Source organism: Desertibaculum subflavum (genome assembly GCA_003576705.1).
Lineage (GTDB): Bacteria > Pseudomonadota > Alphaproteobacteria > Ferrovibrionales > Ferrovibrionaceae > Desertibaculum > Desertibaculum subflavum.
This window is the reverse complement of sequence record QOZS01000028.1, coordinates 1-55,960: the sequence shown is the minus strand read 5'-3', so window position 1 is coordinate 55,960 and position 55,960 is coordinate 1. Positions and strand designations below refer to the sequence as shown.

The following is a 55,960-nucleotide window of genomic DNA, read 5'->3' as shown; positions in this document are numbered from 1 at the left end:
ATGTATCGGTCGCCGTCTGACCTTCGCCCAGACTCTGAAAGGCGTTGCCCGCCGAGTAGCTGATCGTCGTTCCATTGGGGTCGATGCTGACCGTGCCGAGGGTATTCGACGTATCGACCGCGACGATGGTCACGGGATCATTAGGCGGGGCGGTGTCGTTTGCCAGAACATCGATCTGCATCGTGCCGCCGCCGGGCGCCGACAGGCTCTGGTCGGCCACTGCGACAAGGGCAGACGGTCCAGTCGCTGCCGGCGCTGTGGTCACGCGATGATCGCCCGACGCCAGAAGGCGCGAGCTGCCTGTCCCGATCAACGGTCCGGTCAGGGTGAAGCCGCCCAATCCTGCAATCGGGCCGACCGCGACGAGGCCCGCCGAAGTGACGATCAGGGCCGACGGCCCGAAGATGCTGATCCCCGCGCCGGCGGCCGCCGCCTCGCCTTGCACGCCGGCGGCCGGCGAAATGCTGGCCAGGGCGGTGGAGGCGGCATCGCCCTGTTTCGCCTGCCCGGCTTCGTTGGTGTTTGATCCGCCCTGGCCCGAGGCGGCGCGCATGCCGCCGGTGACCGGCCCCTCGCCGCGGCCGGGTGCGGGCGGCGGCAGCAGCTGGGGCTGCTGCAGGTCGCGCTGCAGACGGATAATGCTGTTGTTGATCGCGTTCGCGCCGTAGCCGCGCAGGGCGCCGTACTGCGCAGTGATATTGCCGAGCGGCGTGGCGATCGGAATCGACGGCGCCGCCAGATTGCTGCTGACGCTGACGACGAAGCCGGCGGAGAGGTTCTGCGAACCGCCGGAATTGCGCACGCTGATCTCGCCGTCGATCACCGCGATCGACGCCCCGCCGGCATCGCCCGGCCCGAGAATCACGAACCCGACTTCGGTGCCGCGAATGCCCACGGTCGCAACGGGCGTGCGGATCTGCACATTTTGCGGCGCCACCTTGGCGATCTCGCCGCTGATGTATACGAAGGTTCCCTGCACCAGGGAGAAGGCGCTGCGGGATTCCCCGCCGGGATTGTAGACGAGTTCGTCGAGCACCATCCGCGTGGCGGAATCGAGCGAGAAACTCGTCTTGTCGTTGAACACGATGGCGAGCCGCGAGCCCGGTGTGGTTTCGACGACATCGCCCTGGAAAACCGGCGTTCCGATGGCAAGTGGGCCGCGCGATCCGTCGGTGCGCTGCACGGTCGCATCGCCGGTCAGCGCCTCGACCGCGCCGATCGCCGGCCTTCCCGCCGGCGCGCCGGTCTGAGCATAGGCGCCCGCAGACGGCGGGCCCGCCAGTATATCGGCCAGATCGCCGGCAATCTCCGCACCGAACTCGCTGACGAGTGTGGGCGGATGCGCGCTGGCGAAGTAGTCGACGACCAGCACCCGGCCGCCGTCGCGGCCGACCAGCAGCAGGTCGTCCCCGATCCGCTCGAACTGGGCAGAGAGCAGGAAGTTGCCGTTCGCAATCCGAACCGATCCTCCCGGATCGGATCGGATGACCGTGAGAGGCTCATCGTCGGCCGAGAGCTGGCCGACCGGCACCGCTATTCTCTGCTGCATAACCATGGGCACACCCGCTGGCTAGTTCTTGTTCTCGGTGCGCAACGCAGTTGCTTCCCTGATATCCTGGCACCGTCCCGCCGACTGTGCGGGACGACACTCTTGCCGCGGTTTCTTTCAACGGCGCTTCGGCAGATTCTCCACTTCCATATCCCCAATAGCCGCGATCAGCCGATAGATCGCAGCCTGCGCATCATAGGTCGCCGCGACCAGGTTGATGCGCGCGACATAGACCTCGTTTTCGGCGTCCAGCACGTTCAATGCCGTCTCCCGCCCGGAATCGCGCAACGACTTGCGCGCCTCGAAGACCTCGGAGGCGATTGCGACGGCGTTGGTGAGCAGTGCTTCCCGCGTCCGTGCCGTCTGCAGTGCCTGCCAGGCGAGCTTCACCTCCTCGATGGTCTTGCGGCGGACCGCGGTCTCGTTTTCCCGACTGGCGGCCGCATCATGGGCCGACTGGCTGACAGTGTAGTCGGTCGCGAATCCGGAGAAGATCTGCCAGGTCAGCTGCAACAGGATGGCGCCGTCGCGCCGGGTGCCCGGCACGCCGTCGTAATCGCGCTCCCAGTTGGCCCGCCCGACGAGATCGACACGCGGCCAGTATCCCGAAGTCGCGCCGCGACGCTTCTCGTCGGCCAGCCGAACCAATTCCGAGGCTCGCCCGAGCCCCGGGTTCCCGTGCAATGCGTTGTTGACCGCTTCGTCCAGTGAATCCGGAAGGACGCTGTGGGGCAGCTGGGGTTCGACCAGGGTATCGGTGATGACATCCATGTCGAACACTTGCCGGAAGCGTGTGTGCGCGTCGATGCGCGCACCCTCGAACGCGACACGTCGTTCCCTCGCGATCTGAAGCCGTGCCCTGGCCAGCAGCACGTCGACGGCGATGCCGGCGCCACCCTGAAGGCGTTCGCTCTCGAGCCCCAGCTGCCGGGCGATGGTCTGCTCATTCTCGGTGGCGAGCTTGACCAGACGATGCTCCCGCAGGAGGCCGAGATAGGCGTTCACCCCTTCCAGCAGAACCGTCTGGCGCACGCTGCGTAGATCGACACGCGATGCGTCGCGCGTGATCTCCGCCTGGCGCAATCCGGAATTGCGCCCGTAGCCGTCGAACAGGTTCTGCCTGATGCTGAGCGTCAGCTTTCGGCTGGCCGCGTCGAACGGATCCTGATTGGCATCGCGGCGAGATGGTGTGTCGGAGCGCTCGTAGCCGCCATCCCCGGTTATTTCGACCGTCGGCAGAAATCCAGAAGTCGCAATTCCGATACCGCTCTCCGCAGCGGCTACCCCGCTTTCGCTGGCACGTATCTGAGGGTGGCGTTCGACCAGGGTCTGCAACGCATCTTCTAAAGTGAGAGCGCCGGCCGGTGAGGTAAGGACGGCCATCGCAGCCACTACGGCCCAGCGAAAAACTGTGAGGCGCTGCCGCTGAATAGAGCCGCTCATTTGGAAAGCCCCCCGAACCCCTTTTGATGATCTCAGAAAGTTAAGTGGAATTCACGTTGTAAAGAGGGTCCGCCGTTTCTTAACTGGTATTCACCTTACCATAAGGTTCTTGTTCCCAGCTTCCCATGCCTCCAATGGACTAAATCTCAAGCGAAGGCCGCCCCCTCCGATGTGGAAAGTACAATGATGTACGAAGTTAAGTGCCCCTGGGTATACCCCCGTGTGACCTAGAATTATTAGGCATAATCACGTAATTATACCATATTGTAAGACAATATATCTCAGAAAATCGAAATTTCAATACGGACTTCGTGATGGTTTTATTTTTGATTTAATATCACGCAACGTGGAGAATCGGGCTACGCGCAATCGCCACTGCCCGCGAATATTCATTGTTTTCGGGCGTGCGCGGCTTTCTTGGATCATGCCGAGAATGGTCGTAAATCATGGGACAACCGAGCGCCGGAGCGGCATCGGAATCGCCTAACTTGGGGACATCCTCTCGCTGCTGAGGTACGGCGACCCCGGCACGCCGCTTGCTTGTCAATACAATTAAATACACTGTTTGTGCGATTGGAGCGGGGTTCAAGTTGTCAGCCGAAACTTTCAACTCGATGGTGGCGCAGCCAATGGCGCTCGTCGGGCATGGTCTGGCACTCTCGCCGGACCGTCTGCAAGGCACAGCGTTCGAAAAGTCTTCACAAAGGGGAGCCAGTTTCTGAAGGAAGCGGCCGGTATATCGCCGGCCGCTTTCGCGTCGGTCCCTGTCTTCTCCGCTCCTGTCTTCTCCGCCCCTGCCTTCCAGGGCCGCCTCTCCCGCTTTCCCGTCCGGCACCGTAAAGTCCTCGGAGAAGAATCATCCGGGGAGGAAGCCATGCCGGTGCCGGCAGAGCTGAAGACGGTCGCGGTGATCGGCAACGGCATCATTGGGCACGGCGTCGCCCAGGTCTTCGCCATGGCGGGCCGCAAGGTGGTGATGATCGGCCGGAGCGAGGCGAGCCTTGCGGCGGCGGTCGAGAAGATCGGCGCCGGGCTGCAGGCCTTCCGGGCGCACGGCCTGCTGGACGAGGCGGGCGCCCGCGCCGCCGCGGCGCGCGTCTCGACGGCGACCGATCTCGGCCGCGCCGGCGGGGCCGAACTCGTGATCGAGGCGGTCACCGAGGAGCTGGCGCTGAAGCACCGCATATTCGAGCAGCTCGATCAGATCTGCGCACCGCCCGTCGTGCTCGCCTCGTCGAGCGGCCAGCCGGCCTCCGCTCTGGTGGCGCGCGTGAAGCGGCGCGAGCGCGTGGTGGCGGCGCATTTCTGGTACCCGCCGCAGCTGATCCCGCTGGTCGAAGTTTGCGCCGGACCGGAGACCGATCCCGCGGTGGTGCCGTGGGTGTGCGCAGAGTTGAAAGCGGCTGGCAAACAGCCGGTGGTGATCGACAAAGAGGTGCCGGGCTTCATCGGCAATCGGCTGCAATTCGCGCTGCTGCGCGAGGCCTGGGCGCTCTGGGCCTCGGGTGCCGCCTCGGCCGAGGCGATCGACGCTGTGGTGCGCCATTCCTTCGGCCGGCGGCTCGCGGTGACCGGGCCGATCGAATCCGCCGATGTCGGCGGCCTCGACACCATGGTCGCCTTCGCCCGCTTCCTCGATCCAACGCTGGACACGTCGAAGGAGCCGCCGAAGGCGCTGGACGACCTGGTCGCCGCGGGCCATCGCGGCCTGCCCTCCGGGCGCGGCGTCTACGACTGGAAGAAGCGCGACGGCAAGGCGCTGCTCGATGCCCGCATGGCGGAGCTGTTCCGCTGGCTCGCCGCCGATCGCGGCGGATGAAGACCGAGCCCTATTGGTGGGACGCGGCGCGGCCCAGCCGGCCGGAGCCCGAGCCGCTGCCGCCGCGCGCCGATGTCGTTGTCATCGGCGGCGGGATCACGGGCCTCGTCGCGGCGCTCGACCTCGCGCGCGGCGGGCGCCATGTCGTCGTGCTGGACCGTGATGCGATCGGCGCCGGCGCCTCGACGCGCAATGCCGGCTATCTCGGCCGCACGCTGAAGCACGGCTTCGCCGAGATCATGGCGGCCGACGGGTTGGCCCGCGCCGTCGCCGTCTATGGCGAGATGCAGGCCGCCTTCGACAGCGTCGCCGACCTGATCCGTGACGAAGGCATCGATTGCGGCTTCGCCCGCTGCGGCCGCTTCACGGCGGCGCCGACACCGGCGCATTACGCGGCGCTGGCGCGCGAGCTTGCCTTGCGCGAGCGGCATCTCGGCCATCCCTTCGAGATGCTGCCGCGCACCCGCCAGCACGAGGAGATCGCGACGGATCTCTGGCATGGCGGCGCCGTCATCCCCGATCTCGGCGCCCTGCATCCCGGCCTCTACCACGCAGGACTCGCGGCGCGCGCCGGCGCCGCGGGCGCCGTCCTGCACGGCGGGACCGCGGTGCGCAGCGTGAGCGCCGAGGCCGACCGCACGATCGTCGATACCGCGCGGGGACGCATCGAGGCGCGCGACGTGCTGGCGACCACCAACGGCTATACCGACGATGCCGCCGGGCTGCGCAACCATGTGCTGCCGTTCGACGCCTATATGATCGCGACCGAGCCGCTGCCACAGACCCTGATGCAGCGGCTGATTCCACAGGGCCGCACGGTGATCGACGACGGCCGCAATCCGCTCTTCGTGCGCCCCTCGCCGGACGGCAGCCGCATCCTGTTCGGCGGCCATACCGGGCGCCGGGTGCGCGATCTCGGCCGCATGGCCGCGCGGCTGCGCCGCTCGCTGATCCGGCTGCTGCCCGATCTCGGCGACGTCGCGGTCGGCCATGTATGGACCGGGCGTTGCGCCGGCACCGGCGACCTCTATCCGCATATCGGCTCGCGCGGGCGCATCCATCACGCCATGGGCTATTGCTTCGCCGGCGTGCCGATGGGCACGCATCTCGGCCGCAAGCTGGCGGCGCGGCTGCTGGGCCGGAACAGCGGCGCCACCGCCTTCGACGGACTGCCGCTCCGCCCCGTGCCGGCGCACGGCATCGCCGCGTCGCTGACGCCGCTGGTGCTGCGCTGGTGGGAATGGCGGGACCGCCCTAGGTCCGGCTGAGCACCGGTTGCTGCACCGAAGTCCGGGGGTGACGCGCGACCGCCTCCCGGTAGATCAGCAGCATCTCGATCCGCACATCGTCCGTGGAAAGCGGCAATACCAGCGTCTCGTACGCCCATTCCCTGCCGTCGAGAACCAGCGTCCCGGTCTCATGGTACGGCTCGCCGTGGGCCATTGCTGCGGCATAGAGCCGTTCGACATAGCTGCGAACGTCCGGTTCCGGAATATCCTCGGTGAAACGGCCCGTCATTTCGTAGCCGAGTTGCTCCGTAAGGCCGGTGGAAACGACGCGATAGCGGAATCGCGGCGGTGAGCCGGCGCATTCGACCAGCGACACTTTTCCCAGGGCGAATGCGAAATCGGCCGGCGCGATGTCCTTCCTGGCCGGCCAATGCCGGCCGCCACGGCGCTCCAACCAGTAGTCGAGGAGTCGTCGCGCGCTTTCGCCGAATCCGGAGCTGTCGATCTGCATTCGTGCCTCGCGCCGTTTCGACAATAGCACTCGTCGAGACGTCGAGACAGGTGCGCCCGGAACCTATCTCAGCCGCGGCCGATCATCGCCAGCAGCTCGCGCCGCGTGTCGCCCTGCTCGCGGAAGGCGCCGAGCATCGTGCTGGTCACCATCGAGACGCCGGGCTTGTTCACGCCGCGCGTCGTCATGCACTGATGCGCCGCGTCGATCACCACGGCGACGCCCCTGGGCTGCAGCACTTCGTTGATGGTGTTGGCGATCTGCGCCGTCATCTTCTCCTGGATCTGCAGCCGCTTGGCATAGACCTCGACCACGCGCGCGAGCTTGGAGATGCCGACCACGCGCTTGTCGGGCAGATAGGCGACATGCGCCCTGCCGATGATCGGCACCATGTGGTGCTCGCAGTGGCTGGCGAATTCGATGTCCTTCAGCAGCACAACCTCGTCATAGCCCTCGACCTCCTCGAAGGTGCGCTCGAGGATCTGCTTCGGGTCTTCGCGGTAGCCGGCGAAGAACTCGTCGTAGGAGCGCACCACGCGGTCGGGCGTGCCGGCCAGCCCTTCGCGGTCCGGATCGTCGCCGGCATAGAGGATCAATGTGCGGATCGCCGCCTCGGCCTCCTCCCGGCTCGGCCGGCGGGCATGGAAAGCGCGCAATTCGGCGGCATCTGCGTCAATCACGTCCAGGCGCGGCGGCGTCATCGGGTTCTTTCCTCCCATGCCCCTGCTTGTGGGCCAATAGCTTACGACAATAGGCCCGCCGCGGATCAGGGCGAGCAGCCAGATTCGATATAGGGCGCCCACGGGTCACGACCAGAAGCACCGAAAAAGAGGCAGAAAATCGACGATTCTGCGGCCTTGCCGCCGTCTGCGACCGCCCCTAGATTGCCGGCCCATTGCCCCGGAGGGTTTTGGCAAGTCCCCACGCGCCCCAGGCGCGGCCATCGGCCGCATCGAGGCGATGGTATGGAGTTTGCTGTAAGCTTTCGGGGACAACGCCGGCCGGGAGCCGGGAAAAACGGGGAGGCGGCAAGTATCACATGTCCGATGACGTCATCCTCGCGACCGAGGGCTTGACGAAGGAGTTCCGCGGTTTCGTCGCGGTACGCGACGTCAGCCTGCGGGTCCGTCGCCATACCATCCATGCGCTGATCGGCCCGAACGGCGCCGGCAAGACCACCTGCTTCAACCTGCTGACCAAGTTCCTGGTGCCGACCCGCGGCAGCATCCACTACAACGGCCGCGACATCACCCGCGCCGCGCCGGCCCAGATCGCCCGCATGGGCCTGGTGCGCTCGTTCCAGATCTCCGCCGTGTTTCCGCATTTGAGCGTGCGCGAGAACATCCGCGTCGCCCTGCAGCGCAAGCTCGGCACGGCGTTCCACTTCTGGCGCTCCGAGAGCAGCCTCGACCAGCTGAACGACCGCGCCGACCAGCTGGCCGACGAAGTGGGCCTCAGCGAGTATCACGGCGCCACGGCGGGCGAGCTGCCTTACGGCCGCAAACGCGCGCTGGAGATCGCCACCACGCTCGCGCTCGAGCCCGAGATGCTGCTGCTGGACGAGCCGATGGCAGGCCTCGCGCATGGCGATATCCCGCGCATCGCCGAGCTGATCAAGCGCGTCGCCACCAACCGCACGGTGCTGATGGTCGAGCACAACATGAAGGTGGTCGCCGATATCAGCGACACCATCACCGTCCTGCAGCGCGGCGAGGTGCTGACCGAAGGCCCCTATGCCTCGGTGGCGGAGGATCCGCGGGTGAAGGAAGCCTATATGGGAACCGGCCATGGCTGAGCCGCTGCTTCAGGTGCACGGCCTGCAGGCCTTCTACGGTGAGAGCCACATCCTGCACGGCGTCGAATTCGAGATCCGCAAGGGCGAGGTCGTGACCCTGCTCGGCCGCAACGGCGTCGGCAAGACGACCACGCTCAAATCGGTCATGGGCATCGTCGGACACCGCACCGGCTCGGTGAAGTTCGAAGGCCAGGAGACGGTGAGCCTGCCGTCCAACCGCATCGCCCGCCTGGGTATCGCCTTCTGTCCGGAGGAGCGCGGCATCTTCGCCAGCCTCAATGTCGAGGAGAACCTGACCCTGCCGCCGGCGGTGAAGCCGGGCGGCATGACGGTGGGTGAGATCTTCGGCCTGTTTCCCAACCTGCAGGAGCGCCGCCGCAGCCAGGGCACCAAGCTCTCCGGCGGCGAGCAGCAGATGCTGGCGATCGGTCGCATCCTGCGCACCGGCGCCAACCTGCTGCTGCTCGACGAGCCGACCGAGGGCCTCGCGCCGGTGATCGTGCAGCGGATCGGCGAGGTGCTGCGCCAGCTGAAGGCGCGCGGCTTCACCATCCTGCTGGTCGAACAGAACTTCCGCTTCGCGGCGACCGTCGCCGACCGGCACTATGTGATGGAGGACGGCAGGGTGATCGATCACCTGACCGCGGCGGAAGTGGCCGGCAGCATCGACAAGCTCAACGAGTATCTCGGCGTCTGAGCCTTCGACGCCCCAACCAGCGGAGGAAGAGTATGCAACGGATGAAGCAGCTGATGAGTGCAGCCGCGATGGTGGCGCTTCTCGCCGCCCCGGCCGCCGCCCAGGTATCCGACGACGTGGTCAAGCTCGGCGTGATGAACGACCAGTCGGGCCTCTATGCCGACATTACCGGCCCGGGCTCCGTCGTCGCCGCCCGCATGGCGGTGGAGGATTTCGGCGGCAAGGTGCTGGGCAAGCCGATCGAGGTGGTCTTCGCCGATCACCAGAACAAGCCGGATATCGGCGTCAACGTCGCCCGGCAGTGGATCGACACCCAGCAGGTCGATGCCATGGTCGACGTGCCGACTTCCAGCGTCGCGCTCGCCGTGCAGGAAGTGACGCGGCAGAAGAACCGAGTGTTCCTGATGTCCGGCCCGGCCTCGTCGGACCTTACCGGCAAGGCCTGCTCGGAGACCGGCATCCACTGGACCTACGACACCTACGCGCTGGCCAACGGCACCGGCAAGGCGCTGGTGAAGCAGGGCGGCGATACCTGGTTCTTCCTGACTTCGGACTACGCCTTCGGCCACGCGCTGGAGCGCGATACCGCGAAGTTCGTCACCGATGGCGGCGGCAAGGTGCTGGGCGTGGTGCGCCACCCGCTCAACACGGCCGATTTCTCCTCGTTCCTGCTGCAGGCGCAGGCCTCGAAGGCGAAGGTCATCGGCCTTGCCAATGCGGGCGGCGACACCATCAACTCGATCAAGCAGGCGGCCGAGTTCGGCGTCGTTGCGGGCGGCCAGCGCCTGGCCGGCCTGCTGGTCTTCATCAACGACGTGCACGCGCTCGGGCTGAAGACGGCGCAGGGCCTGGTCGTGACTTCCGCCTTCTACTGGGATCTCAATGACGACACGCGCGCCTTCGCCAAGCGCTTCATGGAGAAGCACAAGGGCATGGTGCCGTCGATGATCCAGGCCGGCGTCTACGGCGAGGTCATGCACTACCTGAAGGCGGTGCAGGCGGCCGGCACCGACGAGGCCAAGGCGGTGGCCAAGAAGATGAAGGAACTGCCGATCAACGACTTCATGACCAAGAACGGCTCGATCCGGCAGGACGGCCGCGTGATCCGCAACATGTACCTGCTGCAGGTGAAGAAGCCCGAAGAGTCGAAGGCCAAGTACGACTACTACAAGGTGCTGGCGACGATCCCCGGCAACGAGGCGTTCCGGCCGATGGCCGAGGGCGGCTGCCCGCTGGTCAAGGGCTGACGTCAGCTAAGGGCGAAGGGGGCCGCGAGAATGTTCGAGTTGCTTGGCATCTCACCACAGGCGCTGTTCGGTCAGCTCTTGATCGGGCTGATCAACGGCGCCTTCTATGCGATGCTGAGCCTCGGCCTCGCGGTCATCTTCGGCCTTTTGAACGTGATCAACTTCGCCCATGGCGCCCAGTACATGATGGGTGCGTTCGTGGCGTGGTTCGTGCTGGAATATGCGGGCGTCCCCTTCTGGGGCGCGCTGATCGTGGCACCGGTGGCAGTGGCGATATTCGGCGTGATCCTCGAGCAGGTATTCATCAAGCGTCTGTACCACCTCGACCACCTCTACGGCCTTCTGCTCACCTTCGGCTTCGTGCTGATCATCGAAGGCCTGTTCCGCTACAAATTCGGCTCGTCGGGCCAGCCCTACGACAATCCGCTGCCGGGCGGCCAGAACCTCGGCTTCATGTTCCTGCCCAACTACCGCGGCTTCGTCGTCGTCGCCTCGCTCGTCGTCTGCCTCGGCACCTGGTTCATGATCGAGAAGACCAAGCTCGGCTCGTATCTGCGCGCGGCGACGGAGAACCCGACCCTGGTGCGCGCCTTCGGCATCAACGTGCCGCGCATGGTTACCCTGACCTATGCCTTCGGCGTCGGCCTTGCCGCCTTCGCCGGCGTGCTGGCGGCGCCGATCTATCAGGTCAACCCGACCATGGGATCGAACCTGATCATCATCGTCTTCGCCGTCGTGGTGATCGGCGGCATGGGATCGATCATGGGCTCGATCGTCACCGGCTTCGGGCTCGGCGTGATCGAGGGCCTGACCAAGGTGTTCTACCCGGAAGCGTCCAGCACGGTGATCTTCGTCATCATGGCGATCGTGCTGCTGATCCGGCCCGCCGGCCTGTTCGGCACCGCGAAGTGAGGAGCCCGTCATGAACAAGCCGATCGCCCTCGCCCTGCTCGCCCTGCTCGTGGTGGCGCCGTTCTTCGTCTACCCGTCCTTCCTGATGACGGCGCTCTGCTTCGCGCTGTTCGCCTGTGCCTTCAATCTGCTGATCGGCTATGTCGGCCTGCTCTCCTTCGGCCATGCCGCGTATTTCGGCGGCGCCGCCTATATCACCGCGCATGTGGTGAAGGTGTGGGGCTGGACGCCGGAACTCGGCATCCTGGCGGGCGTCGTCGTCGCGGCCTTCCTCGGCCTGATCTTCGGGTCGCTCGCCATCCGCCGCCAAGGCATCTACTTCGCCATGATCACCCTGGCGCTGTCGCAGATGCTCTACTTCTTCGCCGTGCAGGCGCCCTTCACGCATGGCGAGGACGGCATCCAGGCGATCCCGCGCCGGCACCTGTTCGGGCTGATCGATCTGAGCGATTCGCTGACGATGTACTACTTCGTCGCCGTCATCTTCCTGATCGGCTTCGCCATCATCTATCGCACCATCCACTCGCCGTTCGGCCAGATCCTGAAGGCGATCCGCGAGAACGAACCGCGCGCCGTTTCGCTCGGCTACGATGTCGACCGCTTCAAGCTGATGGCCTTCGTGCTGTCGACCGCGCTTTGCGGCCTGGCCGGCGGCACCAAGGCGCTGGTCAGCCAGATCGCCTCGCTCACCGACGTGCACTGGGCGATGTCGGGCGAGGTGGTGCTGATCACGCTGGTCGGCGGCATCGGCACCGTGCTCGGCCCCGTGGTCGGCGCCTTCATCGTGATCGCCATGCAGAATTATCTCGCCGAATGGGGCGAGTGGGTGCTGGTGATCCAGGGCGTCATCTTCGTCGTCATCGTGATGTCGTTGCGCCGCGGCGTGGTGGGCGAGCTCGTCGCGCTGTGGGAGCGCCGCAAGCCATCGGCGGCCGGCGCAGAGGCGAAAGCCCAGGCCGCGCACTGAAATGGCTGCGCGGGCGCGTTGATCCGCGCTAGGCTTCCGCTTGCATCGGGCGGAGGGTCGATCAGTGGCGGATGAAGGCAAGCGGAGCCGTCTCTATCTCGAACTGGATCTGAACAAGGACGGCAAGCAGACCGGCTTCCTGCGCGTGCCGCATTCCGTGCACCGCTCCGCCTATGGCTGGATCCCGATTCCGATCGCCTGCATCAAGAACGGCGACGGCCCGCGCGTGCTGCTGCAGGCCGGCAATCACGGCGACGAATGGGAGGGCCAGGTCGCGCTCGGCCGCCTGATCCGCGAGATCGAGCCGGCCCGGGTGAAGGGCCGCATCATCATCCTGCCCTCGGCCAATTTCCCGGCCTCGCTGGCCGGCATGCGCACCTCGCCGATCGATGACGGCAACCTGAACCGCACCTTCCCCGGCGATCCCGACGGCACGGTGACGCAGCAGATCGCCTTCTTCATCGAGCACGTGCTGCTGGCGCAGTCGGATTTCGGCTTCGACTTCCATTCCGGCGGCAGCTCGCTGACCTACATCCCCAGCACGTTGGCGCGGCGCAGCGTCGATCCCGCGCAGACCGAGAAGGTGGTCGCCCTGATGAAGGCGTTCGGCGCGCCGATCTCCTATCTCGGCGCAGCATTGCAGGGCGCCGACCGCACCTTCACCGCTGCGGCGCATCGCCATGGCGTGACCTGCATGGGGACGGAACTCGGCGGCGGCGGCCAGGTGACCCCGGCGGTGCTGAAGGTGGCGGAAGACGGCATCCGCCGCATTCTGGCGCATCTCGGCGTCTATCGTGTGGACGTGCCGCCGGCGCCGCCGACACGGTTGCTGACGGTCGCCGGCGACGACTACTACGTCTACGCCCCGGAGGGCGGCGTGTTCGAGCCGCTAGCCGAGCTCGGCGACGAGGTGAAATCAGGCCAGCCGGCCGGCCGCATCCATTTCAACGACACGCCCTGGCGCGAGCCGGCGGTGGCGAGCTTCCGCCATGATGGCCTGGTGATCTGCAAGCGCGTGCCGGGCCGCACCGAGCGCGGCGACTGCCTGTTCCACCTCGGCAGCGATCTCGCGGCGATATAGGACGCGGCGGCCTCAGAGGCCGCCGGTCTGCACCAGGCGGATGAGCAGATAGGCGACCAGACCGGCAATCAGAATGCCCGGCAGGTAGCGCGAGGTGAGCATCCGCCGAAACAGCGACACCGGCGAGGCGGCGAAGCTCGCGAAGTCGCGGCGCGCCGCATTCTGGCCGCCACGGCGCAGGTCGCCCGCCTTGATCGACAGCATGGCGCCGTCGAGCCAGCGGTCGAAGGCTTGGTCGCGGCCCGGCGGCTGCGCCGCCTTGCCGCGCAGCTCGGCAAGGTAAATGCGCGCCACGGCATGACCGCCCTGCACCGCCCGCTTCAGCCAGCGCTCCGCCTCCAGGCGGTCGAGGGGCGCGCCCTCGCCGCGGAAGTGCCGCCGGCCGAGCTCGAACTGCGCCCGCGGATCGCCGTGTTCCGCCGCTTCGATCAGGTCTTTGAAGGTCTTGGGCCGATCTGTCGCCATTGCCTGGTCTTTCCCCGTTGAGGGGGATGTTACGGTTCCAAGTGCATCGCGGGAAGAGGCGGCGTGCGCAGATTAGTCATGCGCTGGCCCATCAGGCGCCGGCCCATTCAGGCGCTCGCACTGGGGCGGGCCTTCACGCGTTCGTACCAGGCGGCAATATTCTTGCACGCGGGATCGAGCGGTTGGCGCACCGTCTGGGCGAATTCCAGGAACGCGTAGAGCAGCACGTCCGCCATGGTAAACCGGTCGCCGCACACGAACTGCTTGCCGGCCATCAGCCCGTCGAGCCAGGCGAGCTTCTCGCGCGCCGTCGTCTTGAGGCCTTCCGCAGCCTCCGGAATGCAGCGGATACGGTTCTGAAACAGCTTCAGCCCTTCCGCAAAGCGGAAGCCGTTGGTCAGCGGCTCGACGATGTTGAGATCGATTCGGCGCGTCCACATATGGGTCTCGGCGCGCTCTTTCGCCGTGATGCCGATCAGCGACGGGCCGTCCTTGTGGGTGTCGTCGAGATACTCGCAGATCGCGGTGATCTCGGTGATGAAGGTGCCGTCGTCGAGCTCCAGAGCCGGCATCTGCCCGGCCGGGTTCTTCTCGAGATAAGGCTGCTTGCGGTTCTCGCCCCCCATCAGATCCACCTGGACCAGCGGCAGCTCGATGCCCTTTTCCTTCATGAACATGCGGACCATTTTCGGATTCGGTCCGATCGAGTTGTAGAGCTTCATCTGGCGCCTCCTCCCGTCGCTGGACCGCCGCCCACTGTCCAGAGGCCGGCATCTGACCAGCCCCGGCCGGCGCTCGTCAACGTAAGAAGGCGTGAGGCTCCGCCTCTCGCCGACGCGGCCACCGCCCGCGGCGAGAGGGACGGCGCAAGGCCTCAGAGCGCGTCGTCGTTGCGCTCGGACGTGCGAATGCGGACCACCTGGGAGAGATCCATGACGAAGATCTTGCCGTCGCCGATCTGGCCGGTCTTGGCCGCACCGACGATCGCCTCGACCACGCGGTCGGCAAGCTCGTCCTTCACCGCCACTTCGATCTTCAGCTTGGGCAGGAAACTGACCGCATACTCGGCGCCGCGATAGATCTCGGTGTGGCCCTTCTGCCGGCCGAATCCCTTCACCTCGGTGACCGTCAGCCCCTGCACGCCGATGCCGGTGAGGGCCTCGCGCACCTCGTCGAGCTTGAACGGCTTGATCACCGCCATAACCAGCTTCATCGCATCTTCTCCTTCGCCTCGCAGCGCGCCAGCGGCAAACCCGCGTGCCGGCCGGGGACCGATCTCCCGTCCCGATCTCTCATATCAAGAAACATGCCGACCACATCCGCCGGTTGGAAGCCCCCGAAAGGATGAATTCCGCCGAGAGTTTGCCGAAATTATAGGCGCTTGCGCAAAACGGCGGCGGCGCGCATCGGCGGCTGGACGAACGCGCCGGAACACCGGAAGCTGCCTGCCATGCGCGACGGCATGATCGAATCGGATGTTCTGGTGGTCGGTGGCGGCCTGGTCGGCCTGTCGCTGGGCATCGGGCTGGCGCAGGGCGGCCTCGACGTCGTGGTGGTCGACCGCGAGGCGCCGGCGAGCCAGACCTTGCCGGCTTTCGACGGCCGGGTCTCCGCCATCGCCCATGCCAGCCGGCAGGCGCTTCAGGCGCTCGGGATCTGGCGCCACCTGGAAGCGGCGGAGCCCATCCTCGACATCCGGGTGACGGACGGCACCTCCCCCCTCTTCGTCCACTACGACCACCGCGAGGTGGGGGCCGAGCCGTTCGGCCACATGGTGGAGAACCGGCATCTGCGCCTCGCCTTGCAGGGAGCGGTGAACGAGACGCCGGGCCTTCGCCTGCTCGCCCCCGCCGCCGTCACCGTGCTCGAGCGCCGGCCGGCAGCCGTGCACGCCCGGCTCGCCGACGGCAGGACAGTGCGGGCGGCGCTGGTGGTGGGCGCTGAGGGCCGCAACTCCCCGACGCGCGAGGCGGCCGGCATCCGCACCACCACCTGGTCCTATGGACAGGCCGGCATCGTCTGCACCGTGGGGCACGAGAGGCCGCATCAAGGGGTCGCCCAGGAGCGCTTCCTGCCGGCCGGGCCGTTCGCCATCCTGCCGATGACCGGCAGCCGCTCCTCGCTGGTCTGGACCGAACGGGAGGATCTCGCGGCAGCCCTGCTCGCCTTGCCCGAAGCCGAGTTCCTGGCCGAGCTCGGCCGGCGCTTCGGCGACTATCTCGGCAAGCTCGAAGTCGAGGGACCGCGCTGGAGCTATCCGCTCTCTTTCCTGCATGCCGAGCGCTACATCGACCACCGCCTGGCGCTGGCCGGCGATGCGGCGCACGGCATCCATCCGATCTCGGGCCAGGGCCTCAATCTGGGCCTGCGCGACGTCGCGACCCTGGTCGAGATTCTGGTCGGCCAGGCAAGGCTCGGCCTCGATCTCGGCGATCCGCTGGCGCTGGCGGCCTATGAGCGCTGGCGCCGGGTCGACACCTTCGTGCTCGGCGCCATCACCGACGGCCTGAACCGACTGTTCTCCAACGACATTGCGCCGGTCCGCCTTGTCCGCGATCTCGGCCTCGGCATCGTCGAACAGCTGCCGCCGCTGAAACGCGTGTTCATGCGCCATGCGCGCGGCGATATGGGCGACCTGCCGGGCCTGCTGCGCGGCGAGCCGGTCTGACCTGCCCGAACCCGTCATTTCCCGCACCGATTCGAGCGCCCGGTTTCCAGTCGCCGCAGCGCTAAGCTTCGCCGACGAGTGCCGTCCGCCATCAGCTTGGCGCTGGGCTGCAAATGCGGCCACCGATGGAACACCGTCACATCCCGCACGTTGCCCGGACTTACCGTCCAACACGGGAGGACAAAAATCATGGACTGGAAGCTCAGCACTATCCTCGCAACTTCGCTGCTGGCCGTCACGGCTTGCGGCAGCACGGATACCCAGCGCGCGGCCACTGGCGGTCTGGCCGGGGCCGGCACGGGCGCTGTCGTGGGCGGACCGATCGGTGCAGTCGCAGGCGCCGCGGCGGGAGGCACCGCCGGTGCCGTCATGGACGAAGGCATTGTCGAGAAGGCTGAGGACTACCTCGGCGACGAAGAGCAACAGCGGCAGGCATACGAACAGGGGCAACAGCAATCGGCTAGACAGCAACAACAAGCCGGCGCATGGCCAAGCAACAAGGCGCCGTCTGTCGCAGCGAATGTCGACCAGCAGACCCTGACCGAGTTGCAGCGCGATCTGAAGCAGATGGGCCACTACGAGGGTGACGTCGACGGCATCATGGGGCCCTTGACCCGATCGGCCATTGCGCGGTTCCAGCAGGAACAGGGCATGCGCGTCACCACGCGGCTCGACACGAACACGGTCGATCGCATTCAACAGGCTGCGGCCAACCAGCCGAGCGGACGTCAGGCCACGGGCGGGACCCCGTCGCGCCAGCAGCAGAGTGCGCAGGATAGCAGCCAGCAGGCCAATCAGGGCCAAAGCGGACAAGGCGCGGCCCAGCAGGCAGGCTACATGTCTGAGCAGCAGGTCAAGGACGAGCTACGGCAGATCGGATACGTGTTCATCACCGACTTCCGGCGCGAGGGCGACGTCTACAAGGCGCAGGCTCAGCGCGACGCGCAGTCCTACAACCTGACGGTCAATGCGCGTCAAGGTCACCTGGTCTCCGCACAGCATGCGAACCCGCGAGACTCGGCCGCGATTGCCGGGGGTCAGCCCATGGACAAACAGCAGGTGCGGCAGGACCTTCAGAACGAGGGCTTCGAGAACATCACCGACCTGCAGCTGAACAACGGCAAATATCAGACCCAGGCGGATATGAACGGCCACAGCTACGATCTGGAAGTGAATGCCCAGACCGGCCGCCTGGTGTCCTTGAACCTCGCTGGCTCACAGCAGCGGGGCAGCAGGTCGCAGCAATAAGCGCGGATCGTGGCGGCCCGACGCTGTCGCGGTAGCGGAAGGCTCGCTGTCCTTCAGACGGCGAGCCTTCTTGCGACCAAAACCTTATGGGCGGTCACGTGACCGGAAAGTGGAAGGCGGCGCTTACCATCCTGATCGCGCTGCTGCTGATTGCGGCGGCCTTGGCGCTGCTGCTTGTCAGGTTCGGCGTCATCGACGTTTCCGGCCCCGTGAGGGCCGCGGTGGTGGACCGGCTGCGCGCGGCGACCGGCGGCGAAGTCTCTATCCAAGAGCTGACAGTGGCTCCTTCCCTGGTGCCGACGCTTCTGGTGCGTGGCCTTTGTGTGCATTCATCCGCCGAGCCGGCCACCGAGGACCGTCTGACGGCCGATCTGGTGCAGATCGAACTCGCGTTGTGGCCTCTGATCAGCGACGGAAGATTCGAAGTTGAAAGCCTGCAGATCGCTGGCGCCCGGCTTCTGATCGAACAGGGCGCCGACGGACAGACGAACTGGAAGTCTGCCGGCAATGGTGGCTCCACCGCTGCGCCGCCGGTCGAATGGATAACCACGCTCGCGATCGACGGGGCGACGGTGTTGTGGCGGCATGCAGATACGGGGGCCGAGCAGGTGCTCACCCTGACCGAGGCTGGGTGGACAGCAAGCGGAGCGGAGCGTCGCCTCGATTTTGCCGCGGAGGGGCACTGGGGCGACCTGCCATTCGAACTGCGCGGCCGTGGTGGGTCGCTCGCCGCTCTGTTCGGCGCTGCCGAGCAATGGCCGATATGGACCGAGGGACGCGTGGGGCCGTCCGCGCTCACGGCCGACGGCGCGGTCGGGATCGGAGGCGCCCCGACCGAGCTGCGCCTCGCCATTACCGGCGATCGCCTGAACGAGCTGGAAAGGCTTGTCGACGCGAGCCTTCCTGCGCTCGGCCCCTATCGGGTGGAGGCGCGCATCGCCGCTGATGGTTTCGCCGATGTTTCGGTGCCCGATCTGGCGCTCACTGTCGGGGAGCCTGACTGGGCCGAGTTGCGGGCAGAGGGCCGCCTCGCCGGCCTTCGCTCCGATGCCGCAATAGAGCTATCCATCACCGCCCGCTCGGAATCGACGCAGCGATTGGGACAGCGCCTCGGCGTTCCGCTGCCACCGCTCGGCGAGGCGCGGGCCGAAGCCCGGCTCCGCGGATCGATCGGTTCCCCCTCGTTGATGGACATCTCCGGCACGGCTGGTGCCGCGGGTGGTGCCGCGGGCGAAGTATTGCTTCAGGCCGACAGAGGCCGTGTCGAGAATTTGCTGGAATGGCGTGGGGTTTCGATACCGCTCTCGGTCGAGGCCGCGAAGGTCAGCGAAGTTGGCCGCCTCTTCGGCGTTGCGCTGGAGCCGGTCGGGTCGGGTCGGGCGGAAGCCAGGCTGGTGCGGGAGGATCGTCCGAACGCTCCACTGTCCTTGCAGGACCTCGAACTTGACGTTTCTGCTCCGAACACGAATCTCCGCGCGTCGGGCGCCATCACCGATCTGCTCGGAGAGCCGAGCTACCGGCTGCAGATCCACGCAAGCGGCAGCGATCTGGCAGCGTTCGGCAAGCGGTTTGAGAGGGAATTGCCGGCGATCGGTCCGCTCGAGATCAAGACGGGCCTGCAGGGCAGCGGCACAAGGGCGCTCGAACTAGCGGGCATCGATCTGCAGATCGGCCGGAGCCGCTATCGAGGCGAGCTTGCGGTGCAGCTTCCGGCCGACGGCCAAGTCGAGGTCGACGGTTCCATAGCCGCGGAAGCGCTTCATCTTCCCGAGATCGTCGCCGCAACGGGATCGTCTTCGGGAGAGGACGAGGACGGGCTCGCGTGGATCGACCAGCTCGATAAGGTGAATCTCGACCTGGCGCTTTCCGCGGAGGAGATCGTGACGCAGCAGGCCCGCATGGGGCCAGCGTCCACGAAACTGATCCTGCGAGACGGGAAGCTGGCGCTGCGCGATTTCGACCTGCGCGCGCTGGGCGGCAGCTTCGGCGGACAGGCCGCTCTTGGCAGTGCCGCGCCGCCGGGCGCGGCGAGGGTCAATCTTCAGGTGAAAGCGTCGGAGATCGATGTCGCGAAATTGTTGGAAGCCTTTGGCGGTCCCGCGATCGCCGACCTCGAGCTCGACTTCGAAGTCGCGATCGACAGTACCGGCCGTTCTCTCGAAGGCCTCGCCCGGGAGCTCGATGGGCAGATGACCCTGGCTGCGGAGGAAGGACGCATCCGCGATCGGCAACTGAACCGGCTGATCCAGGATGTCGACGTCCTTGGCATCTTGCCCCCGTTCTGGCGGCGCACGCCGGCAGAGGCGGTGCGGGTCAACTGCATCGTCGGAGACTTCGCCACTACGGATGGCGGCAACGTTCGCGCCCGGGCAATGATGGATACGCGGCGAATGACCATTCTCGGCCGCGGCACCGTCGACCTGCCGAGCGGCGGCCTCGATCTCACCCTCGATCCGGAGCCGAAATCGCGCAAGTTCTCGGCGACCGGCGTACCGGTGGATATCGGCGGCACCTGGCGGGAGCCCGCCGTTTCGCTGCGCGGCGGCGAGACCGCGGGAAGGCTGCTGCGCGGCGTGATCGGCGGGCTGCTGGTGCCGCTCAATCAACTGGCCGGCCTCGCAGGGGAAGAGGCGCGGGATGCCTGCGGGGATGCGCTGCGGGAAGCCCGCCAGCGACGACAGCCGACGCAGTAGGCGCCTGGCTAGCGCAGGCGCCGCTTGAGCGCTGCGGCGAAGCGCTCCGCCGTGCCCGGCACCAGCTCGAAATAGAAGTAGGGCTCGACAGCCTCCAGCTCCATCAGCAGGAAGCGGTCCGGCCGAGCCAGGCCGTCGACCCGCGCATAGAAGGGCAGCGAGGGCGCCGCGTCGAGATAGCGCCGCGCCGTCGCGATCAGGCCGGCGTCGACCGAAGCGGCTTCCACGCTGACACCGTATTGATGGTTGGCGCGCCATTCGCCGGGCTGCAGGCGGCGCTGGACCGCGTGCGAGAACTCGCCATCGACAAAGACGAGCGTGATCTCGCCGAGCGCGGCGATCTCGGGATGGACGGCCTGCAGCAACGCCTCGGCGCCGAGCTGCTCGCCGAGATCCCAGCCGGCGCGGTCGGCGAGATCGAGCTTGAGCACGCCCGCGCCGCCCTGGCCGGAAACCGGCTTCAGCACCGCGCTCTGCCAGCCCTGGCGGCGCAGATGCGCCTCTATCGCCTCGGGCGTCGCCGATGCGAGCTGAAAGCTCCGCGGCACGGCGAGGCCCGACGCTGCCAGATCCAGAAGATAGGTCTTGCGCAGGTTCCAGCGCAGCAGCGGTGCCGGATTGAGCAGCGCAACGCCGGCTGCGTCGAGCCCGTCGATCCAGGCGCGAAAGCGCGCGACCTCCGGCTGGTAGTCCCAGCAGCAGATGGGCAGCACGATGTCGGCCGCGCCGAACGGGCGTTGGTCGGCGTGGTTCCAGGGATGGAAGCCCGCGTCGACGCCGTCGGCCTGCAGCGCCTTCAGCAGCAGATCGAGGCTCGGCGTCGGATCGGGAAATCGGTTGCAGGTGGCGAAGACGATCACATCATCACCAGCACGACCGGCCGGCCGGCCTCGATCCAGAGATAGCCTTTCTGCCCATACCGTCGCGCGAGGCGATCTGCCTCCGCCCGGTTGAGGCCGAGCGCGAGGAAACCCTCCTCCGGCCACTCGCCGGCCGGCCCGGCGGAGCGGCAGGGAAGCCGCGCGTCCCCCAGGCGATCGAGGTCTGCCGCGAGCTTCTCATTGGCCGCCGCGTTGACCGCCGCCGCCAGCTCGCGGCCGCTGCCGGGATTGGCCGCCGTCAGCCGCGCCGCGGTCGCGACGCCGTGCGTGGCGAGAAGCCGGTCCAGGGCGCCGCTCGCCTGGCCCACGGCCAAAACTTCCTCACCCTCCGGCAGCGCCGCGACATAACGGGCGTCGCGATAGGCGCGCTCCAGGCTCACGGATCGCGGCTCTTGCCCTGCTTCGCCAGCGCGTCGAGATAGGCCTGCCACTTGGCGTCCTTGTCGAGCCCGAGCTCGTAGAAATATTCCCAGGAGAAGATGCCGGTATCATGCAGGTCGTCGAAGACCAGCCGCACGGCGTAGTTGCCGACCGCCTCGATGGCGATGATGTTCACATGCCGCCGGCCGGCGACCAGCGTGCGCTGTCCCGGCCCATGGCCCTGCACTTCCGCCGAGGGGCTCTCGACGCGCAGCAGCTCGCAGGGTAGCGAGAACTTCTCGCCGCTCTCGAAGCTGACATCCAGGACCTTGTCTTCCTTGCGCAACCGGATCTCGGTTGGGAACGGCCGGCCGGCCGCGTCGTAGCGGCGCGCGTTCATGTCCCGGCCGGGGGCGCCGGCTCGTCGAGATGGCGCGCTTCCTCGCGCAGCATGATCGGTATGCCGTCGCGGATCGGATAGGCGAGGCGCGCCTTCACCGCGACCAGCTCCTGCCGCTCGCGGTCATAGCTCAAGGTCTCGTGCGTCACCGGACAGACCAGGATCTCCAAGAGCTTCGGGTCCACGCTCTGCCAAGCCGGCTGATCGGCCATCGCCATCCCCATCGAGATCCGCCTACTGCAAAGTCGGCCGCTTGCCGCCGGGCTGATGCGGCCCATCGGCCATGCGCATCATGACGAGCATGGCTTCGGCGCGCGCCGCGAGGTCCCGCGCCTCCAGCAGCGCCTGCTTCTCGCTCGGTTCGAACGGGCAGGCGACCGCCAGCGCGTTGACCAGCGGCGCCACCGGCGCCTTGTCCACCTCGTCCCAGTTCGCCTTCAGGCCGAGCCGGTCGCTGTAGCTCTTGAACGCCGCGATGAATCCGGCGCGGTCGACCTTCTCGGCGGTCGGATCCTCGTCGGTCAGATCGCCCCGGAAGCTTCCATAGCTCGCGACCACCTGACGGTAGGGCGTGGTCACATCCAGCTCCTCGATCACCTCGAAGCGGACGACCCCGAGCAGCATGATCAGGAAACGGTTGTCGTTGGTCTCCTCGAAGCGAACGACCTTGCCGACGCAGCCGATGCGGTAGGTCTCGGGGTGCTTGCCTTCCGCCGCGGGATCGGTCGGCTGCACCATGCCGATCAGGCGGTGGCTGCCCAGCACGTCGCGCGTCATGGCGAGGTAGCGCGGCTCGAAGATGTTGAGCGGCAGCGGCGCGCTCGGCAGCAGCAGCGCGCCGGCGAGCGGAAAGATCGGCAGCGCCCGCGGCAGCTCCTCGAAGCCCGGAATGCGCGTGTCGCGGCTCACGTGTCGCCGCTCAGCGGAACAGGAGCTGCGACAGGCGCTTGCGCCCGTCCACCGAGAGCGGGTCGTTGAAGCCCATCGCCTCGAAGAACTGCACCAGCTGCTTCCTGGCGCCGTCGTCGTTCCATTTGCGGTCGCGGCGCACGACCTCCAGGAGCTCGTCGACCGCCGCCGCGCGCTCGCCGGCGGCATAGAGCGCCATGGCGAGGTCGAAGCGCGACTGGTGGTCGGCCGGGTTCTCGGCCACCTTGGCGCGCAGCTCGCCCACGGGGCCGGCATTGCGGGTGGCCTGCTCGGCCACGTCGAGCGCCGCCCGCGCGCTCTGCACCTCGGCATGCTTGCCGTGCTCGGAGCGCACCTTGTCGAGCAGCTCGCGCGCCGCATCGAATTCGCCCGCCTCGATCGCCATTTTGGCAAGACCGGCCAGCGCATCCGGGCTCGCCGGGTCGATCTGCAGCAGCTCCTGGAAGATCTCCTGCGCGGTCGGGGCGTCGCCCTGCTCCAGCGCCGCCTTGGCCTCGGCTAGCAGCGCCTCCGCCGGCGTCGGGCCGACGGCGCCGCCGATCAGCTGGGCGACGAACTGCTTCACCTGGCTTTCCGGCAGCGCGCCCATGAACCCGTCCACCGGCTGGCCGCGCTTGAAGGCATAGACGGCCGGGATCGAGCTGATCCGCATCTGCTGGGCCAGCGGCTGGTTCTTCGGATCGTCGATGTTCACCTTGACCAGCTTCACCTTGCCGCCGGCCGCCGTGACCACCTTTTCCAGGATCGGGGTCAATGTCTTGCACGGCCCGCACCAGGGGGCCCAGAAATCGACCATGACGGGGGTCTGCAGGGACGCATTGACCACGTCGTTCATGAACGTGGTGATGTCGGCGTCCTTGATCAGGCCGTCGGTCGGCACGGCGCCGGTCTCGGCGGGATTGGGCTGCATCTGGCGTTCCTCGGATCTCGCAATTCAGGTGGGATGGTAGCCTAGAAATGGCGTCGATTCCCAGGGATGCAAGCGGGCTTCAGGCGCCGGCAAGGTCGATAGTCAGCGGCTCGTGCCCCGTCGCGGCAAGAAAGCGCAGCAGATCCTCGGGCTGGATCGTGGTCGTGGCAGCATTGTGCATGGGATGATAGTTGAGCGGGCGCATCGCCATCATCCCCCGGTCCAGCACCACCCGCACCCGGCGCTCGCGGTCGTTCAGCAGCGCGAAGGGCGTGACCGAGCCCGGTTCCACCCCCAGCACCTCGCGCAGCAGCTCTGCCTTGCCGAAGGAGAGCCGGGCGGCGCCGATCCGCTTGTCCAGCGACTTGAGATCGACGGGGCACTCCTCCAGCGCCACCACCAGCCAGAGCTGGTCCTTCTTGTCCTTCAGGAACAGGTTCTTGCAATGGGCGCCCGGGATGTTGCCGCGCAGCGCCTTGGCCTCCTCCACAGTGTGCACCGGGGGGTGCCGCCGCGTGGTGCTGGCGATGCCGAGGCTGTCGAGAAACTGGATCAGCCGGGCCTCGGCCGGCGGGATCTGGGGCGCGTCCTGCATGGGCCGACGTATACTGGCAGAAACGCCGAGGGGAAACGCCGCATGAAGATCGCCATCCTGGACGACTATCAGAACTTCGCGCTCCGCTTCGCCGACTGGTCGAAGGTCAAGGCGCAGGCCGAGGTCACCGTGTTCGACCGCCACCTGAAGGTGCCGGATGAGGCGGCGCGCGAGCTGCAGCCGTTCGACGCGGTGGTGCTGCTGCGCGAGCGCATGGCGATGCCGGCGGCCCTGATCGAGCGGCTGCCCAACCTCAAATTCATCGCCGCGACGGGGCCGCACAACCGCACCATCGACTATGCGGCCGTCAATGCGCGCGGCATCCCGGTCTCCTGCACGCGGCCGGAGCCGCATGGCCACCAGGGCACGCCGGAGCTGACCTTCGGCCTGATGCTGGCCGGCATGCGGCATATCGCCTTCGAGAGCCGGAAGATGCGCGAAGGCACCTGGCAGAACACCGTCGGCATGACCCTGCACGGCCGCCGGCTGGGCCTTGTCGGCCTCGGCCGGCTGGGGCGCCGCGTCGCCGAGATCGCCCGTGCCTTCGCCATGGAGGTGGTGGCCTGGAGCCCGAACCTGACGCCTGAGAAGGCCGCCGAGGCCGGCGCCACGCGGGTCGACAAGGACGAGCTGTTCCGCACCTCCGACGTGGTCAGCATCCATGTCGTGCTGGGCGAGCGGAGCCGCGGCCTGGTCGGCGCGCGCGAGCTCGGCCTGATGAAGCCGACCGCCTGGCTGATCAACACCGCGCGCGGGCCGATCGTGGACGAGGCGGCGCTGCTCGAGGCCTTGCAGCAAAAGCGGATCGCCGGCGCCGGTCTCGACGTCTATGGCGAGGAGCCGCTGCCGCCGGACCATCCGATACGCCGGCTCGACAATGTCGTGCTGACGCCGCATCTCGGCTATGTCACCGACGACACGCTGCAGCTGTTCTACAACGACAGCATCGAGAACATCCTGGCCTGGCTCGACGGCAAGCCGCTCCGCCTGCTCAACGGCCCGGGCTTCGTGGCGCGCTGACGACGATTAGCGTGGATAGCTGGTGAACTGATCGCCGCGGCGGACGAAGAGCGCGCCGGAGATGGCGAAGGGATAGCTCTTGAAGAAATTGCCGGCGACCGATTTGGCGGTCTCCATCGCCTGCGGGTCGGTGCTGTCGGCCACCACGATCATGTCGTGCGTCGCCAGTGCGAAGACCGGCTCGCCCCGGAAGCGCTGCTCGCGCCAGAACTCGTCCAGCAGGATGCGGCTCGCGCCATAGCCGGTCGGCGTGATGACGAGTTTGGCGCCGCCGGTGCGCTTCACTTCCGGCGCCGGCAGCATCTGGCGCAGGTTGGCGACGGCAAGCCGCCGCAGGTCGGCCGGCGCCAGGCCCAGCGCCCTGACCTCCCGCTGCACCAGCGGGCGCACCATCAGGCCGGTATCCTCGGCGAAGACGATGAAGAGCGAGTCGGTGAGCGGCTGGTGCGACGGCATGGCGTCCGGCGGCGTCTCCCAGGTCGCACGGTCGAGCCAGAGCTTGGTGCGGAGCAGCGGCACGATGCGGTCGGCGCGGATGGCCGGCGCAGCGGCGGGGGCGATCCGGGCCAGCTTCTCGGCTTCGGCGGCGGCGGGATCGGCGGCGTGGGCCTGGATCCCGATGCCGAGCACCAGGGCCAGAGTCAGACTCAGAGTCCGAGTCGCGTGAGCGATAAGCATCCTGGTCCCCCTTTAAGGTCGGCTTGCTTAACGCTCAGTTAACCGTGTTGGTTTCGACGATGTGCTGCAGGTAGGCGAGGCGAGTCTCGGCCGCGTCGCGCTTCACTTCGTCGGCGCCGGCATCCTCGATCGCCTCCGTCGCCTCGGCGATGCGCTGGCCCAGCGCGGCACGGTCGACGCTCTCGAACCGCTCGGCCGCCTCGGCCAGGACGGTCAGGCGGTCGAGCGAGACCTCCGCCAAGCCGCCGGCGACGAAGATCCGGCTGGAGATGCGATCGCCCGCTTCGTAGACGTCGATCGAGCCGGGGCGCAGCGCGGATATGGTCGGCTGATGTCCCGCCAGGACGGCGAAATCGCCCTCCGAGCCCGGCACCACCACCATCTCGGCCTCAACCGAGAGCAGGACGCGCTCCGGCGAGACCAATTCGAATGTCACCTTGTCGGCCACGTCCGCTCTCCGATCCGGCCCCTAACCTAAGCTCAGGCCGCCTCGGCCGCCATCTTCTTGGCCTTGGCAATGGCCTCGTCGATGGTGCCGACCATGTAGAATGCCGATTCCGGCAGGTGGTCGTGCTTGCCCTCGCAGATCTCCTTGAACGAGCGGATGGTCTGGTCGAGCGGCACCTGCACGCCGGGGAAGCCGGTGAAGACCTGCGCCACGTCGAAGGGCTGCGACAGGAAGCGCTGGATCTTGCGGGCGCGGGCCACGACCAGCTTGTCCTCTTCCGAAAGCTCGTCCATGCCCAGAATGGCGATGATGTCCTGCAGCGACTTGTAGGTCTGCAGGATGCGCTGCACCTCGCGGGCAACCTTGTAGTGCTCCTCGCCGACGATGCGCGGGTCGAGCATGCGCGAGGTGCTGTCGAGCGGATCGACAGCCGGATAGATGCCGAGCTCGGCGATCTGGCGCGACAGCACGGTCGTCGCGTCCAAGTGGGCGAACGAGGTCGCCGGCGCCGGATCGGTCAGGTCGTCGGCGGGCACGTAGATCGCCTGCACCGAGGTGATCGAGCCCTTGTTGGTGGAGGTGATGCGCTCCTGCAGCTGGCCCATATCGGTAGCCAAGGTCGGCTGATAGCCCACCGCCGAGGGGATGCGGCCGAGCAGCGCCGACACTTCCGAGCCCGCCTGGGTGAAGCGGAAGATGTTGTCGACGAAGAACAGCACGTCCTGGCCTTCCTGGTCGCGGAAGTACTCCGCGACGGTGAGGCCCGACAGCGCGACGCGGGCGCGGGCGCCCGGCGGCTCGTTCATCTGACCGTAGATCAGCGACACCTTGGAGCCCGGGCCGTCCAGCTTGATGACGCCCGATTCGATCATCTCGTGATAGAGGTCGTTGCCCTCGCGGGTGCGCTCGCCGACGCCGGCGAACACCGAGTAGCCGCCGTGGGTCTTCGCGATGTTGTTGATCAGCTCCATGATCAGCACGGTCTTGCCAACGCCGGCGCCGCCGAACAGGCCGATCTTGCCGCCCTTGGCGTAGGGCGCCAGCAGGTCGACGCATTTGATGCCGGTGACCAGGATCTGCTGCTCGGTCGACTGGTCCTCGAATTTCGGCGCCTGTCGATGGATCGGCCAGCTGGTCTTGGCATTGACCGGGCCGCGCTCGTCGACCGGCTCGCCGATCACGTTGAGGATGCGGCCCAGGGTCTCCGGGCCGACCGGCATGGAGATGGCGTCGCCGGTATCGGTCGCCTCGGTGCCGCGCACCAGGCCGTCGGTCGAATCCATGGCAACGGTGCGGACCGTGCTCTCGCCGAGATGCTGCGCCACTTCCAGCACCAGGGTGCGGCCGGGCAGCTTGACGTGCAGCGAGTTCAGGATCGCCGGCAGCTGCCCCTGCTCGAACTGTACGTCCACCACGGCGCCGATGACCTGGGTGATCTTACCGACAACGTTGCTGGCCATTTGGGTCGTGCTCCTGTCAGGGCCGGGGGGCGGTCAGACCGCCTCAGCGCCGGAAATGATCTCGATGAGTTCCTTGGTGATCATGGCCTGGCGCGTGCGGTTGTAGACGAGCGTCAGCTTGTTGATCATCTCGCCCGCATTGCGCGTCGCGTTGTCCATGGCCGACATGCGCGCGCCCTGCTCGGAGGCGTTGTTCTCCAGCATGGCGCGGAACACCTGCACGGCGAGATTGCGGGGCAGCAGCTGCTCCAGGATCTCCGTCTCGTCCGGCTCGAACTCGTAGATGGCGCCGCCGAGATCCGGCAACGCCGTCGCTTCCGGCAGCGCCAGCGGGATCAGCTGGCGCTCCGTCACCACCTGCGAAATGACCGACTTGAAGGTGTTGAAGAAGATGGTGCAGACGTCGAACTCGCCATGCGCGAACAGGGAGAGGATCTTGTCGGAGACCTGCGCCGCCTCGACGAAGCCGACGCGCTTCACCTTCGAGAAGTCGAACCCGTCGACGATATTGCGGGCCAGATCGCGCTTCAGGTTATCGCGGCCCTTGCGGCCGACCCAGAGGATCTTGACCGTCTTGCCCTGACCCAGCAGCTCCTGCGCCTTGCGCCGCGCGGCGCGCGCGATGGACGAGTTGAACGCGCCGCACAGACCGCGCTCGCCGGTCGCCACCACCAGCAGATGCGTCTGGTCGCTGCCGGTGCCGCCGAGCAGCCGCGGCGCGTCGTCGGCGCTGGGCAGGCTGGCGGCGAGCGAGACCAGCATCCGCTCCATGCGCTCGGCATAGGGGCGCGCCTGCTCGGCCGCCTCCTGCGCGCGGCGCAGCTTGGAGGCGGCGACCATCTTCATCGCCTTGGTGATCTTCTGCGTCGACTTGACGCTGGCGATCCGCAGGCGGAGCGATTTGAGGCTGGGCATCGCTTAAGGACGTCCGCTCGTCTGGCTGGCGCTTACGGGGATCAGGCGAAGGTCTTGACGAAGCCGTCGAGGATCGACTTCAGCTTCGTCTCGGTATCGGGCGTGATCTGCTGCTCGGTACGGATCGCCTGCAGGATGGCGCCGTGCTTGGCCCGCACCTCGGCGAGGAAGGTCTCCTCGAACCGGGTGACCGCGCCGGTATCGATGGTGTCGAGATAGCCGCGCACGCCGGCGAAGATCGACACCACCTGCTCCTCGACCGGCATCGGCTGATATTGCGACTGCTTCAGCAGCTCGGTCAGGCGCGCGCCGCGGTTAAGCAGGCGCTGGGTGGAAGCGTCCAGGTCGGAGCCGAACTGGGCGAAGGCCGCCATCTCGCGGTACTGGGCGAGCTCGAGCTTGATCGAGCCGGCGACCTGCTTCATCGCCTTGATCTGCGCCGCCGAGCCGACGCGGCTGACCGACAGGCCGACGTTAATCGCCGGCCGGACGCCGCGGTAGAACAGGTCGGTCTCGAGGAAGATCTGGCCGTCGGTGATGGAGATGACGTTGGTCGGGATGTAGGCCGAGACGTCGCCGGCCTGGGTCTCGATCACCGGCAGCGCGGTGAGCGAACCGGAGCCATTCTTGTCGCTCAGCTTCGCAGCGCGCTCGAGCAGGCGCGAATGCAGGTAGAACACGTCGCCCGGATAGGCCTCGCGGCCCGGCGGGCGGCGCAGCAGAAGCGACATCTGGCGATAGGCGACCGCCTGCTTGGACAGGTCGTCGTAGATGATGACGGCATGCATGCCGTTGTCGCGGAAATACTCGCCGATGGTGCAGGCCGTGTAGGGCGCGAGATACTGCATCGGCGCCGGCTCGGAGGCGGTGGCGGCGACCACGACGGTGTATTCCATCGCGCCGTAATCCTCGAGCGTCTTCACCACCTGCGCCACGGTCGAGCGCTTCTGCCCGATGGCGCAGTAGATGCAGTAGAGCTTCTTCTTCTCGTCGCCCTCGGCGTTGATCTTCTTCTGGTTGATGATGGTGTCGATGGCGACGGCGGTCTTGCCGGTCTGGCGGTCGCCGATGATCAGCTCGCGCTGGCCGCGGCCGACCGGCACCAGCGCGTCGAGCGCCTTGAGGCCGGTCTGCATCGGCTCGTGCACCGACTTGCGCGGGATGATGCCGGGCGCCTTCACCTCGACGCGGCGCCGCTCGGCGGCGGCGATCGGGCCCTTGTTGTCGATCGGGTTGCCGAGCGCATCGACCACGCGGCCGAGCAGACCCTTGCCCACCGGCGCATCGACGATCGCCTGTGTGCGCTTCACCTGCGCGCCTTCCTTGATGGCGCGGTCGTCGCCGAAGATCACGACGCCGACATTGTCGATCTCGAGGTTCAGCGCCATCCCCTTGGTGCCGTCGTCGAACTCGACCATCTCGCCGGCCTGGACGCTGTCCAGACCATAGATGCGGGCGATGCCGTCGCCGACGGAGAGCACCTGTCCAACCTCGGAGACCTCGGTCTCGGCCTCGAAATTGGCGATCTGCTTCTTGAGGATCTCGGAGATTTCCGCGGCGCGGATGTCCATCACGCAACCCCTTTCATGGCGACTTTGAGCGACTGCAGCTTGGAGCGCACGGAAGCGTCAACCAGGCGCGAGCCGACCTTGACCGTAAGCCCGCCGATCAGGGCGGGATCCACCGCGACGTCGACCGCGACGTCGCGCTTCAGCGCCTCCTTCAAGGCGCTCTTCAACTGATCGACCTGACGGTCGGAGAGCGGCGTCGCCGCGACCACGCGCGCCACCGTCTCGCCCTTGTGCCGCGCGACCAGGGTGCGGAAATCGCGGATCATCTGCGGCAGCACGAACAGGCGACGGTTGCGGGTGACCACGCCGATGAACCGGCGCACCAATTCGCCGAAGCCCGCCGCCCGCAGCACCGCGGTCATGGCGCGCAGCTGGTCGTCGCGTTGCACCAGCGGACTGCGCACGAGACGCTTCAGATCGGGAACCTCGTCGACAAGCCGGCCAAGGCGATCGAGCTCGCGACCGACGACGTCGAGCGACTTGGATTCCAGCGCCAGCTCGAACAGCGCTGTCGCATAACGCCCGGCAATGCCGGATACGGTGGAGAGTTCGGCGGACACGTCGAATTCGTTCCCGAATGATCTGTCAGGTAGGACGGGCTCACTGGCTTTATCGACTCACGCGCCGCTGGATGCGGCTGCGAAGACGCGCGTCCGGACTACCCCGCCCCGAAGACGGCGCGGGAATTATCACGCGCCTTTCGCGCGCGCAACATCATACGGTGCGACGCGACGCCGCCGCGCCCTCGATACCCGGCCCCCTCGGCACAACATCTAGACGCGAGCCCGGGACGTTCCGGAAACGACTCGCGCCGGGTTGTGGTTAACGCGAAGTTACCAACCCGCCTCGAGCGCGGCGCCGTGCCGCGGCCCGGCGCCCGGCGGCGGCGCCCGAATCGCTCACGACTTCTTGCCTGGAATTGTTCCAAGGGGGCTTGCCGGAACCGAACCCGATCCCCATCTGTTCCTCAGGTGATCGATCCCGTGGCTTCGGTCGCGGCGCACTTCCCCCCTTGGTGCGTGCATCGGTCATCCGGGCCCGGGTGCTTCCCCCCTTAACCCGGGCCCTCCGTCTCCATCGTCAGGTATTGACGTGCCCCTGGCCGGTCTCCGGCCAGGGGCTTTTTCTGATTCTGAGCGGCACGTATTGTTTGGTACCCAAACAATTTGACTCCCCCCGCGTCCGCGACTAACTCTCTGAAGCGCCATCCAGGGGAGGTATTTGGTGGCCCATCAGGTTGTTGTCCGTCAGCTGGATGCCCCGTTCGCGGTAGAGGACGGCCAGACCATCCTGGACGCCGCCTTCCAGGCCGGCTTCGACTATCCATGCGGCTGCCAATCCGGCAATTGCGGCGCCTGTAAATCCGTCCTGCTGTCCGGCGAGGTGGAATTGGCCCCCTATTCCGAGTTCGCCCTGACCGACGAGGAGAAGGCGACCGGCCAGATCCTGGCCTGCCGCGCCATGCCGCAGAGCGATGTCGAGGTCGCCTGGCTGGAAGGCGACGAGATCGCCGCGCATCCGCAGCGCCGGCTCACCTGCACCGTCGAAGCGCTGGAGCCGCTGACCCACGACATCCGCCTGGTGCGCCTGAAGATCGACCAGGGCGGGCCGTTCACTTTCTCCGCCGGGCAATACGCGCAGGTGCAGTTCGATGGCTGCCCGGAGCGCGATTTCTCCATGGCGAACCAGTCCGACCAGGCGGTCGCCGAGTTCCACATTCGCGCCGTCGCCGGCGGCAGCGTGTCGCAGCATGTGCTGAGCCGGCTCAAGGTCGGCGACACGGTGCGGGTATTCGGACCGCGCGGCGTCTCCTTCCTGCGGGAAGAGCATCGCGGCCCGATCGTGGCGCTGGCCGGCGGCTCCGGGCTGGCGCCGATCCAGTCGATCGTCGAGCGGGCGCTGGCGCGTGGGCTGAAGCAGCCGATCCATCTCTATTTCGGCGTCCGCGCCGAGCGCGACCTCTACTACGAGGACCGCTTCCAGGCGCTGGCCGCGAAGCACCCGAATTTCAGCTTCACGCCGGTGCTGTCGGAACCGGGCGGGCCGACCAGCCGGCGCACCGGCTTCCTGGCCGATGCCGTCGCCGCCGACTTCAAGACGCTGGACGGCGCCAAGGCCTATCTCGCCGGCCCGCCGATCATGGTGGAGACCTGCATGGCGGCGCTGCAGAAGCTCGGCCTGAAGAAGGAGCATTGCCACGCCGATGCCTTCTACACCGCGGCCGACCGGCCCGGAGCCCAGCCGGCCAAGGTGGGGGCGGCATGAGCGCCGCTCCGCTTTCCGGACGCGTGGCGCTGGTCACCGGCGCCGGCCGCGGCATCGGCAAGGCGATCGCGGCTGCGCTGCATGCCGACGGTGCCTCGGTGGTGATCGCCGATAACGGCACCGGCATCGGCGGCGACGAGGCCTCCCCCGGCGTCGCTCAGAGCGTCGCCAAGGAACTGGGTGAGCGCGCCGTCGCCTTTACCGAGAGCATCGCCAGCCCTTCCGCCGCCAAGGCCGCGGTCGATCTGGCGATCAAGCGGTTCGGCGCCATCGACATCGTGGTCAACAACGCGGCGATCCTGCGCGACGGCTTCATCTTCAAGTCGGAGGCCGCCGACTGGGAGGCGGTGATCCGCACCAACCTCTCCGCCGCGCGTCACGTCATCGCCGCCGCCGCGCCGGCCCTGCGCGAGCAGGAGAAGGCCGGGCGCGGCGCGCCGGGCGGCTGGGGCCGCGTGGTCAACATCGTCTCCACCGCCGGGCTCTACGGCAATTACGGCCAGGCCGCCTATGCTTCGGCCAAGGCGGGGCTGGTCGGGCTGACCCGCGTGGTCGCGCTCGACCTCGCGCGCTCCAAGGTGACCTGCAACGCGCTCGCGCCCTTCGCCGCGACGCGCGTCACCGAGACGATCAAGCCGCAGAACGACGCGCAGGCGACCTACAAGGAGCGCGCGATGAAGGTCGGCGCGCAACACGTCGCCAACGTGGTGCGCTGGCTCTGTGCCGACGCCGCGGCGCAGGTCTCCGGCCAGCTGTTCGGCGTGCGCGGGCGCGAGGTGTTCCTGTTCTCGCAGCCGCGCCCGATCGCCCGCCTCGCCGGCGATGCCGACTGGGCGCCGGACGCGCTCGCCGCCGCGGCCGCCCAAAGCTTTGCCACCCAGTACCTCCCGCTCACCACCGACCTCGAAGCCTTCGCGAGCGAGCCGCTCGTCTGAGGAGACCCGACCATGACCGCCGCCCCTGTCGTCAAGACCTGCGCCGACCTGAAGAGCCAGCCCGACGAGTTCCGCATCGCCTGCGAGAAGCTCGTCATCAGTCACGCCGTCAACGAGCTCTACGGCGCCCAGGTGTTCGACGAGCCGGCGATCCAGCTGGCGCCGACGCCCTATGCCAAGTGGCTGACCTGCCGCGTCGCCATGGAGGAATACGGCCACCACGTCCGCTTCAAGGAGCTGGGCGAGGAGATGGGAGTTCCGGCGGACAAGATGACGCCGAAGGAGAAGCGGCCGCTCTCGATCTTCGAGTTCCCGCTGAAGACCTGGGAGGAGTTCTGCGTGATCAAGCTGCTGGCCGATCTGGCCGAGATCCTGCAGGTCGAGGACCTCGCGCACTGCACCTTCCTCCCCTTGCGCAACCTCGCCCGCATGACCATGCCGGAGGAGCGCTTCCACGCGCAGTTCGGCAAGGATTTCTGCGGCGAGCTGGTGAAGACACCGGAGGGCAAGGCGCGGGTGCAGGCGGCGATCGATATCTACTTCCCGATGCTGCCCGCCTTCTTCGGCCGCGCCGGCTCGAAGAACAACGAGGTCTATCGCAAGTGGGGCATCAAGAAGCGCTCCAACGAGGAGATGCTGGCCGATTTCCTGGTCCGCGCCCGCGAGGTCACCGAGGGACTCGGCCTCAGGCTGCCCGAGGTGCCCGCGGCGGCGTAGACTGCAGCGCCGACGGAGGAAGCGATGGAAGCCGAGGCACCCGCCCGCACGCCCGAACGCGAAGACCTGTACCGCCGCATGGCGCCGGCCCACCTGACCCCGCTCTGGGAGGTGCTGCGCGCGCTGATCACGCCGGAGCCGCGGAGCCCCGTCCAGGCCACGCTGTGGCGCTATGGCGAGGTGCGGCCGTTCCTGCTTGAGGCCGGCAAGGTCATCACCGCCAAGGAAGCCGAGCGCCGCGTCCTGATCCTGGAGAACCCGGGCCTGCCCGGCCAGTCGCGCATCACCACCTCGCTCTATGCCGGGCTGCAGCTGATCCTGCCCGGCGAAGTGGCGCCGGCGCACCGCCACGCGCAGAGCGCGCTGCGCTTCATCATCGAGGGCTCCAAGGGCTACACCGCGGTCGACGGCGAGCGCGTCTATATGAGCCCGGGCGATTTCATCATCACGCCGTCCTGGACCTGGCACGACCACGGCCACGAGGGCGACGGGCCGATGGTCTGGCTCGACGGCCTCGACATCCCGCTGGTGCAGTCGCTCGACGCCAGCTTCATCGAGGGCTATGGCCACGACGCGCATCCCGTCACGCGGCCGGCCGGCGACACGCTGGCGCGCTACGGCGCCAACATGCTGCCCGTGGACTGGAAGCCCTCGCGCCCGACCTCGCCGATCTTCAGCTATCCCTACGCCCGATCGCGCGAGGCGCTGGAGCAGATGCGCAAGACGGCGGAATGGGATCCCTGCCATGGCTTGAAGATGCGCTTCGTCAGCCCGGCGACCGGCGACCACGCGATGCCGACCATGGGCACCTTCATGCAGCTTTTGCCCAAGGGCTTCACCACCGCCGGCTATCGCTCGACCGACGCCACCATCTTCACCGCCGTCGAGGGCCGGGGCCGTACCCGGATCGGCGAGACGGTGCTGGACTGGGGCCCGCGCGACGTCTTCGTGGTGCCGAGCTGGGCGCGGCACACGCACGAGGCGGACGAGGACGCCGTGCTGTTCAGCTTCTCCGACCGCCCGGTGCAGGAGAAGCTCGGCCTGTTCCGCGACGACCGCGGCAACCGGTAGATTACCGAGAAAGCCGACATGGGCCCGCCCGCCAACGACGATTTCGACGACGACGAATTCGGCGAGGAGGAAGCCGCCGAGCATCCGCGCCTGCAGCTGGTCCTGCGCTTCGCCGCCTATGTCCGCCGCGTCTCGTGGTTCGCCTCGCTCGGCGATCCGCTGAGCCCGAGCGAGATCGCCGATGCCGAGGCCTATTGCGCCGAGCTCGGCTTCCCGCATGCCGCCGTGGTGCCGGTCGAGAGCTGGGAGGATGCCGAGGCGGCGATCCGCAATCCCGACTGGAACAGCGAGTGGTGGGAGGCCGAGGAGGCGCTGCGCGCCAACCTGATCGCCGAGGCCGCGGCCGAGGCGCCGGAGGAAGATATCCTGGCCGCACTCACCGCCGTCACCGCGCGCGCCTCCGATGTGGTGCACGGCCAGGCCGCCGTCGCCGCCGCCCGCGCCGGCATCGCCGACGAGGCCCTGATCCGCGCCGCGGCCGGGGCCGCCACCCAGGCCTGCTACCAGGCCGCCCTGGTGCTGGCCGCCGGGGCCGGCGACGACCACCCCTTCGCGGTCAAGTTCCGCCTCTACGAGGCCGGCCGCTGGCCGCTCGGCATCGTCGGCGCCACCTTCGGGGTGTTCTGAGCCCCCAGTTTCCGAGCCGGGGTGCCAGCGGCCCCGGGCCGTGCTATATTGTTGTTGAAAGCAATCAATAAGCCCAGGCAACCCAATACGGGAGTTGGAACGTCATGAACGACATGAGCGAGGCGCGCCAGCCCGAGGCGCCGGAGAGCCCGGTCACCCCCGTCGGCGTCAACCATATCGTCCTGCATGTGCGCGACATGGACGTGTCGCACGCCTTCTGGACCGAGGTGCTGGGCTTCCGCCAGGTCGGCGAGCTGAAGGCGACCGAGCGCCGCCCCAACCCGCCGCGCATGCGGTTCTACAGCGGCCTGCACAACGGCAACCTGAAGCACCACGACGTGGCGCTGGTGGAGAACAAGAGCCTGCCGGTGGTGGTGCCGCCGAAGGAGTTCTCCATGTTCGGCAACCCGACCGCGGTGAACCACATCGCCATCACCTTCCCGAACCGCGAGGCCTGGCTGGCCCAGCTCGCCTATCTGCAGAAGAAGGGCGTCGAGTTCGGCCGCCGCGTTGATCACGGCATGACGCACAGCCTGTACATCCAGTCGCCCGACGGCTACGGCGTCGAGCTGGTCTACGACCTGCCGCGCGAAGTATGGGAAGGCGATATCGACGGCGCGCTGAACTACGTGACCGAGCTGCCGAAGGACGGTGACGCGGCGCTTCAGGACAAGGCCGAGGGTCTGCCGGTCTTCGCCAAGGCCTGATGGCGAAGGCGGCGCAAGAATCCGTGGCCGCTTTATGACGTAGATCACAGCCGGGGCGCGGCGCCGGCCGTAAATCATCGCGCGAAGGCGCAAGCCCATGGGGGCGGCGCAAGGGGGAAGAGCGATGAGCGGCAAGCGGAGCGTATGGTTCGGCGGCGCAATGGCGCTGGCCGTGCTGGCGGTTACCATCCTGGTCGGCGGCGCGACCGTGCTGGCCAAGCGCGCGCTGGCCGAAGAGCGGCCGCTGGTCCTCGCCCAGGCCGGCGCCGACTATCACCTGTTCAAGGTCATCTCCGCCAAGGACGACATCGTCATCGGGCTCAGCACCGACGAGGCGACCGCCCTCGGCCGCGGCGCGGTGCTGGATGTTCTGGCCCAGCGGCTTGCCGATCACGGCCAGATCACCGTGTGGCAGTTCGCGACCCGCAAGGCGGCGGACGGCCAGCTCGAGCTCGCCGCGCTGCGCCGGGTCGCCATCATGAAGTCCGAGGCGATCCGCATCGAGCCTTACAAGGCCGCGCTGCGGGTGGTCCCGCCGACAACGTAACGCGCGTCACTTCGGCAGCGTTTGCCGGCGGCGAATGGCGGATTTCGCCGCTTATGGCGGCCTCTTCCTGGCGGCCTTCCTCGCGGCGACGCTGCTGCCCCTGCAATCGGAGGCGGCTCTGGCCGCATTGCTGCTCGGTGACCGCTATCCGGCCGCGGCGCTGCTCGCGGTCGCGAGCATCGGCAACACGCTCGGCGCTGTCGTGAACTGGGGGCTCGGCCGCGCTGTCGAGCACTTCCGGCACCGGCGCTGGTTCCCGGTCGGCGAACCCGCCCTCGCCCGCGCGCAAGGCTGGTACCGCCGCTTCGGCCGCTGGTCGCTGCTGCTCGCCTGGGCGCCCTTCATCGGCGATCCGCTGACCGTCGCCGCCGGCGTGATGCGCGAACGCTTCGTCGTGTTCGTCCTGCTGGTCGCAACCGCCAAGACCGGCCGCTATATCGTCGTGGCGGCGATCGCGCAGCAGTGGCTGTGACTCATTCCTGCGGCGGAAACTCCGGATAGCGCGGCAGGTCGTCACCGATCCGCATCCAGGGCAGCCGGCGCGTGTCCCAGTAGTGCAATGTCGGCGGCACCGCTTCCGGTGTGTCGAGGCTGCCGGTGGTGATATCGATCAGGCCGGGGATGAAGCTGGCGGTGAAGCTGATCTGCGTGCCGCACGTGGGACAGAAGCCACGTTGCGCCTCCACGGAGGAGGCATAGCGCGCCGGCTCCGCCTTGGTGAAGGTCACCTGGCCTTCCTGGAACATCACCCAGCCTACCGCCGGTGCCGCATGGGCACGGCGGCACATCGAGCAGTGACAGATGGCGGACAGAATCGGCTCGCCGGCGATGCGGTAGCGCACCGCGCCGCATTGGCAGCCGCCTTCGAGAACACGTTCGGCCATGCGCGGACCTCCCGGATTGCGAGGCGGCGATGCTAGCGGCATGGTGAGGGCAACATCTACCGGGAGGAAACCGACATGAGCGATATCGGCTACAAGGCCATTCTGCCGGAGGGCTGGGCCCGGCCGCGCGGCTTCTCGCATGCCGTGGTGTCGAAGGGCACGGCCACGATCCGCGTCGCCGGCCAGATCGGAGCCGAGCCGGGCGGCAATGTGAAGCCGGGCGCCAGCGTCGGCGAGCAATGGCGCATCGCGCTCGGCAAGGTGGTGACGGTGGTGAAGGCGGCCGGCGGCGACGTGCCCAACATCGTCCTGTTGCGTGCCTTCGTCACCGATATCGAGGCCTTCAAGGCCGCCGGCCCGGCGATCGGCGAAGCCTGGGGCGCCACGCTCGGCCGGCACTTCCCGGCCATGACCCTGGTCGAGATCTCCAAGCTGATCGACCCCAATGCCTGCGTCGAGATCGAGGCGGAGGCGGTGCTGGCTTAGGGTGGCGGGTCCGCTCTCCGAACCGGTGCCGGCCAACCAGCGCGACGCGCGCGTTGCGATCCTACGCGCTGGATGCAGCGGCCTCAGCGCCGGCGACGCAATAGCGCGAGGCCGGCCAGGGCGCAGCCGAACAAGCCCGCGGTCGCCGGTTCCGCCACCGCGACCTCCAGCGTCGTGTAGGTGTAGGTGACGAAGACGGAGCCGGCGGCATTGACCGCCGCGCCAGCGAAGCCGGTGAGCTGCGCAATCATCGTCTGCACCGCGATGTCGATGCTCAGCGCATCCAGCGGCGGGGCGAGGTCGAGGAAGTCGTCGCGCTGGCCGTTGACCGTGATGGGCGGCTGGTTCGCGCCGGTGAACGAGGGGATGGCGAAGCCGAGCAGGTCCGTGAAGTCGGTGAAGGCGAAGCCGTAGCTGAACGGCCGGCTGAATATCGCCGGCTCGCCGGCGCCGGTTGCCACGCCGTTGAAGAAGAACTGTGCCGGGGATCCGAATTCGAAGCCGCGATTGCCGATGCCGATGCGGAAGAAGTCCTGCGACACGGTGGCGGCGAGGGCGACCGGCTGGGGCACCGGGCCGCCCGGCGTCTGGAGGAAATTGACCTGCGTCGGTCCCTGCAGCACCAAGGTGCCGTTGATGGCGACGTCGACCCGGTCGAGCGTGCCGAGCGCCGGATCGAAGGACGCGAAGCTGACGGTATCGAAACTGCCGGAGAAGCTGTCGCCGACCACTTGCTGCAGGGTCAGCGCTGAGGCGGCGGGCGCGCCGAACAGGGCGACCAGCGCAACCGAGAGAATGCGTGACCCAATCATGCGACACCCCCACTGACTGCCGGATAATAGGCGAGCCCGTGGCATTCGCGAAGCCGTGATCCCGGCCGCTGCCGCGCGGGCGGCCGCAAGTGCTAGCATGCGGCCTTGGAACTTCCGGTTGGCGAGGCTCGTCGATGCGGCCATCCAGCGAGACCGAGGCCCTGTTCGCCGTGCTGCGGCAATCGGCGGAACCCGCTGTCGCCGATGCCATCGAGCAACTGGTGCATAACGGCAGCGATGCCGCGCTCTGCCGCGTCAATGTGATCGACTTCGCCGCCCGCCACGGGCTCGGCGAGCAGGCGGTGATCGGCGCCTTCCTGCATGCCGCCCGCCTCGGCATCTTCGAGCTGTCGTGGAACGTGCTCTGCCCGGGCTGCGCCGGCGTGCTGGATGCCGGCACCACGCTGAAGACGGTCGACCGGTCGAGCTATCTCTGCTCGCTCTGCAACACGGATTACGAGCCGACCCTGGACGAGATGGTGGAGGTGACCTTCACCGTCAGCCCGCGCGTGCGTCGCATCGTCGCGCACGATCCGGCCACGCTACCTCTGGTCGACTATCTGCGGCAGATCTTCTGGAGCTCCGGCATCGACCTGCCGGACGAGGCGGCGCTGGCGGCGATCCTGGACGAGATCGCGCTCGACCAGATCGACCTGCCGGCGCGCGAGAAGACGACCATCTCGCTGCCGCTGCCGGAGGGCTTCATCGTCGCCTTCGACCCGGTCACCCATGCGACGCAGTTCATGGACGTGAAGGGCGAGCCTACGCGCGAGCGGCAGAACCTGACCGTGGTGCTGAACAAGGAGCACGCCCCGGCCGGCACGGCGGAGATGCGGCCCGGGCCGGCCCGCATCGTGTTCGAGAACCACACCGACGGGCGCACCCTGCCCTGCCTGCTGATCGCCGGCGACCGGATGCACGACCTGCTGGCCAAGCGGCGGCCGTTCCTGACCGCCAAGCGGATGCTGACCAACCAGACCTTCCGCGACATCTACCGCACCGACACGCTGGATATCGACCAGAAGCTCAAGATCATCAGCCTGACCTTCCTGTTCACCGACCTGAAGGGCTCGACCGAGCTATACGAGCGGGTCGGCGACCTGGTGGCCTACGACATGGTGCGGGCGCATTTCCGGGTGCTGCACGAGATCGTGGCGGCGGAGGCCGGCGCGGTGGTGAAGACGATCGGCGATGCCGTCATGGCGACCTTCCCGACGCCGGGCCGGGCGCTGGCCGCGGCGCTGCGCATGCGCGATGCGATGGCGGAGCTGAACAAGGACCTGCTGCTGAAGATCGGCATCCACGAAGGCCCCTGCCTCGCCGTGGTGCTGAACGAGCGACAGGATTATTTCGGGCAGACGGTGAACATCGCCTCGCGGGTGCAGAACCTGGCCTCGAACCAGTCGATCTATGTCACCGGCGCGGTGGTGGAGAACGGCGAGGCCTCGCGCCTGCTCGAACAGAGCGGCATCCGCCCGATCGCGCAAGCTCACGCGCTGCGCGGCATCGCCCACCAGGTGCCGGTGTTCGAGATCCCTTAAATTGGACCTCTTGCCGGCGCGGCCGCGGCGCCCTAGTTTCCGCACCACGTCGGGGCGACGCAGACCCCCGGCGATCGCAAGACGCCCGCGGGGCTCTTTCCCAGCGTCCAAGCTCTGCTCGCAACCTGTCCCCAGCGGGAGGGCGAGCTTATGGACGCGAACTCATCCACTTCACCGATCTCCATTGCCGAGCTCGGCCACCGGCTCGGCGCCGAGGGCGCGCCGATCGTCGTCGACGTGCGGCGCGGGCCGGCTTTCGAGCAGAGCGGGCGCGCCGTCGCCGGCGCGCTGCGGGGCGATCCGGCGGCGCTCGACGACTGGGCGGCACACCTGCCGCGCCATGCCGAGATCGCGGTCTATTGCGTGCACGGGCACGAGGTGAGCCAGGGCGCGGCGGCGGACTTGCGCGAGCGCGGGCTGAAGGCGCGGTTCGTGGTAGGCGGCTTCGAGGCCTGGGAGGCCGCGCTGCTGCCGACCCGCGCGGCGCGCGGCCTGCGCCGGCCGGGCGAGCGGCCCGGCCGCTGGGTGACGCGCGAGCGGCCGAAGATCGACCGCATCGCCTGCCCCTGGGCGATCCGCCGCTTCGTCGACCCGGAGGCCGAGTTCTTCTACGTGGCGGCGGAGCGGGTGCGGACCGAGGCCGAGCGGCTCGGCGCCATTCCCTATGACATCCCCGGCGTCGAGTTCAGCCATGTCGGGCCGCGCTGCAGCTTCGACGCGGTGATCGACCGCTTCGGCCTCGAGGACGCCGCGCTCGACAGCGTCGCCGCCATCGTGCGCGGCGCCGATACCGGGCATCCGGAACTGGCGCCGGAGGCATCCGGCCTGCTCGCAATCTCGCTCGGCCTCTCGGCGCTCTTTGCCGACGACCATGCCATGTTGTCGGAAGGGCTGCGCGTCTACGATGCGCTCTATGCCTGGGCGGCGCGGGCGCGCAGCGAAACCCATGGCTGGCCGCCGAAGGCTTAGAGCGATGCAACAGCAGACGATGAAGAATACGACACACTGGCCGCCGGTCTCGTTCGGCGAAGCGACGCGGCTCTGGCTCAAGGTCGGCCTGCTCTCCTTCGGTGGGCCGGCCGGGCAGATCGCGCTGATGCACAAGCTGGTGGTGGAGGAGCGGCGCTGGATCGGCGAGACCCGATTCCTGCACGCGCTCAACTACTGCATGCTGCTGCCGGGGCCGGAGGCGCAGCAGCTCGCCACCTATATCGGCTGGCTGATGCACCGCACCTGGGGCGGCATCGTGGCCGGCGGGCTGTTCGTGCTGCCGGGCGCGATCGTCATGCTGGCGCTCAGCACGATCTACGCCACGCTCGGCGAGGTGCCGCTGGTGCAGGCGGTGTTCTTCGGCGTCAAGGCCGCGGTGCTGGCGGTGGTGATCGAGGCGGTGCTCCGCATCGGCAAGCGGGCCCTGAAGAACGCCGCCATGTACACGATCGCCGCCGCCGCTTTCATCGGCATCTTCTTCCTGGAAGTGCCGTTCCCCATCATCGTGCTGGGCGCCGGCGTCGTCGGCCTGATCGGCGGGCGGCTCGCGCCGGACCGCTTCGTCGTCATCAAAGGGCATGGCGAGGGCGACGCGGCGGCGGAGCCGATGATCGACATCCCGCATACGCACCCCTCGGCCGCGCGGGCCCTGGCCGTGCTCGCCGTCGCGCTGGTGCTCTGGCTCGGGCCGGTGCTGGTGCTGTGGACGATGCTCGGGTCCGGCGACGTGTTCACGCAGGTCGGCCTGTTCTTCTCCAAGATGGCGGTGGTGACCTTCGGCGGCGCCTATGCGGTGCTCGCCTATGTGGCGCAGCAGGCGGTGGAGACCTATGGCTGGCTCAATCCCGGCGAGATGCTGGACGGGCTCGGCCTCGCCGAAACCACTCCGGGGCCGCTGATCCTGGTGCTGCAATTCGTCGGCTATTTGGCGGCGTTCCGCGCGCCGGGCGCGCTCGATCCGCTGGTCGCCGGCACGCTCGGCGCAGTGCTGACCATCTGGGTCACCTTCCTGCCGTCCTTCCTGTGGATCTTCCTCGGCGCGCCCTATGTGGAGCGGCTGCACGGCCGGCCGGTGCTGGGCGCGGCGCTCTCCGCCATCACCGCGGCGGTGGTCGGCGTGGTGCTGAACCTCGCCATCTGGTTCGGCCTGCATATGGTGTTCGGTCGCGTGCAGGAGGTCCATGCGGCGGGTCTGCGACTGCTGGTCCCGGACTGGGCGACACTCGACCTCGCCGCGCTGGCGCTGGCGGTGGCGGCACTGATCGCCATGCTGCGCTTCAAGCTCGGCATGCTGACCGTGCTGGGCGCGGCGGCGGCTCTCGGCATCGGCTGGAAGTTCACCTTCGGCGGCTGATGGCCGGCCCGGATTGCCGGGCTGCATTGCTGGTATGGCCAACAAAGTCCGGCTAGTCTGACGCTCCCGATTTCCGGACCCAGAGGACCATGCCCAGACAGGCGATTTCGCGCCCGATCCGCATCGCGAGCTGGAACATCAATTCGGTCAGGCTGCGTCTCGCCAACGTGGCGCGCTTCGCCGCCGAGTTTCAGCCGGACGTGCTCTGCCTGCAGGAGACCAAGGCGGGCGACGACGTGTTCCCCGACGCGGCGCTGGCCGAGATCGGCTTCACCCATCGCGCCTTCAAGGGCGACAAGGGCTATAACGGCGTCGCCATCCTGTCGAAGATTCCGTTCACCGAGAAGCGCTACGAGAGCTTCGGCGGCATCGATCATTCGCGCCATCTCGCGGTGACGCTCGAAGGCGGCGTCGAGCTGCACGATTTCTACGTGCCGGCCGGCGGCGACATTCCGGATGCCGCGGCCAATCCGAAATTCGCCCACAAGCTGCAATTCGTCGCCGACATGACGGCATGGTGCAAACGGCGCCGCGATCCCGCCGCGCGGCGCATCCTGGTCGGCGACCTGAACATCGCACCGCTCGAGCACGACGTCTGGTCGCACAAGCAGCTCCTGAAAGTGGTCAGCCACACGCCGGTCGAGGTTGCGGCGATGGAGAAGCTGATCGCGACCGGCGAATGGGTCGACAGCGCGCGCCGCTTCACCCCGGCGACGGAGAAGCTCTACAGCTGGTGGAGCTATCGCTCGCCGAACTGGGACATCGCCGACAAGGGCCGCAGACTGGACCACATCTGGGTGTCGCCGGCGCTGGCGGGCGGGCTGAAGGCGGTGGAAACGCCGCGCGGCCCGCGCGGCTGGGAGGTCGCCTCCGACCACGTGCCGGTGATCGCCACCATCGCTCTCTGAGGGACGCCCGATGCGCGACCTGCGCCCGTTCTATGCCCCATCGAGCGTCGCCGTGGTCGGCGCCGCCGAACGCGCCACCTCCTCCGGCGGCGCCGTGCTGCAGAACCTGCAGATCTCCGGCTATCCCGGCCGCATCGTGCCGGTGAACCCGAAAGGCGGCGAAATGTTCGGGTTCAAGGCCGCGACCTCGCTCGCCCAGGTCGGCGAGCCCTGTGAGCTCGCTGTCATCGTGATCCGGCCCGACCTGATCCCGGCAGCGATCGAGGAGGCCGCCGCCACGGGACACAAGAACCTTCTGATCCTGCCGGGCGGCTTCGCCGAGGCCGGGGCCGAGGGCAAGGCGCGCGATGCCGCCGTGCGCGCGCTCGCGAGCGCGAAGGGCCTCACCATCGCCGGGCCGAACTGCGCCGGCATCATTTCGCTGAAGGCAGGCTTCCGCTTCGGCGCCACCTTCCTGCGCGACATGCCGCCGGGCGGCGGGCTGGCGCTGGTCTCGCAATCCGGCGCGCTGGCCGAGGAGGTGATCGCGGCGGCGAACGACCACAAGATCGGCTTCGGCACCATCGTCACGGTCGGCAACGCCATGCATCTCGGCGTCGAGGACCATCTGGAATATCTGGGGCAGCAGGACGAATGCTCGGCCGTGTTCCTCTATGTCGAATCGATCGAGGACCCGACGCGCTTCCGCCGCATTGCGCGCAGCGTCGCGCGCGACAAGCCGGTCGTGCTGCTGCTGGGCGGCCGCACCGCGATCGGCGGCAGCGCCGCCGCCGCGCATACCGGCGCGGTACCGAACGACGAGCCGGCGCAATCCGCCTTCGCCGACGAATGCTGCGCGCTCCGCGTCACCTCGCTGCGCCGGCTGATGCTGGCGGCCAAAGGCTTCGGCTTCTTCCCGCAGGGCTTCGGTCGGCGCGCACTGATCCTGTCCAATTCCGGCGGGCCGGGCGTGCTCGCCACCGACGCGGCGACGGTCGAGGGGCTGGAGCTGCCGGCGCTGCCGGCGGCGATGGCGGCCGAGCTCAAGGCGAAGCTGCCGGGCGAGGCCTCGGTCGCCAATCCGCTCGACCTGCTGGCCGATGCGCGCGAGGATCGCTTCGGCATGACCCTCGACCTCGCGCTGGCGCACGGCGCCGGCACCTACGACGCGATCCTCGGCATCCATGTGGTGCCGTTCATGGTCGATGCCGATCCGGTGGTCGCGCGGCTGACCCAGGATGCGGCGAAGCTGCCGCGCATGCATGCCATGATGGGGACACTGCCGGACAAGGCCGCGTGGTTCGCCCGCCTCGAAGCCGCCGGCATTCCGGCCTTCAACGATGTCGAGGCGATGGCGGAATGCGCCGGGCTGCTGGCGCGCTATCCGGCGCTGAAGCAGTCGGCGGCGGCGCCGGAGCCGAACCGGCCACCGGCATTGAAGGGCCGCGGCGGCTGAGCCGGCTCGCACGCATCGCGCTGGCCGCGGGACTGCTCGCGCTCGCCACCATCGCGGTGCAGCTCGGGCCCTGGCGCTACGTACCGGCTGGCCAGACGGCGGCCGACGACTATCGCGGCGAGGGCCAGCTCTGGTTCTTCTCCCGACAAGGCGCCGAGATCCGCCGCGGCCCCGACGCGCCCGGCATCCAACTCAATGCCGGCCGGAGCATCAGCTATGCCGCCCGCTGGATCCGCCCCGCCGCCGGCATGGCCTATACGCGGGTCAGCCTCGACGTCGCGCTCGACGGCGTGACCGAGAACCGGCGCGGCATCGGCGCCATGCTCGGCGTGGTGAGCTTCGATGCGCGCGGCCGGCGCCTGGCACATTGGCCCAAGGTGCTGTTCCTCGGCAGCGGCACGGAGCCCTGGCGGCGCGTGTCGCTGACTGTCCCCTGGGCCGACGAGGTGGCGACGATGCGCCTCGAGCTGGTCAATGCCGGCGAGGCGGGCCGCATCTCGCTGCGCGGTGTCGAGATCGCCATGCTGGACGATGCGGCCTGGTATCCCTGGGCGCATCGCGCGCTGATCGCCGGCTGGGCGCTGCTCGGCCTGGTCGCAGTGACCTTGGCGCTGCGCTACGGCCGCCCGCTGCTGCCAGCCGGGGCGGCGACCGCGGCGGCGCTGGCGATCGCCATCGGCGGCGTGCTGCCGGAGCCGCTGTTCCGCGGCCTGACGGCACCGATCGAGCAGCCGCTGATGGCGCTGGGCCGCGCCGTGGTCAAGCCGGCGACGGTGGCGACGGCGGAACGGCGCCCGCCGGCACCGGCCGAAGGCCAACCCCGCGCCGAGGCCGCCGCCAGGCCCGCGCCGGCGGCACCGCCGGTGGAGAGCGGTCCTGCGACCGAAATGGCGGAGCTGACCCGCGAAGGCTTCCAGTGGGTGCAGCGGGCGGTGGGCAAGAAGGTGATGCATGCGGCGGGCTTCGGCGGCCTCGCCCTGCTGGTCGCCTTCGTCGCGCCGCCGGTCGGCCTGCTGCATGTCGCCGGCATCGCCGGCTTCGCCGTGGTGACCGAGGTGCTGCAGATGCTGACCGTCACGCGCGGCGCGCATCTCGGCGATATCGGCGTGGATCTGCTGAGCGCGGCGCTCGGACTTGCGCTCGGCGTGGCGGTCCGGCTCGTCTTCCTGCGATGGCGGCTCAGCGCGCCGGCGCGCGCCTGACCGGTCAGTCCTTGCCCTGAAGCTTTCCTTCGAGCTCGCGGACCTTGTTGTTGGCGTCGCGCAGGTCGGCGGTGGTCTTCTCCACGCGCTGGGCCAGCACGCGCATGATCTCGACCGCCATCTGCGGGAACTCGGTGACCAGGCGGAAGAACAGCTCCTTGGCGATGCGGAGCGTCACCAGCTGCTCGGTCGCGATCACCGTGGCGGTGCGCGGCACGTCGCACAGGATGGCCATTTCGCCGACGAAGTCGTTGCGCTTGAGATGGGCAACGGTGAGCGGGCCCTGCGGCGTCTCGACCTGGACGTCGGCCTGGCCGTCCATGATGACATAGGCGGCATCGCCCATATCGCCCTGCCGGATCAGCGCCTGGCCGGGCTGAAAGGTCAGCCGCTCGCTGGTGAAGGCGAGCAGCTTGAGCTTGGAGGGCTCCAGCTTGGCGAAGAGCGGCACGCGCCGGAGGAGATCAACTTCTTCGTTCAGGCTCATCGGCGGACTCCGTCGCGACTATTCGTGCGCCAGCAGGCGGTGGAAATGGCTCCCCTCGCGGTCCAGTTCCGCCACCTTGCCCTGCTCGACCAGCCGGCCGCCCTCGAAGGTCAGCACCCGGTCGAACCGCCGTGCCAGCGATGCACGCGGCAGCGTAGCAATGACCGTGCCGTCCTTGAACTCGGCAAGTATGGCGTCGAGCGTTTGGGCCAGGCCCCCGGCATCCAATGCCGAGAACGCGTCCGAGAGTAGCAGAATGTCGGGCCGTTTGAGCAGGGCACGGGCGAGGCCGAGCCGCTGGCGCTGCGCCGCCGAGAGCCGGCCGCCGGCGATGCCGCATTCGAAGCCGAAACCGACCCGGGCCACGGTGTCGCGCAGTTCGAGCTGCGCCAGAAGCTCGCCGACCAGCTGGGCGATCTGCTCGGCGGCCTGGGCCTGACCGTACACCACCTTGCCGAACAGGATGTTGTCCAGCAGGTTGGCGCCGGGGAGATAGCGGTCCGGATCGAAGAAGGCGATGCCCTTGGCGAGTTCGGGCGGCAGGTCGCGGGCGAAGACCTCGCGCGCCTCGATCAGGCGGGCTTCGAGCTCCGGCTCGATCTGGAAGATGCGGTGGCGCGTCGGGATCAGCTTGAAGGGCAGGCTCATCAGCCGCATGCGATCGGCCGGCGAGGCCTCGCTCAGCCTGTCACGCGGCACCCGCTGCAGCAGCTGCTGGAATTCCGGCAGGTCGTCGGAGGAGATGAAGCTGAACTGCTGGAAGAATTCGTGGTCCGGCGGCAGGTCGGCGAACAGTTCGACCATGGTGGCGGCGACCTGGCGGCCGGCTTCCAGGAAGCGCTGAGTGAGGCCCACCTTCTCCAGCACCTGCAGCACGTAGGGGTGCTCGGCCAGACGCTCGACATCGAAGCCGTCGCCCACCGGCAGGCCGAACAGCAGGTTCTCCGCGAACGTGGCGTTGCGGTTGTAGCGGGCGCGGTCCCAGCCTTCGACCAGCTGGGCGATGCCGGGCTGCATCAGCTTCTCGCGCAGAGCGGCGCGGGCGCGCAGGATCGCCTCCGCGAGATCGGGATCGGCCTTCGGATCGATGCTGCCGCGCAGGCCGAACTGATAGACATCTTCGTAGAGGCCGATCAGGCGCAGCACGCGCAGCGCCTCAACGCTCAATGCGTCATTGTGCTCGACGCCTGCCTGGGCGTAGTCGGTCCAGTCGGCTTCGGGATCGTCGGTGCTGTTGCCGGAGGCGACGGATTCGCGCAGCCGCACCTGCCAGCGCTTCGCCGCCTCGCCCTCGTAGGCGGCTTCGGCGACCGGCCGGTGGCGCAGGCCGAACAGCAGGTTGCGCTCCAGGCTCGCATTGAAGACATAGGGCGCAGCCCCGACGAACCCGATGCGCGTGCCGGTGACCGCCTCCGGCAACGGCCCGATATCGGTGCCGCCGATGCTGATGCGGCCCTTGTCCGGCTCGATCAGACGCGCAAGCAGCAGCATCAATTCCTCCCGGCCCGGTCCCGAGCCGAGCACCGCGACGCGGCTGCCGCCCGGCAGGGTCAGCGACAGGCTGTCCAGGATGACGGTGTCGTTGTCGTCGACATAGGTGAGGCCGGCGATGTTGACGTCGCCGCGGAGGCTGGGCACCTCCTCGGGCTCCGTCAGCTGATATTCCGGCGGCCGCGTCCCGGGCGGCGCGAACTGCGACACCACCTGCTCGTACTTGATGCGCGCGTCCTCGCGCTGCTGATAGTGGTTCAAGAGCTCCTTCAGGGGCGCGCCCATCTCCTTGTGGGCGGCGACCGCGGCAACGACGGTACCGACATCGAGCTGGTTCTTGATCGCGAGATAGCCGCCGATCAGATAGAAGGTGAACGGACCCGCCTGCTGCAGGAAGTTGTTCAGGAACTTGATCACGAACTTCCGCTGGAAGATCTCGTAGCGGATCCAGTAGATGTCGCCGAGCCGGGCGGAGAAATCGGCGAGGAAGCGCTTGGCCGCGTGGTTGGCGTGGATCTCCTGCACGCCCTGGATGCTCTCGCCGATGCGGTCGGCGAGACGGCGGGCCGTGCGAACCCGCTCCTTGCCGAGCTGGTTCACCTTCCGCTGCATCTTCGGAATCAGATAGAGCTGCGCCGGATAGAGCGCGAGCGCCGCCAATGCGATGCCCCAGTTCTGCGCGAACAGGAAGCCAAGGGAGACCAGGAACATGCCGCCCTGGAACAGCGGGAGCGCGAAGCTCTCGGCGATGAATCCGCCGAGGCTTTCGGTCTCGGCAACGATCATCGGGATGATCTCGCCCTGGCTCATCTTGCGGAAGGTCGGCAGCGGGAAGCGCAGCACGCGGCCATAGAGCTCGTAGCGCAGCCGCCGCAGCATGCGCTCGCCCGAGATGCCCTGATAGACGTTGATCGAGTACTTGAAGCCCTGCTGCACGATGACCAGCGCCAGGAACCCGATGCAGAGCAGGACCAGGAAGGCTTCCGGGCTCAGCTCGAACCCGAGAATGGTGTAGGGAAACTCGACGTTCTTGTGGGAGATGCCTTGATTGACGATCAGCTTGGGCATCAGGAGGTAGTAGTAATACGGCACGAAGGAAGCGAACGAGAGCAAGGTCAGCGCGATCTGCTGACGCAAGCTGTACCTGATGATGAACCTGTAGATGCTCGGTTCCATGCCCCCCGCCCGATTCCCGGCCGGCCCGATTCGCGTGCGGGCGAGCCTAGCCGGAAATGGTTAAGCAGAGGAACCGGCCGAACGGCAGATAACCGTGACGGTGGACACGTTTAGCGAGCGAAACGGGGCCGTTTCCGACCCTCTCGCACGGACCTATGCGGCCCGTTTCACCTCCGGCCCCACATAGGCCGAAAGCGGCCGGATCAGGCGGCCGTCGCGCTCCTGCTCCATCACATGCGCGCACCAGCCGGCCATGCGGCCGACGGCGAAGGTGCCGGTGAAGACCGCGCGCGGGATGCCAAGCGCCTCGAGCAGCAGCGCAGTGTAGAACTCGACATTCATGTCGAGCCGCCGGCCGGGCTTGCTGCGCGCCAGCGTTTCGACCGCCCTGGCCGCCACCTCGCCGGCGAAGGCGAGCCGGCCCTGATCGACCGGCAGGGTCTCCACCGTCGCCTTCAGCACATCGGCGCGGGGATCGCGCACCTTGTAGACCCGGTGGCCGAAGCCCATCAGGCGCGCGCCCGAAGCCAGCGCCGCCTCGAGCCACGGGCCGACATTGGCGGGCGCACCGATGGCGTCGAGCATGTCGAGCACCGGGCCGGGCGCGCCGCCGTGCAAGGGGCCCTTGAGCGCGGAGAGCGCGGCCAGCGCCGCCGAGATCATGCCGGCTTTCGTCGAGGCGACCACCCGGGCGGTGAAGGTCGAGGCGTTGAAGCCGTGATCGGCGACGGTGGCGAGATAGGTGTCGAGCGCCTTCTCCTCGACGGCACCGGCCCGGTGCCCGCGCAGCATGCGGAGGAGATCGGCGGCGGTGCCGAGCGCGGGATCCGGCGCGACCGCCGCGCCGCGCGCGATGGCCGCCACCAGAACCGGCGCCGCGCCGCAGAGCAGATAGTGGTGCGGCATCGGCTCCCCGTCGCCCAGCCGGGCGAGGCCGAGGCGGAGCAGCTCGATCGGTGCGAGATGGCCGGCATCGGCCAGCATGGCCGGGACGAGCGCGGCGGCCCGCTCGCGCGCCGCCGCGAGGCCGGCGCGCACGGCGTCCGCGTCGCCGCCACCTTCGCCCAGCCCTTCCCACAGCAGCGCGGCCACGCCCTCGAAGCCGCGCGCGGCCACCAGGTCGCGCAGCTCGATGCCGCGCACGATCAACCGGCCGCCCTCGCCGTCGACATGGGAAAGGGTCGTCTCCGCGGCGATCACGCCGTCCAGTCCCGATCTGGCGTTCATGACAGGCTCCAGGTGGCTTGCTTTCCCGGCAGACATCATCAACATTGACAAAATGGTCAATCTTGATTGTTCCGATCAATGCCGCGCCGGCCTGACCTGACCGCCAGGGAAGCGATTGCGGCGCTCGGCGTGCGCCCGCAAACGCTCTACGCCTATGTCAGCCGCGGCCTGATCCGCGCCAGCAAGGGCAATGGGACCACCAGCCTGTATCGCCGCGAGGACGTGGAGCGGCTGGCCGGCCGCAAGGCGCGGGGGCGGAGCGAGGCGGCGGTGGCCGGGCGCGCGCTCGATTTCGGCGCGCCGGTGCTGGCCTCCGGCCTGACCCTGATCCGCGATGGCCGCGTCTTCCTGCGCGGCGTGCCGCTGGAGACCATCGCCGCCGACTGGACGCTGGAGCGCATCGCCGCGCATCTCTGGCAGGCCGACGAGGCGGATATCTTCGCTGCCGACAACCTGCCGGCGACGCTCGTGCTGCCGCCGCTCGCGCATCCGCTGGCGCGCGCCGCCGCCCTGCTGCCGGTCGCGGCAAGCGAGGACAAGACGGCGCTGGCGGTGGAGCCGGCGGCGCGGCTCCGCGTCGGCGCGCGCGTGCTGCGCCTTCTGCTCGCGACGCTGGCCGGCACCACGCCGTCGGCACTGCCTGCGCACCGGCTGCTGGCGAAGACCTGGCGCCTGAAGGACAAGCGCGCGACGGAGGGCATTCGCCTTGGCCTCGTGCTGTCGGCAGATCACGAGCTCAATGCCTCGACCTTCGCGGTGCGCGTGGTCGCCGGCACTCGGGCCAGCCTCTACATGGCGCTGATCGCCGGCCTCGCCGCGATGTCGGGGCCGCTGCATGGCGCCTTGTCCGAGCGCGTCACCGGCATGCTCGACGAGTTGCTGCGCGGGCACGATGCCGGCGCGGCGACCTTGCAGCGGCATGCGAGCGGCGCGGTGTTCTATGGCTTCGGACACATGCTCTATCCCGATGGCGATCCCCGCGCGCGCCTGCTGCTGGATTGGATCGAGGATGCCGCGCCGCGATCGAAGGAGCGGCTGCAGATCGCCGAGGTGATCCGCACGGTGAAGGGGCTGACCGGCCTCGATCCCAATATCGACTTTGCGCATGTGGCGCTGGCCCGTGTGATCGGCCTGCCGCGCCAGGCGCCGATCACCATGTTCGCCGGCGGCCGCACCGCCGGCTGGATCGCGCACGCGCTGGAGCAATACGAAGCGCGCCAGCTGATCCGCCCCCGCGCCCGCTATACCGGGCCGGAGCCTATTGTGTGATCCCCGCGCCCGACCGTCGTGGCATGATCGGGGCACGATGATCGTCGTCCTGGGCTCGATCAATCTGGACCTCGGCTTCGCCGCACCGCGGCTGCCCGCAGCCGGCGAGACGGTGCTGTGCGATGCCGCCGCCGTCAGTCCCGGCGGCAAAGGCGCGAACCAGGCGCTCGCCGCCGCGCGCGACGGCGCGGCGGTGCGCATGATCGGCGCCGTCGGCCGCGATGCCTTCGCCGCGCCAGCGCTGAGCGAGCTGCGCAGCGGCGGCGTCGACATTTCAGGCATCGTCGAGGTGGAACGACCGACCGGCCTGGCGGCCGTGATGGTCGATCCCGCCGGCCAGAACCAGATCATGGTCGCGTCCGGAGCCAACCTCGCCGTGACCGCCAGGCAGATCGAGACGCTGGCGCTTGGCCCGGACGCGACGCTGGTGCTGCAGATGGAAATCCCGCCCGCGGAAGTTGCCAAGGCCATCGAATTCGCCCGGACGCGCGGCAGCCGAATCGTGCTGAATCTCGCGCCGGCCGCGACACTGGCGGAGGAAGTGCTGGCCAGGCTCGACGTACTGATCGCGAATGAGATCGAGATCGCGCGCCTCGGCACCGGCCGCCCGATGGACATCGCGCACGCGGTGGCGCGGCGGCTCGGCATCACCGTCATCGTCACCCTGGGCGGCGACGGCGCCTGCATGGCAGCGCCGGCTTCATGCTGGCAGATCGGCTGTCTGCCGGTCGAGGTGGTCGACACGACCGGGGCCGGCGATGCCTTCGTCGGCGTGTTCGCGGCGGCGCTGGATCGGGGCGCCTCCCCCGAATCGGCACTGCACCGCGCCAGTGTCGCCGGGGCGCTGACCTGCACGCGGTTCGGGGCGCAATCGGGCCTGCCGGGCGCGGCCGAGATCGACCGCGCGCTTTCGCGCCTCGCACCTGCAGTGCGTGCCGACTAGGATCCGCGCGTTCCTGGAGGAAACGACAATGAAGGATGCGAAACCGCCGCGGCCCGATCTGGCGGCGGTGCTGGAAGCGCAAGCCGCGGCGCTGGACGCGGCGCGGTCCAAGGCCGTGGCGCAGATGCGCGCCAAGGGCGGCCTGACCATCCGCGAGCAGCTCGACATCTTCCTCGATGCCGGCAGCCTGGTGGAATACGGCCGCCTGGCCCGGCCGGCCAGGCCCGAGATGCAGGGCGCCGCCGACGGTGTGGTGATGGGCGTCGGCACCGTGGCCGATCGCGCCGTCGCGGTGATGGGCTATGACTACACCGTCTATGCCGGCACGCAGAGCCTGGTGAACCACCCGAAGGCGACGCGCATGTTCCAGCTCGCCGCCGAGCGGCGCTGGCCGGTGGTGACCTGGGTCGAGGGCGGCGGCGCGCGCCCGCACGACACCATCGCGACGCAGCGGCCGAGCGGATCGACGCCGACCTTCGTTGCCTTCGCGCGGCTGTCGGGCATGGTGCCGACGGTCGCCGTCGCAACCGGCTATGCCTTCGCCGGCCAGGCCAATCTCGCCGGCCTCGCCGATGTGCTGATCGCGACCAAGCGGGCGATCATCGGCATGGCCGGCCCGCCGCTGGTCGAGGCCGCGTTCGGCCGGCCGTTCACGCCGCAGGAGATCGGGCCGATCGATGTGCATGTCGCCTCCGGCGTGGTCGACATCCTGGTCGAGGACGATGCGGCGGCGGCCGTGATGGCCAAGCGCTATCTCGGCTATTTCATCGGCCCGCATGTGCCGGGCGAGGCGCCCGACACGGCGAAGCTGCGCGACCTGGTGCCGGAGAACCCGCGCCGCGCCTATGACGTGCGCCGCGCCATCCAGGGAATCGCCGATCTGGGATCCGTCACCGAGCTGCGCCCCGGTTTCGGCAAGGCGATGGTAACGGCGCTGGCGCGGATCGAAGGACGGCCGGTCGGCTTCGTCGCCAATCAGCCGATGTATCTCGCCGGCGCGATCGACAGCCCGGCCTCCGACAAGGCGGCGCGCTTCATCAGCCTGTGCGACGCGCACGACATCCCGATCGTGATCCTGTGCGACACGCCGGGCCTGATGGTGGGGCCGGAGGTGGAGACGACGGGGCTGGTGCGGCATTCGGCGCGCATCCTGGTCGCGCTGGCCAATGCCACGGTGCCGTTCATGACCGTGGTGCTGCGCAAGGCCTATGGCCTCGGCTATTACGTGATGGGCTCGCGCCCGCTCGATCCGACCCTGCTGATCGCCTGGCCGACGGCGGAGTTCGGCGGCATGGGCATCGAGGGCGCGGTCAACATCATCCACAAGAAGGAGCTAGAGGCGGAGAGCGATGCGGAGAAGCGCGCGGCGCTGCATGCGCTCCGCACCGAGCAGCTGAAGGCCTCGCACACCGCGCTGGCGCAGGCGGGGCATTACGCGGTGGACGACGTGATCGACCCGGCGGAGACGCGCGCCGTGCTGGCCCGGACCTTGCGCGCGATCCCGGCCCCTCTGCCGCGGGAAGGGCGCAAGCACGTGGTCGATTCCTGGTGAGGCCTACCGGCGCGCCACTCTACCAGCGCGCCTGGGCCTGTTGCGGCGCGCGCGCAAGCGCGGTGATCGGCACCAGGACGAGGCCGCGCGCCTCGAGATGCGGCAGCCATTCGGTCAGCGCCTCCAGCGTCGCGTCGTGCGGATGGCCGATGGCGACGGCGTGGCCGTGCCGCTTGGCGACGCGCTCGACCTCGGCGAGCTGATCGGCCACGCGATCGGCGGTCAGCACGTTGTCGAGGAAGATGTCGCGCTGCGCCACCGGCAGTCCGAGCTCGGCGCCGAGGCGATAGCCGACGCTGTGCGACGAGGTGCGCGAATCGAGGAACATCAGGCCGCGGCGCTCGAGCTCCGCCAGCACGGTGCGCATGGCGCCGGCATCGGCGGTGAAGCGGCTGCCCATGTGGTTGTTGACCCCGACATAGCCATCGAAGCGACCGAGATTCCAGGCCAGCAGGTCGAGCAGCTCGGTCGGCTCGAGCCCCACGCGGAGTGCGTTCGGCCCCGGCGAGATGCGGCGCGATTCGGCCTCCATCGGCAGATGCAGCATCAGCTCGTGCCCGGCGCGGCGGCCGGCCTCCGTCTGGTGCGCGAGCTCGCCCGCATAAGGCAGGAAGGAGAGCGTGAGCGGCCCCGGAAGGGCGATGGTGCGCGCGGTGCGCGGCCGGTCGAGGCCGAGATCGTCGATCACGATGGCGACCGCCGCGCGGCCGGCACGGGCCGGCGCCGCCACGGCGTAGCGCCGCCACGGGGCAGGATCGTTTCGCGAGTCATGCCGGGGTTCGGCGCGCGGGATGGCACGCGGCGGCCGTGCCGGCACCGCGGCGGCGGCCGGTGGGCCCGCC

At 68.4% G+C, this 55,960-nt stretch carries 56 protein-coding genes (1 of these 56 cut by a window edge); 30 read left to right on the top strand and 26 right to left on the bottom strand.

Features of this window, described 5'->3' with window-relative positions:
- Together DT074_RS15835 and DT074_RS15830 are read right to left on the bottom strand one after the other, a co-directional pair.
- Positions 1-1,555 carry the 5' portion of a cadherin-like domain-containing protein gene (locus DT074_RS15835; RefSeq protein ID WP_119420826.1) on the bottom strand. Its footprint begins 1,448 nt before the window's first position, so the window shows 1,555 of its 3,003 coding nt (coding positions 1-1,555); it begins with the start codon at positions 1,553-1,555; the stop codon falls past the left edge of the window.
- Between the two features lie 111 nt (positions 1,556-1,666).
- On the bottom strand, positions 1,667-2,932 hold the full coding sequence (locus DT074_RS15830; RefSeq protein WP_368744701.1) for a TolC family outer membrane protein: 1,266 nt from the start codon (positions 2,930-2,932) through the stop codon (positions 1,667-1,669).
- 934 nt (positions 2,933-3,866) lie between these two features.
- On the opposite strand from DT074_RS15830, the gene DT074_RS15825 reads away from it, so the two are divergent.
- The gene (locus DT074_RS15825; RefSeq protein WP_119420824.1) at positions 3,867-4,811 is read left to right on the top strand and encodes a 3-hydroxyacyl-CoA dehydrogenase family protein; all 945 of its coding nucleotides are present in this window, start codon (positions 3,867-3,869) and stop codon (positions 4,809-4,811) included.
- Positions 4,808-6,079, top strand: coding sequence for an NAD(P)/FAD-dependent oxidoreductase (locus DT074_RS15820; protein WP_119420823.1), 1,272 nt, complete (start codon positions 4,808-4,810; stop codon positions 6,077-6,079). The genes DT074_RS15825 and DT074_RS15820 overlap by 4 nt, the downstream gene beginning before the upstream one ends.
- On the opposite strand, the gene DT074_RS15815 is transcribed toward DT074_RS15820, so the two are convergent.
- A complete protein-coding gene (locus DT074_RS15815; protein ID WP_119420822.1) occupies positions 6,066-6,551 on the bottom strand; it encodes a PAS domain-containing protein in 486 nt (161 codons plus the stop codon). The two genes, DT074_RS15820 and DT074_RS15815, sit on opposite strands and share 14 nt — an antisense overlap.
- 68 nt (positions 6,552-6,619) lie before the next feature.
- Entirely contained in the window at positions 6,620-7,252 is a 633-nt protein-coding gene (gene folE, locus DT074_RS15810; protein WP_162914941.1) for a GTP cyclohydrolase I FolE, read from the bottom strand.
- A 338-nt stretch (positions 7,253-7,590) separates the two neighbouring features.
- Here folE and DT074_RS15805 point away from each other — a divergent pair, with 338 nt between their 5' ends.
- From DT074_RS15805 to DT074_RS15780, 6 genes are all read left to right on the top strand, one after another.
- Complete coding sequence (locus DT074_RS15805) at positions 7,591-8,346, top strand: ABC transporter ATP-binding protein (RefSeq protein WP_119420820.1); 756 nt, start codon at positions 7,591-7,593, stop codon at positions 8,344-8,346.
- Positions 8,339-9,043, top strand: coding sequence for an ABC transporter ATP-binding protein (locus DT074_RS15800; protein WP_119420819.1), 705 nt, complete (start codon positions 8,339-8,341; stop codon positions 9,041-9,043). The genes DT074_RS15805 and DT074_RS15800 overlap by 8 nt, the downstream gene beginning before the upstream one ends.
- 32 nt (positions 9,044-9,075) lie before the next feature.
- Positions 9,076-10,290 (top strand): ABC transporter substrate-binding protein, encoded by a 1,215-nt coding sequence (locus DT074_RS15795; RefSeq protein ID WP_119420818.1) that lies wholly within the window; start codon positions 9,076-9,078, stop codon positions 10,288-10,290.
- Positions 10,291-10,320: 30 nt separating this feature from the next.
- The gene (locus DT074_RS15790) at positions 10,321-11,202 is read left to right on the top strand and encodes a branched-chain amino acid ABC transporter permease (RefSeq protein ID WP_119420817.1); all 882 of its coding nucleotides are present in this window, start codon (positions 10,321-10,323) and stop codon (positions 11,200-11,202) included.
- Positions 11,203-11,212: 10 nt separating this feature from the next.
- Positions 11,213-12,169 (top strand): branched-chain amino acid ABC transporter permease, encoded by a 957-nt coding sequence (locus DT074_RS15785; RefSeq protein WP_119420816.1) that lies wholly within the window; start codon positions 11,213-11,215, stop codon positions 12,167-12,169.
- 64 nt (positions 12,170-12,233) lie between these two features.
- The gene (locus DT074_RS15780) at positions 12,234-13,250 is read left to right on the top strand and encodes a succinylglutamate desuccinylase/aspartoacylase family protein (RefSeq protein WP_119420815.1); all 1,017 of its coding nucleotides are present in this window, start codon (positions 12,234-12,236) and stop codon (positions 13,248-13,250) included.
- 12 nt (positions 13,251-13,262) lie between these two features.
- Here the strand turns inward: DT074_RS15780 and DT074_RS15775 are convergent, their stop codons facing one another.
- The 3 genes from DT074_RS15775 to DT074_RS15765 form a co-directional block, all read right to left on the bottom strand.
- Positions 13,263-13,715, bottom strand: coding sequence for a tetratricopeptide repeat protein (locus tag DT074_RS15775; RefSeq protein WP_119420814.1), 453 nt, complete (start codon positions 13,713-13,715; stop codon positions 13,263-13,265).
- A gap of 107 nt (positions 13,716-13,822) precedes the next feature.
- Complete coding sequence (locus tag DT074_RS15770) at positions 13,823-14,437, bottom strand: glutathione S-transferase family protein (RefSeq protein WP_119420813.1); 615 nt, start codon at positions 14,435-14,437, stop codon at positions 13,823-13,825.
- 152 nt (positions 14,438-14,589) lie between these two features.
- A complete protein-coding gene (locus DT074_RS15765) occupies positions 14,590-14,928 on the bottom strand; it encodes a P-II family nitrogen regulator (RefSeq protein ID WP_119420812.1) in 339 nt (112 codons plus the stop codon).
- Between the two features lie 168 nt (positions 14,929-15,096).
- Between DT074_RS15765 and DT074_RS15760 the strand changes: the two genes are divergently transcribed.
- The 3 genes from DT074_RS15760 to DT074_RS15750 all read left to right on the top strand — a co-directional run bounded on the left by DT074_RS15760 (position 15,097) and on the right by DT074_RS15750 (position 20,324).
- Positions 15,097-16,383: a UbiH/UbiF/VisC/COQ6 family ubiquinone biosynthesis hydroxylase gene (locus DT074_RS15760; protein ID WP_368744699.1), complete on the top strand. Its 1,287-nt coding sequence runs from the start codon at positions 15,097-15,099 to the stop codon at positions 16,381-16,383.
- Between the two features lie 189 nt (positions 16,384-16,572).
- Positions 16,573-17,631: a peptidoglycan-binding domain-containing protein gene (locus tag DT074_RS15755; RefSeq protein WP_162914940.1), complete on the top strand. Its 1,059-nt coding sequence runs from the start codon at positions 16,573-16,575 to the stop codon at positions 17,629-17,631.
- 98 nt (positions 17,632-17,729) lie between these two features.
- A complete protein-coding gene (locus DT074_RS15750; RefSeq protein ID WP_162914939.1) occupies positions 17,730-20,324 on the top strand; it encodes an AsmA family protein in 2,595 nt (864 codons plus the stop codon).
- Between the two features lie 8 nt (positions 20,325-20,332).
- Here DT074_RS15750 and DT074_RS15745 read toward each other — a convergent pair whose 3' ends face one another.
- From DT074_RS15745 to DT074_RS15715, 7 genes are all read right to left on the bottom strand, one after another.
- Positions 20,333-21,184 carry an ATP-grasp domain-containing protein gene (locus DT074_RS15745; protein ID WP_162914938.1) on the bottom strand — a complete coding sequence of 284 codons (852 nt, stop codon included), beginning with the start codon at positions 21,182-21,184 and terminating at the stop codon, positions 20,333-20,335.
- Positions 21,181-21,585: a DUF3293 domain-containing protein gene (locus DT074_RS15740; RefSeq protein ID WP_162914937.1), complete on the bottom strand. Its 405-nt coding sequence runs from the start codon at positions 21,583-21,585 to the stop codon at positions 21,181-21,183. Before DT074_RS15740 ends, DT074_RS15745 begins: the two co-directional genes overlap by 4 nt.
- Positions 21,582-21,965 carry a gamma-butyrobetaine hydroxylase family protein gene (locus DT074_RS15735; RefSeq protein WP_119420808.1) on the bottom strand — a complete coding sequence of 128 codons (384 nt, stop codon included), beginning with the start codon at positions 21,963-21,965 and terminating at the stop codon, positions 21,582-21,584. The genes DT074_RS15740 and DT074_RS15735 overlap by 4 nt, the downstream gene beginning before the upstream one ends.
- Positions 21,962-22,177, bottom strand: a complete 216-nt coding sequence (locus DT074_RS15730; RefSeq protein ID WP_119420839.1) for a Trm112 family protein — start codon at positions 22,175-22,177, stop codon at positions 21,962-21,964. Before DT074_RS15730 ends, DT074_RS15735 begins: the two co-directional genes overlap by 4 nt.
- 22 nt (positions 22,178-22,199) lie before the next feature.
- Positions 22,200-22,874: an LON peptidase substrate-binding domain-containing protein gene (locus tag DT074_RS15725; RefSeq protein ID WP_119420807.1), complete on the bottom strand. Its 675-nt coding sequence runs from the start codon at positions 22,872-22,874 to the stop codon at positions 22,200-22,202.
- A 10-nt stretch (positions 22,875-22,884) separates the two neighbouring features.
- On the bottom strand, positions 22,885-23,805 hold the full coding sequence (gene trxA, locus DT074_RS15720; protein ID WP_119420806.1) for a thioredoxin: 921 nt from the start codon (positions 23,803-23,805) through the stop codon (positions 22,885-22,887).
- A gap of 79 nt (positions 23,806-23,884) precedes the next feature.
- A complete protein-coding gene (locus DT074_RS15715; RefSeq protein ID WP_119420805.1) occupies positions 23,885-24,400 on the bottom strand; it encodes a prolyl-tRNA synthetase associated domain-containing protein in 516 nt (171 codons plus the stop codon).
- A gap of 42 nt (positions 24,401-24,442) precedes the next feature.
- On the opposite strand from DT074_RS15715, the gene DT074_RS15710 reads away from it, so the two are divergent.
- Complete coding sequence (locus DT074_RS15710; RefSeq protein ID WP_119420804.1) at positions 24,443-25,420, top strand: D-2-hydroxyacid dehydrogenase family protein; 978 nt, start codon at positions 24,443-24,445, stop codon at positions 25,418-25,420.
- A 6-nt stretch (positions 25,421-25,426) separates the two neighbouring features.
- Here the strand turns inward: DT074_RS15710 and DT074_RS15705 are convergent, their stop codons facing one another.
- Genes DT074_RS15705 through DT074_RS15680 form a run of 6 tightly spaced genes read right to left on the bottom strand, consistent with a single transcriptional unit; the run spans position 25,427 to position 31,052 of the window.
- A complete protein-coding gene (locus tag DT074_RS15705; RefSeq protein WP_119420803.1) occupies positions 25,427-26,098 on the bottom strand; it encodes a DUF1444 domain-containing protein in 672 nt (223 codons plus the stop codon).
- 34 nt (positions 26,099-26,132) lie between these two features.
- The gene (gene atpC / locus DT074_RS15700; protein WP_119420802.1) at positions 26,133-26,546 is read right to left on the bottom strand and encodes an ATP synthase F1 subunit epsilon; all 414 of its coding nucleotides are present in this window, start codon (positions 26,544-26,546) and stop codon (positions 26,133-26,135) included.
- A gap of 32 nt (positions 26,547-26,578) precedes the next feature.
- A complete protein-coding gene (atpD, locus tag DT074_RS15695; RefSeq protein WP_119420801.1) occupies positions 26,579-28,006 on the bottom strand; it encodes a F0F1 ATP synthase subunit beta in 1,428 nt (475 codons plus the stop codon).
- A gap of 33 nt (positions 28,007-28,039) precedes the next feature.
- Positions 28,040-28,921, bottom strand: coding sequence for a F0F1 ATP synthase subunit gamma (locus DT074_RS15690; protein WP_119420800.1), 882 nt, complete (start codon positions 28,919-28,921; stop codon positions 28,040-28,042).
- 41 nt (positions 28,922-28,962) lie between these two features.
- Positions 28,963-30,492: a F0F1 ATP synthase subunit alpha gene (gene atpA / locus DT074_RS15685; protein WP_119420799.1), complete on the bottom strand. Its 1,530-nt coding sequence runs from the start codon at positions 30,490-30,492 to the stop codon at positions 28,963-28,965.
- Positions 30,492-31,052 (bottom strand): F0F1 ATP synthase subunit delta, encoded by a 561-nt coding sequence (locus tag DT074_RS15680; RefSeq protein ID WP_119420798.1) that lies wholly within the window; start codon positions 31,050-31,052, stop codon positions 30,492-30,494. The genes atpA and DT074_RS15680 overlap by 1 nt, the downstream gene beginning before the upstream one ends.
- A gap of 664 nt (positions 31,053-31,716) precedes the next feature.
- On the opposite strand from DT074_RS15680, the gene DT074_RS15675 reads away from it, so the two are divergent.
- The 8 genes from DT074_RS15675 (at position 31,717) to DT074_RS15640 (ending at position 37,833) form a co-directional block, all read left to right on the top strand.
- Complete coding sequence (locus tag DT074_RS15675) at positions 31,717-32,757, top strand: 2Fe-2S iron-sulfur cluster-binding protein (RefSeq protein ID WP_119420838.1); 1,041 nt, start codon at positions 31,717-31,719, stop codon at positions 32,755-32,757.
- A complete protein-coding gene (locus DT074_RS15670; RefSeq protein ID WP_119420797.1) occupies positions 32,754-33,692 on the top strand; it encodes an SDR family NAD(P)-dependent oxidoreductase in 939 nt (312 codons plus the stop codon). The genes DT074_RS15675 and DT074_RS15670 overlap by 4 nt, the downstream gene beginning before the upstream one ends.
- Positions 33,693-33,704: 12 nt before the next feature.
- Positions 33,705-34,409, top strand: a complete 705-nt coding sequence (locus tag DT074_RS15665) for a Phenylacetic acid catabolic protein (RefSeq protein WP_119420796.1) — start codon at positions 33,705-33,707, stop codon at positions 34,407-34,409.
- A 24-nt stretch (positions 34,410-34,433) separates the two neighbouring features.
- Positions 34,434-35,480 (top strand): gentisate 1,2-dioxygenase, encoded by a 1,047-nt coding sequence (gene gtdA, locus DT074_RS15660; RefSeq protein WP_119420795.1) that lies wholly within the window; start codon positions 34,434-34,436, stop codon positions 35,478-35,480.
- Positions 35,481-35,498: 18 nt separating this feature from the next.
- Entirely contained in the window at positions 35,499-36,107 is a 609-nt protein-coding gene (locus tag DT074_RS15655) for a hypothetical protein (protein WP_119420794.1), read from the top strand.
- 104 nt (positions 36,108-36,211) lie between these two features.
- Complete coding sequence (locus DT074_RS15650; protein ID WP_119420793.1) at positions 36,212-36,814, top strand: VOC family protein; 603 nt, start codon at positions 36,212-36,214, stop codon at positions 36,812-36,814.
- A 124-nt stretch (positions 36,815-36,938) separates the two neighbouring features.
- Positions 36,939-37,361: a hypothetical protein gene (locus DT074_RS15645; RefSeq protein WP_119420792.1), complete on the top strand. Its 423-nt coding sequence runs from the start codon at positions 36,939-36,941 to the stop codon at positions 37,359-37,361.
- A 34-nt stretch (positions 37,362-37,395) separates the two neighbouring features.
- A complete protein-coding gene (locus DT074_RS15640; protein ID WP_119420791.1) occupies positions 37,396-37,833 on the top strand; it encodes a YqaA family protein in 438 nt (145 codons plus the stop codon).
- 1 nt (position 37,834) lies between these two features.
- On the opposite strand, the gene DT074_RS15635 is transcribed toward DT074_RS15640, so the two are convergent.
- Complete coding sequence (locus DT074_RS15635) at positions 37,835-38,245, bottom strand: GFA family protein (protein WP_119420790.1); 411 nt, start codon at positions 38,243-38,245, stop codon at positions 37,835-37,837.
- Positions 38,246-38,320: 75 nt separating this feature from the next.
- Between DT074_RS15635 and DT074_RS15630 the strand changes: the two genes are divergently transcribed.
- Positions 38,321-38,731 (top strand): RidA family protein, encoded by a 411-nt coding sequence (locus DT074_RS15630; RefSeq protein WP_119420789.1) that lies wholly within the window; start codon positions 38,321-38,323, stop codon positions 38,729-38,731.
- A gap of 83 nt (positions 38,732-38,814) precedes the next feature.
- On the opposite strand, the gene DT074_RS15625 is transcribed toward DT074_RS15630, so the two are convergent.
- Positions 38,815-39,543, bottom strand: coding sequence for a hypothetical protein (locus DT074_RS15625; protein ID WP_119420788.1), 729 nt, complete (start codon positions 39,541-39,543; stop codon positions 38,815-38,817).
- Between the two features lie 134 nt (positions 39,544-39,677).
- On the opposite strand from DT074_RS15625, the gene DT074_RS15620 reads away from it, so the two are divergent.
- The 6 genes from DT074_RS15620 to DT074_RS15590 all read left to right on the top strand — a co-directional run bounded on the left by DT074_RS15620 (position 39,678) and on the right by DT074_RS15590 (position 46,973).
- Positions 39,678-41,084, top strand: coding sequence for an adenylate/guanylate cyclase domain-containing protein (locus DT074_RS15620; protein WP_119420787.1), 1,407 nt, complete (start codon positions 39,678-39,680; stop codon positions 41,082-41,084).
- Positions 41,085-41,234: 150 nt separating this feature from the next.
- On the top strand, positions 41,235-42,053 hold the full coding sequence (locus DT074_RS15615) for a chromate resistance protein ChrB domain-containing protein (RefSeq protein ID WP_119420786.1): 819 nt from the start codon (positions 41,235-41,237) through the stop codon (positions 42,051-42,053).
- A 4-nt stretch (positions 42,054-42,057) separates the two neighbouring features.
- Positions 42,058-43,428, top strand: a complete 1,371-nt coding sequence (gene chrA, locus DT074_RS15610) for a chromate efflux transporter (protein WP_119420785.1) — start codon at positions 42,058-42,060, stop codon at positions 43,426-43,428.
- An 89-nt stretch (positions 43,429-43,517) separates the two neighbouring features.
- Positions 43,518-44,336: an exodeoxyribonuclease III gene (locus DT074_RS15605; protein WP_119420784.1), complete on the top strand. Its 819-nt coding sequence runs from the start codon at positions 43,518-43,520 to the stop codon at positions 44,334-44,336.
- A gap of 10 nt (positions 44,337-44,346) precedes the next feature.
- Positions 44,347-45,771, top strand: coding sequence for a CoA-binding protein (locus tag DT074_RS28090; RefSeq protein ID WP_162914936.1), 1,425 nt, complete (start codon positions 44,347-44,349; stop codon positions 45,769-45,771).
- Entirely contained in the window at positions 45,675-46,973 is a 1,299-nt protein-coding gene (locus DT074_RS15590; protein ID WP_119420783.1) for a hypothetical protein, read from the top strand. The genes DT074_RS28090 and DT074_RS15590 overlap by 97 nt, the downstream gene beginning before the upstream one ends.
- A 4-nt stretch (positions 46,974-46,977) precedes the next feature.
- On the opposite strand, the gene DT074_RS15585 is transcribed toward DT074_RS15590, so the two are convergent.
- From DT074_RS15585 to DT074_RS15575, 3 genes are all read right to left on the bottom strand, one after another.
- Entirely contained in the window at positions 46,978-47,460 is a 483-nt protein-coding gene (locus tag DT074_RS15585) for a cyclic nucleotide-binding domain-containing protein (protein ID WP_119420782.1), read from the bottom strand.
- 18 nt (positions 47,461-47,478) lie between these two features.
- A complete protein-coding gene (locus DT074_RS15580; RefSeq protein WP_119420781.1) occupies positions 47,479-50,127 on the bottom strand; it encodes an ABC transporter transmembrane domain-containing protein in 2,649 nt (882 codons plus the stop codon).
- A 153-nt stretch (positions 50,128-50,280) separates the two neighbouring features.
- Entirely contained in the window at positions 50,281-51,354 is a 1,074-nt protein-coding gene (locus DT074_RS15575; protein WP_119420780.1) for a citrate synthase, read from the bottom strand.
- A 78-nt stretch (positions 51,355-51,432) separates the two neighbouring features.
- On the opposite strand from DT074_RS15575, the gene DT074_RS15570 reads away from it, so the two are divergent.
- Genes DT074_RS15570 through DT074_RS15560 form a run of 3 tightly spaced genes read left to right on the top strand, consistent with a single transcriptional unit; the run spans position 51,433 to position 55,118 of the window.
- Positions 51,433-52,623 carry a citrate synthase family protein gene (locus DT074_RS15570; protein ID WP_119420779.1) on the top strand — a complete coding sequence of 397 codons (1,191 nt, stop codon included), beginning with the start codon at positions 51,433-51,435 and terminating at the stop codon, positions 52,621-52,623.
- Positions 52,624-52,660: 37 nt separating this feature from the next.
- The gene (locus DT074_RS15565; RefSeq protein ID WP_119420778.1) at positions 52,661-53,566 is read left to right on the top strand and encodes a ribokinase; all 906 of its coding nucleotides are present in this window, start codon (positions 52,661-52,663) and stop codon (positions 53,564-53,566) included.
- A 28-nt stretch (positions 53,567-53,594) separates the two neighbouring features.
- Entirely contained in the window at positions 53,595-55,118 is a 1,524-nt protein-coding gene (locus tag DT074_RS15560) for an acyl-CoA carboxylase subunit beta (RefSeq protein ID WP_119420777.1), read from the top strand.
- Positions 55,119-55,137: 19 nt separating this feature from the next.
- Here the strand turns inward: DT074_RS15560 and DT074_RS15555 are convergent.
- A partial coding sequence (locus DT074_RS15555) for a divergent polysaccharide deacetylase family protein (RefSeq protein WP_368744697.1) occupies positions 55,138-55,960 on the bottom strand: 823 nt, incomplete at its 5' end.

Coding starts and splice junctions, on each gene's coding strand:
- DT074_RS15830 (WP_368744701.1), bottom strand. CDS start 2,932: ATGGCCGTCCTTACCTCACCGGCCGGCGCTCTCACTTTAGAAGATGCG.
- DT074_RS15825 (WP_119420824.1), top strand. CDS start 3,867: ATGCCGGTGCCGGCAGAGCTGAAGACGGTCGCGGTGATCGGCAACGGC.
- DT074_RS15820 (WP_119420823.1), top strand. CDS start 4,808: ATGAAGACCGAGCCCTATTGGTGGGACGCGGCGCGGCCCAGCCGGCCG.
- DT074_RS15815 (WP_119420822.1), bottom strand. CDS start 6,551: ATGCAGATCGACAGCTCCGGATTCGGCGAAAGCGCGCGACGACTCCTC.
- folE (WP_162914941.1), bottom strand. CDS start 7,252: ATGACGCCGCCGCGCCTGGACGTGATTGACGCAGATGCCGCCGAATTG.
- DT074_RS15805 (WP_119420820.1), top strand. CDS start 7,591: ATGTCCGATGACGTCATCCTCGCGACCGAGGGCTTGACGAAGGAGTTC.
- DT074_RS15800 (WP_119420819.1), top strand. CDS start 8,339: ATGGCTGAGCCGCTGCTTCAGGTGCACGGCCTGCAGGCCTTCTACGGT.
- DT074_RS15795 (WP_119420818.1), top strand. CDS start 9,076: ATGCAACGGATGAAGCAGCTGATGAGTGCAGCCGCGATGGTGGCGCTT.
- DT074_RS15790 (WP_119420817.1), top strand. CDS start 10,321: ATGTTCGAGTTGCTTGGCATCTCACCACAGGCGCTGTTCGGTCAGCTC.
- DT074_RS15785 (WP_119420816.1), top strand. CDS start 11,213: ATGAACAAGCCGATCGCCCTCGCCCTGCTCGCCCTGCTCGTGGTGGCG.
- DT074_RS15775 (WP_119420814.1), bottom strand. CDS start 13,715: ATGGCGACAGATCGGCCCAAGACCTTCAAAGACCTGATCGAAGCGGCG.
- DT074_RS15770 (WP_119420813.1), bottom strand. CDS start 14,437: ATGAAGCTCTACAACTCGATCGGACCGAATCCGAAAATGGTCCGCATG.
- DT074_RS15765 (WP_119420812.1), bottom strand. CDS start 14,928: ATGAAGCTGGTTATGGCGGTGATCAAGCCGTTCAAGCTCGACGAGGTG.
- DT074_RS15755 (WP_162914940.1), top strand. CDS start 16,573: ATGGACTGGAAGCTCAGCACTATCCTCGCAACTTCGCTGCTGGCCGTC.
- DT074_RS15735 (WP_119420808.1), bottom strand. CDS start 21,965: ATGAACGCGCGCCGCTACGACGCGGCCGGCCGGCCGTTCCCAACCGAG.
- DT074_RS15730 (WP_119420839.1), bottom strand. CDS start 22,177: ATGGCCGATCAGCCGGCTTGGCAGAGCGTGGACCCGAAGCTCTTGGAG.
- trxA (WP_119420806.1), bottom strand. CDS start 23,805: ATGCAGCCCAATCCCGCCGAGACCGGCGCCGTGCCGACCGACGGCCTG.
- DT074_RS15715 (WP_119420805.1), bottom strand. CDS start 24,400: ATGCAGGACGCGCCCCAGATCCCGCCGGCCGAGGCCCGGCTGATCCAG.
- DT074_RS15710 (WP_119420804.1), top strand. CDS start 24,443: ATGAAGATCGCCATCCTGGACGACTATCAGAACTTCGCGCTCCGCTTC.
- DT074_RS15705 (WP_119420803.1), bottom strand. CDS start 26,098: ATGCTTATCGCTCACGCGACTCGGACTCTGAGTCTGACTCTGGCCCTG.
- atpD (WP_119420801.1), bottom strand. CDS start 28,006: ATGGCCAGCAACGTTGTCGGTAAGATCACCCAGGTCATCGGCGCCGTG.
- DT074_RS15690 (WP_119420800.1), bottom strand. CDS start 28,921: ATGCCCAGCCTCAAATCGCTCCGCCTGCGGATCGCCAGCGTCAAGTCG.
- atpA (WP_119420799.1), bottom strand. CDS start 30,492: ATGGACATCCGCGCCGCGGAAATCTCCGAGATCCTCAAGAAGCAGATC.
- DT074_RS15670 (WP_119420797.1), top strand. CDS start 32,754: ATGAGCGCCGCTCCGCTTTCCGGACGCGTGGCGCTGGTCACCGGCGCC.
- DT074_RS15665 (WP_119420796.1), top strand. CDS start 33,705: ATGACCGCCGCCCCTGTCGTCAAGACCTGCGCCGACCTGAAGAGCCAG.
- gtdA (WP_119420795.1), top strand. CDS start 34,434: ATGGAAGCCGAGGCACCCGCCCGCACGCCCGAACGCGAAGACCTGTAC.
- DT074_RS15655 (WP_119420794.1), top strand. CDS start 35,499: ATGGGCCCGCCCGCCAACGACGATTTCGACGACGACGAATTCGGCGAG.
- DT074_RS15650 (WP_119420793.1), top strand. CDS start 36,212: ATGAACGACATGAGCGAGGCGCGCCAGCCCGAGGCGCCGGAGAGCCCG.
- DT074_RS15645 (WP_119420792.1), top strand. CDS start 36,939: ATGAGCGGCAAGCGGAGCGTATGGTTCGGCGGCGCAATGGCGCTGGCC.
- DT074_RS15640 (WP_119420791.1), top strand. CDS start 37,396: ATGGCGGATTTCGCCGCTTATGGCGGCCTCTTCCTGGCGGCCTTCCTC.
- DT074_RS15635 (WP_119420790.1), bottom strand. CDS start 38,245: ATGGCCGAACGTGTTCTCGAAGGCGGCTGCCAATGCGGCGCGGTGCGC.
- DT074_RS15630 (WP_119420789.1), top strand. CDS start 38,321: ATGAGCGATATCGGCTACAAGGCCATTCTGCCGGAGGGCTGGGCCCGG.
- DT074_RS15625 (WP_119420788.1), bottom strand. CDS start 39,543: ATGATTGGGTCACGCATTCTCTCGGTTGCGCTGGTCGCCCTGTTCGGC.
- DT074_RS15620 (WP_119420787.1), top strand. CDS start 39,678: ATGCGGCCATCCAGCGAGACCGAGGCCCTGTTCGCCGTGCTGCGGCAA.
- DT074_RS15615 (WP_119420786.1), top strand. CDS start 41,235: ATGGACGCGAACTCATCCACTTCACCGATCTCCATTGCCGAGCTCGGC.
- chrA (WP_119420785.1), top strand. CDS start 42,058: ATGCAACAGCAGACGATGAAGAATACGACACACTGGCCGCCGGTCTCG.
- DT074_RS15605 (WP_119420784.1), top strand. CDS start 43,518: ATGCCCAGACAGGCGATTTCGCGCCCGATCCGCATCGCGAGCTGGAAC.
- DT074_RS28090 (WP_162914936.1), top strand. CDS start 44,347: ATGCGCGACCTGCGCCCGTTCTATGCCCCATCGAGCGTCGCCGTGGTC.
- DT074_RS15590 (WP_119420783.1), top strand. CDS start 45,675: ATGCGCCGGGCTGCTGGCGCGCTATCCGGCGCTGAAGCAGTCGGCGGC.
- DT074_RS15585 (WP_119420782.1), bottom strand. CDS start 47,460: ATGAGCCTGAACGAAGAAGTTGATCTCCTCCGGCGCGTGCCGCTCTTC.
- DT074_RS15580 (WP_119420781.1), bottom strand. CDS start 50,127: ATGGAACCGAGCATCTACAGGTTCATCATCAGGTACAGCTTGCGTCAG.
- DT074_RS15575 (WP_119420780.1), bottom strand. CDS start 51,354: ATGAACGCCAGATCGGGACTGGACGGCGTGATCGCCGCGGAGACGACC.
- DT074_RS15570 (WP_119420779.1), top strand. CDS start 51,433: ATGCCGCGCCGGCCTGACCTGACCGCCAGGGAAGCGATTGCGGCGCTC.
- DT074_RS15565 (WP_119420778.1), top strand. CDS start 52,661: ATGATCGTCGTCCTGGGCTCGATCAATCTGGACCTCGGCTTCGCCGCA.
- DT074_RS15560 (WP_119420777.1), top strand. CDS start 53,595: ATGAAGGATGCGAAACCGCCGCGGCCCGATCTGGCGGCGGTGCTGGAA.